Origin of the sequence: Leeuwenhoekiella marinoflava DSM 3653 (assembly GCF_900129005.1) — a bacterium.
Lineage (GTDB): Bacteria > Bacteroidota > Bacteroidia > Flavobacteriales > Flavobacteriaceae > Leeuwenhoekiella > Leeuwenhoekiella marinoflava.
Genome location: NZ_FQUN01000020.1, coordinates 1 through 57,671, shown reverse-complemented (window position 1 = coordinate 57,671; position 57,671 = coordinate 1). Strand labels below are relative to the sequence as shown.

The following is a 57,671-nucleotide window of genomic DNA, read 5'->3' as shown; positions in this document are numbered from 1 at the left end:
AGTTTATAGCATTTTTAGGTCTTTCTTATCAGATTCTAACTCCCGCAAAACAAATCAGTAAAGCCTCTTATAGTGTTAAGAAAGGTAATGCAGCTGCGGAACGTATACTTTCCGTTTTAAACACTGAAACAACAATCAAAGACCTTCCTAATGCTCAAAAAGCTCAGGAGTTTAAGGATTCGGTCCGTATAGAAAATGTTTCCTTCAAATATGAAGACGAGAATGTATTGACCAATTTTAGTGCTGTTGTGCCTAAAGGAAAAACCATCGCTCTTGTTGGTCAAAGCGGTAGTGGTAAAAGTACGATTGCAAATCTGGTAACGCGTTTTTACGATGTGAATGAAGGGTCTATAACATTAGATGGCATTGATATAAAACAACTCACAAAAGAGTCTGTACGTGCTCAGATGGGTCTTGTAACTCAAGATTCTATTTTATTTAATGATAGCGTACGCAACAATATTCTTTTAGGTAAACCGGAAGCTAGTGATGAAGAAATAATAGAAGCTCTTAAGATTGCTAATGCCTGGGAGTTTGTAAATGAGCTTCCGCTGAAGTTGGATACCAATATTGGTGATAGCGGTAATAAATTAAGTGGTGGTCAAAAACAACGATTATCTATTGCCAGAGCTGTACTCAAAAATCCACCGATTATGATTCTGGATGAAGCGACTTCTGCGCTGGATACCGAAAGCGAAAGATTGGTGCAAAAAGCTTTAGAAAACATGATGATGAATCGTACTTCTATTGTAATTGCACACCGTTTATCAACCATTCAGAATGCAGATCAAATCATCGTGATGCAACGCGGTAAGATTGTTGAACAAGGAAAACATCAAGAACTGCTTGCACTTAATGGCACTTATAAAAAACTGGTAGATATGCAGTCTTTTGAATAAGAACTAAAGCATTTCAACTCGATTATAGCTTATATAAAAAAACCACATCTTTCGATGTGGTTTTTTTTTGTTGTACAATTTCTTTAGTCGGGTAAAAACTTAAAGATCTTAAAGCAACTTTAATACTTGGGGCAAAAAAGGACTTTTCGTTTAATTACTTACAACAACTTAATTAACAATCAATTACTTACTTAAACACATTTCAAATATAATTGCAAAATTTATTAAAAACAACTAATTCGTGTATTTTATCACGTTAAATATGTTTTTAATCGTTTTTATTGGATTTGTAATCAAAAATATCTTAAACCTAGCTACTACTATTAAGTCTTGAATTCTATATTTAACTATATTTTATATATCATCAGATTAAACCTTTTACTAAAGACTAAGTCTTATCTATTAAGTAAGCATTCAGCATCTAAAAGAGAAAAGAAAACCTTTTTTGAATAGTATAGAAAATCATAACGTAAGTCTAAAGTTTGAGGACCTGGTTAGCGAGTACAAAGAACGCTTGTACTGGCACATAAGGCGTATGGTTATCTCACACGAAGATGCAGATGATGTACTTCAGAATACATTTATAAAGGTTTTTAAAAATTTGAATAATTTCCAAGGAGACAGTCAAGTATACACTTGGTTATATCGAATTGCAACTAATGAATGTCTAACTTTTATCAATAAAAGGAATCGCACAACTCATCTTAGTAATGAAGATTTGCAAGAAAGTCTGGTTACTAGTTTAACAAGTGATCCTTATTTTGATGGAGATGAAGCTCAGCTAAAATTACAACAAGCAATAGATACCTTACCTACAAAACAAAAGCAGGTTTTTGTAATGAAGTACTTTGATGAATTACAGTACAATGAGATTTCAGAAATACTAGGCACATCAGAAGGAGCGCTCAAAGCAAATTACCATTATGCTGTTAAAAAGATAACCGAATACGTTACAGACAATTAAACCTTTTAGAATTAATCAAGTCTAAAAAATAATGAAAAGCGATAAAGAAAATAAAAACAATCAGTTTAACGTTCCTCAAGGCTATTTTGAGTCTTTTGATGAGCGCCTGATGACTGAGCTTAAATTTCAGCAGCTTTTCCCGGAAAAAAGCGATGGATTTACAGTACCTGAAAATTATTTTGATCAGGTCGAAAAAACAATAATTGAACTAAGTAAACCTCAAGGAAAACTGGTTAACTATAATTTCAAAACAATTACAGGTACTGCTGCAGCTATTGCAGCTGTGCTCTTAGTACTCTTTTCTGTAGTAAACCCTATTGATAAGGAAATGGAATTTGATTCTTTAAGCATTACAAGCCTTGAGAGCTATTTTGAAGACGAAGACCGTCTTCAAGACTACTTCTCGAGCGAAGAGTTAAACACCATACAAAACAACACATCCATTTTTGATGATCAGGTCGTTACCGATGATATTATTTATGAATACGTAGATCAAGAAATCATACAAAGTTCATTAAATGACCACTAATCTTAGAAAATCTATTATGAAAAACATAATTATATTATTAATTCTAGGCCTAAGCCTTTCTTTAAATGCACAAAAAAAGGACCGTCACGAACATATAAAAGCTCTTAAAGTTCCCTTTTTAACTGAAGAGTTAGAGTTAACTCCAGCTGAAGCTGAAAAATTTTGGCCCATTTATAATGTCTATGATAATGCAATGAACGATTTGCGCACTCGCGAACGTGATTTATTTCAGGAGAAATTTTCAGAATCAGGTTCTAAAAACAACCTATCTGAAACAGAAGCTAAAAAGTTAATGACTGAATATAATGATATTATAAAAAGAAAATATCAGTTGGAAAGTGAGTTAATGAATAATCTAACTCAAAAATTACCCGCTTCAAAAATGGTTTTCCTTCCAGAGGCAGAACATAAGTTTGGTAAAAAGCTATGGGAAGAATACAAGAAGCGTAAAAACAATAAGTAGTTTCAGTAAGTTTTTTAATTAGCGTTAAAACTGAAAAACAGCCCAAATGGAGCTGTTTTTTTTGTTTGCCAAATAGACATAATCTTACTTATCTAGAAAATTTTAGCTTTGCAACTCTATTCGCTCCTGCTGCGTAAGCTAGCGTATCATTAACAAACTGCATTACATAAAAACCTTCGTCTGTTAGCTTTGTCCAGTTCTTACCTTGATCTTTACTATAACTTATACCATTAGCCCCTGTTGCAATAAGTTCACTCCCATCGTGACCAGGAACAAACTTTACACAGCTGCGATGATTAGGTTCTTTACCGTCTGCGACTAAAGTCCAGGTTTTACCACCATCTGTAGATAAAGCTTTATTTCTGGTATTCCCTTCTGGATTTAAATAATCTCCTCCTATAATAAAACCAATTTGCTCATCATAAAAATCTATAGAATAACCGCCAAAGGTTGGCTCTCCTTGTTTTAATGGTGTTTCAAAAACCTCCCAATTTTCTCCACGATCTCCGGTATGAAAAACACGAGATTTCATTCCACCGGTAATAATCCAAGCATCATCACCTTGCACTGCAATATTGGTGTTACTTGCTGCAAAAGCAGCTTCGCCCTCAGCAGTTTCTGGTAAATTTTCGCAAGAAACTTTCTCCCAACTCGATCCTCCATCACGAGTAATTAAAATTGAAAGACAACTTTCAGTTGGGTCTCCCATTGCAATTCCTTCTTTATCATCCCAGAATTTCATAGAATCATAAAAAACCTTAGGTCCTACTTCCTCATAGACCACTTGCATTTGACCATCATCACCAGTCTTATAAAGCAATGCCGGATTCGCAATACTCAGCATAAAAAAGTCTGAAGCTGTGTGCGCAATAGCTCTAAAACTAGGTGCAAGCGTATCTGCCTTTAAAATATTTGTACTCCATACTTGGGTTTTCGTATTGTACAACCCATATTTACCATCGTTTCCTGCAAATGCCACACTCCCATCATTAAGGATATCTAAGGTACGAATACTTACAGTGTCATTATAAATAGGTTCTACAGTTATACCGGTAACAGGTCCTGATTTTTCATTTTTTTCTGCTGACTTTTCACCACAGCTCATCAACGCTAACAAGCTGAATAAAACAACTGATCTATACATGATTTTAAAATTTTGGGGAATTTAAAACTATTCCTTTTTAATCCTGTACCTTTGCGCGCATTTTAAAACAAATTTTATGCGTTTACATCGCAATCTGGTTTTTGCTGTCATAGACGGTTTAATCGAAATTTTTAACGAAGGAGGCTATGCCGACAAGGTTATTTCAAAACAACTCAAACGTGACAAACGCTGGGGCTCTCGTGATCGCAGCTTTATTGCCGAAACCACTTATGATATTGTAAGATGGAAAAGACTTTACGCAGAAATTGCTGATGTAAAAGAACCTTTTGAACGTAAAGATCTCTGGCGTCTTTTTGCTGTATGGTGCACCCTACGCGGAATAAAACTACCAGAATGGCCTCAGTTTGAAGAAACGCCCACACGACGAATTAAAGGTCGTTTTGACGAATTGTCAAATACTCGTAAATACAGAGAATCTATTCCCGACTGGTTAGATGAATTAGGAGCTGAAGAATTAGGAGCCAAATGGGATGCAGAGATTGCTGCACTTAACAAACAAGCGCCGGTTGTTTTACGTGTAAATCGTTTAAAAGGAGACATCGGTTCATTGCAAACTGCACTCTCTGAAGAAGGCCACGAGACCGAAAATATAAAACCTTATAAAGATGCATTACAGCTTCAGGAACGCGGTAACGTGTTTACTACCGAAGCCTTTAAAAACGGAATGTTTGAAGTTCAAGATGCTTCTTCTCAACTTGTTGCTCCACTACTAGGTGTTGAGCCAGGGATGCGTGTTATAGATGCATGTGCGGGCGCCGGTGGTAAAACCTTGCACTTGGCTGCACAGATGGATAACAAAGGGCAACTTATCGCATTAGACATCTATGGTAATAAATTAAAAGAACTTAAACGTCGTGCGCGTCGTGCAGGGGCTTTTAACATAGAAACTCGCGTGATTGACTCTACTAAGGTTGTCAAAAAATTACATAACTCTGCAGATCGCGTTCTAATCGATGCACCATGTACCGGTCTTGGTGTTTTAAGTCGTAATCCTGATGCGAAGTGGAAATTGCAACCGGAATTTGTAGAAAAGATTAAAGCTACACAACAAAGTATTTTAGTAGATTATTCTAAAATGGTTAAGCCCGGCGGAAAAATGGTCTATGCAACCTGCTCTATTCTACCTTCTGAAAATCAAGAACAAGTAAAAAAGTTCTTAAAAACTGAAGAAGGAAAAGATTTCAGCATAGAAAAACAAAAAACCGTGCTTTCTAGTGAGAGCGGCTATGACGGTTTTTACATGTGTCTGATGGTTAAGAAAAATAAAGAAGCTTAATTATACAAAGTTTTTTGATTGATAAACCCCATAACGTTTGAACACTATGGGGTTTATCATTAGAAATCTATACGTTTTTGACTACTTACTTATCAACAAACAGATAATTATATCTGTGAATTTGTTTGATTACAATACTGTTTCTAACCGTTAAAAATCATTAAATTTGTGGCTTCTTAGCAAAAGCACTATGATTCATTTTTTCGGTTCACAAGACACCAAAATTTACGCAGTTCAAGCCAACGCTGAACTATCAGAGGAAACTACAAATAAGCTCATCTGGCTTTTTGGCAACCAACCTAAAATAGAAGCGTCTGCAATTGACGCTTTTTTTATTGGTCCCCGCGCTACAATGATTACACCGTGGAGTACCAATGCGGTTGAGATCACTCAGAATATGGGTATTGAAGGCATTAATAGAATTGAAGAATTCGTCGCTGGCAAAGCCGAATTTGATCCGATGCTTTCTCAGCAATATGCAAAATTAGACCAAGACATTTTTGCTATAAATATTCAGCCGGAAGCTATCAAAGCCATTGAAGATATTCAGGCATACAATAAGCAGGAAGGTTTGGCGCTTAATGAGGAAGAGGTTGCATACTTAGAAGGTGTTGCAGCACGCATTGGTCGCCCGTTAACGGATTCTGAAGTATTTGGTTTCAGTCAGGTGAATTCAGAACATTGCCGCCATAAAATTTTCAACGGAACATTTGTTATTGATGGGAAAACCATGCCTTCTTCCCTATTCAAAATGATTCGTAAAACTTCCGAAGAAAATCCTAACGAAATTGTTTCGGCTTATAAAGATAATGTTGCTTTTGTAAAAGGTCCTAAAGCGACTCAGTTTGCACCTGCAACCGCAGATAAACCTGATTTTTATACCGAAAAAGAATTTGAAAGTGTGCTTTCGCTTAAAGCAGAGACACACAACTTCCCTACGACTGTAGAACCTTTTAACGGTGCTGCTACTGGTGCCGGTGGTGAAATTAGAGACCGTTTGGCAGGTGGTCAAGGTTCACTTCCGTTAGCAGGTACTGCTGTTTATATGACGGCTTACTCAAGACTTAAAGAAGATCGCCCGTGGGAAGATGCTATGCCAGCTCGCAAGTGGTTGTATCAGACTCCAATTGATATTTTAATCAAAGCTTCTAACGGAGCCTCAGATTTTGGTAACAAATTTGGTCAACCTTTAATCGCAGGATCCGTACTAACTTTTGAGCATGATGAAGCGGGACGTAAGCTTGGTTTTGATAAAGTAATCATGCAAGCCGGTGGAATTGGATATGGCAAAAAAGGACAAGCTTTAAAAGAAAAACCGGAAACCGGAGATAAGATTGTAATTCTGGGTGGTGATAACTACCGTATAGGAATGGGTGGAGCTGCTGTTTCTTCGGCAGACACCGGTGCTTTTAGTTCAGGGATTGAACTGAATGCGATACAGCGTTCTAATCCAGAAATGCAAAAACGTGCTGCTAATGCCATTCGTGGAATGGTTGAGAGTGATGAGAACACCATTGTTTCTATTCACGATCACGGTGCCGGTGGTCACTTAAACTGTCTTTCTGAATTGGTTGAAGAAACCGGTGGATTGATTGACCTTGATAAATTGCCGGTGGGTGATCCTACGCTTTCGGCTAAAGAAATTATTGGTAACGAATCTCAAGAACGTATGGGACTTGTGATTGGTGCCAATCAACTAAAAACATTAAAAGCGATTTCTGATCGCGAGCGCTCACCGATGTATGAAGTGGGTGACGTTACCGGCGACCATAGATTCACATTTAAATCGGCTACCACAGGTGCTGCACCGATGGATTTGGCGATGGAAGATATGTTTGGCAGTTCGCCAAAAACGGTAATGGTTGATTCTAAAATACACCGTATTTACAGCGATGTTTCCTATTCATTAGAGAACTTCCACGAGTACTTAGAAAACGTTTTACAGCTTGAAGCTGTTGCCTCTAAAGACTGGTTAACCAACAAGGTTGATCGTTGTGTAGGGGGCCGTGTAGCTAAACAACAATGTGTGGGAAGCTTACAAATTCCATTAAATAATGTTGGGGTGATGGCTCTTGATTTTAAATCTAAAAATGGAGTAGCAACTTCTATAGGGCATTCTCCCGTAAGTGGATTGATTGATCCCGTTGCCGGAAGTAAAAACAGTATTGCAGAAGCCTTAACCAATTTGGTTTGGGCACCGTTAGAGAAAGGTTTAAAATCGGTTTCTCTTTCTGCAAACTGGATGTGGCCGTGTAATAACGTGGGTGAAGATGCGCGTTTGTATGAGGCTGTAGAAGCGGTTTCTGAATTTGCAATAGACCTAGGTATCAACGTACCTACCGGAAAAGATTCACTTTCGATGAAACAAAAATATCCTGAAGGAGAGGTGCTTGCACCGGGAACTGTGATTATTTCAGCTGCCGGAAGCTGTAGTGATATTAATGGCGTTGTAGAGCCTGTTTTGGATACTGAAGCAGGTTCTATTTATTATTTAAATCTATCTCAGGATGGGTTTAAATTGGGCGGTTCTTCTTTTGCTCAGATTCAAAATAAAGTGGGTATGGAAGCACCAAGCATTAAAGACAATGCTGCTTTCGCGAAAACTTTTAACGTACTACAAAACCTAATCAAAAGTGATCTGATCGCTGCCGGTCACGATGTGGCTTCAGGCGGATTGATTACAACTTTGCTCGAATTATGTTTTGCTGAAAATAAGCTGGGAGCATCTGTTGATTTTTCAGCTTTTGCTGAACAAGATATTATCAAAATATTATTTGCAGAAAACGCTGGAGTCGTAATTCAAGCTACTAATGATACAGCTGTTGAAAATGCCTTTGCAGAAAACGATATTACATTCTATAAATTAGGAACAGTTACTACTTCTGACGAACTTGTAATCAAACAAGGCTCAATTGAAATTGGTTTAAACATTCCTTCGTTACGCAGAAAATGGTTTGAAACTTCTTATTTATTAGATCAGAAACAAACTGCTAATAACCTTGCAGAAGATCGTTACCAAAACTTCGATAAACAAGATCTAAAATTTGAATTTCCGAAGCATTTCACAGGAATAAAACCTGCAATTGACGCTTCTAAACCAAGACCTAAAGCAGCTATCCTACGTGAAAAAGGTAGTAATTCGGAGCGTGAAATGGCAAATGCGATGTTCCTTGCCGGTTTTGATGTAAAAGACGTGCATATGACCGATTTGATTAGTGGTCGTGAAACACTTGAAGATATTCAGTTTATTGGTGCTGTGGGTGGTTTTTCAAACTCAGATGTTTTAGGTTCTGCAAAAGGTTGGGCCGGAGCATTCTTGTATAATGAGAAAGCTAATACAGCGCTAAAAAATTTCTTTGCACGACCCGATACCCTTTCAGTAGGGATCTGTAACGGTTGTCAGCTTTTTGTTGAGTTGGATCTGATTAACCCGGAACACGACAAAAAAACAAAAATGCTGCATAACGATTCGAATAAACACGAAAGCGGTTTTACCAGTGTAAAGATTGAGAAAAATGATTCTGTAATGCTTTCTACTTTAGAAGGCGCAACTTTAGGTGTTTGGATTTCTCACGGAGAAGGAAAATTTGAACTTCCGCTTAGCGAAAAGCACTACAATATTGTAGCTAAATATGGTTATGATGCGTATCCCGCAAATCCTAATGGAAGTAGCTTTAACACAGCAATGATGACTGACAAAACCGGTCGTCACTTAATAACAATGCCCCATATTGAGCGCTCTATCTTTCAGTGGAATTGGGCAAACTACCCTAAAGGTCGCAAAGACGAGGTAAGTCCTTGGATTGAAGCTTTTGAAAATGCAAGATTGTGGATTGAGAAGCAGTAATTTGAAATAGAAATGAGAGGTCTGAACCGTAAACATACTGGTATTCGCATATTTTGGGGACTTATCGCCCTCTATATGCTCAATATCTGTGTAGATAGTCCAGACCTGTTTCCTAATCGGCCAGAAAATCTTAATATTAACGATCAGGAAAGTGTTATTGAGTTGGTTGTTGAACAGGTTTTTGATCTTGGGGATGTGATTCCTGAATACGACGATAATGACACTGAAGAACACACCTCTTCTAAAACTCCAGTCAATCTAGACCACTTTATAGTTGACGACTCTGTAATTGCTTTTCAGCAAGATTTCAGCCTTTTAAAAAAACAGAATACGCTTTTTGCGCTAGCTAATTTGCGAAATCCTTTTTTGAAAGTTGACGCTCCCCCACCCAAATATTAATTTGTTTATTCCGCATTATTGAACACCTCAATTTTTGAGGTGCATTATCGCATTCAATACATTCATTAAACAAATTAAAATGAAACTATTACCATTAGTGCTGCTCTTTGCGGTACTCACCCACTATACCTATGCTCAAGAAACTGAGAACAACGCTGTAAAAGACAGCTTATATATTTCTGAAGTTGAAGAACGTAAAGAACCTTTAAAAATACTGCATGCAGAACCTTTATACATTGATCTCATAAGGGACCTTGGAGCCCGCAAAGGAGAACGCGAATGGAATATAGGATTAGGTCTCACAGATAACAGCAAGTATGATGAGTACTTGGCTCTTGTAGAATATGAATGGGCGCCTGCAGATCGTCTGGGCCTTGAAATAGAATTGCCGTTTTCATTGCATTATCCTATCAATGGTAATGATAGCGCACCCGGTAATAAACTAAATAGTATAAAACTTGCCGGTCAGTATACCTTTTACGTTTCTGACAAGCAAAAAATCAGTATGGCTTTTGGATACATTCAGGAGTTTGAACTTACAGCATTTAATTCTTTTGGTAAAGAACCGCTTTTTGAAGGCAATGTTTATAATCCGTTTTTTATTGCTGCAAAAAGGCTTGGCAGTAACTTTCACACGTTACTTTATACTGGTCCGGCAATTTCGCATCACTTTAGTAACGGAACCCTTAAAACCAGCTGGCAAGTCAACAGTAATATTCATTATATGATTTCAGGAACCCGTAATTTTCTGGGTATTGAATTTAATAAAGAATTTAATCAGGGAGATTTTGATATGACTATACGACCTCAGCTTCGGTTAGACGTAGCCGACAAGCTGCTTATAGGCATTGTCACCGGTATCCAATAAACCGAGAAACAGAGCGTTTTAGCTCGTTCTTACGGCTTATCTATGAACCTGGTCCCCAAAAAGCACACTAATTCTAAAAAAACAGACTCTCTTTAAACAATAGTAATAATATGGTGGTCTCTTTCTCAAAAGCCACCTTATTCATTTTTAATCAATACAACGTTGTAAATTTTTCTAAAATCGTATAAAAAGGTTTGTAAATTCGCTATTTTGCAGTAAATATTTATTCTGAGAATAACCCCAAACTAGTTTTTAGAAACTTTTATTTCATAAAACTTCAACGTTCTATCACTCACTATTGTAAGTTAACCTATATTATTATCATGGAAATTAAACGTCTTTTTGACTTCCCCTATCACCAGCTTGAACAGTATAATCTGAAAGAGGCACTGGTTACTAAATATGATGGGAAATGGGTCGCTACAACTACAAAATCTTATATAGACCAAGCTAATGCGGTAAGTCGAGGACTTTTAAAACTGGGTTTGAAACCTAATGACAAGGTTGCGGTTATCTCTTCAACAAATCGTACCGAGTGGAATATTATGGATATTGGTATTCTACAATTAGGTGCTCAAAACGTGCCTATATATCCAACGATTTCGGAAGAAGAATATGAGTATGTACTCAACCACAGTGAGTCTATCTACTGTTTTGTTTCAGATAAAGAAGTACTTGATAAGGTAAATGCCATTAAAGCAAATGTGCCTACTTTAAAAGATGTTTTCAGTTTTGATAAGATTGACGGTTGCAAAAGCTGGGATGCAGTTAAAGAAGATGACACTAATTTACAGCCCGAAGTAGAGAAACTTAAAGATGCGGTTAAAGAAGACGATCTAGCTACACTAATTTATACTTCAGGAACAACCGGAAGGCCTAAAGGTGTTATGCTAAGTCATAAAAACGTGGCTTCAAATGCCTTGAACAGTGCTTCCAGATTCCCTATCATACCGGGGCAAAGTAAAGCTCTGAGCTTTTTACCGGTTTGTCACATCTATGAACGCATGTTGATGTATCTCTATCAATACACAGGAGTTTCCATCTATTTTGCTGAAAGCTTAGAGACAATCAGTGAAAATCTTAAAGAGGTTCAACCTGAAGTAATGACTGCTGTTCCTCGGTTGCTAGAAAAGGTATATGATAAAATAATCGCAAAAGGAGCTGCGCTTACCGGAGTTAAAAAGAAGTTATTTTTCTGGGCGGTTGAGACCGGCTTAGAATATGAGCCTTATGGTGAAAATGGCTGGTGGTATGAACAAAAGCTAGGCATTGCCCGCAAACTCATTTTTAGTAAATGGCAAGAAGCTTTAGGAGGAAATCTAAAAGTTATCGCTTCAGGTAGTGCTGCCTTACAACCTAGATTAGCTCGAGTTTTTAATGCTGCAGATATTGCTGTTATGGAAGGTTACGGTCTTACCGAAACTTCTCCGGTTATTTCAGTAAATGATATGCGTGATAAAGGCTTCAAAATTGGTACTGTTGGCAAACCTATTCCACAGACCGAAGTTAAGATAGCCGAAGACGGTGAAATTCTCATAAAAGGTCCACAAGTTATGATTGGTTATTATAAAGATCAAGAGAAAACCGATGAAGTTTTAGAAGATGGATATTTCCATACAGGAGATATCGGTGAGATTGATAAGGAAGGTTTTCTTAAAATTACAGACCGTAAAAAGGAAATGTTTAAAACCAGTGGCGGTAAATACGTTGCTCCTCAACTTATAGAAAATGCCATGAAGCAATCCCGTTTTATTGAACACATCATGGTTGTAGGCGAAGGTGAGAAAATGCCTGCTGCATTAATTCAACCTAATTTTGAGTTCGTTGCAGAATGGGCCAAATTGAAAAATATCAATGTAGGTTCTACAAATAAAGAAATTGCAGAAAACAAAGAAGTTCAAAAACGTATTATGGAAGATGTGAATCTTCATAATGAAAAGTTTGGTAAATGGGAGCGGGTTAAAAAAATCGAACTTACTCCAGATGAATGGAGTATAGAAGCGGGTCACCTCACTCCTACTATGAAGTTGAAACGACGCATAGTAAAAGAGAAATACATCAAGTTGTATAATAACATATACGAGCATCATTAATTTATAAAACTCCTTAGAAATAAGGAGTTTTTTTATGAATATACCCATCTTTAGAGGAATCAGATAATAATCTTATAAAATTTCCTTAATTTATTATGCGTGCATAGTATTATTTTTTAACTTTACGCAAACGTATGAGTAGAAAAGATATTACAATAGATCACGCACTTAGGGCAACCTGGCAAGCCATTACAAAAATGTATAATGAGCAAGCTGCAAAATTAGACAGTACAATGGCTACAGGTTTTGCATTACTAAGTATAGACCCGGAAGAAGGGACACCTTCAACAGCTCTGGGTCCACGTATGGGAATGGAGGCCACAAGCCTTTCACGCACCTTAAAATCGATGGAAGAACGCGGACTTATAGAACGTAAGCCCAATCCTGCTGACGGAAGAGGTGTTCTTATTTTCCTGACGGAATTTGGTAAGGAAAATCGCGATTTCAGTAAAGACCGGGTTTTGAGGTTTAATGATGCCATTCGTGCAAACATTGATGATGAAAAAGTAGATCATTTCTTTGAGGTCATTCACGTCATCAATGATTTGATTCAAAACAAAAAAATATATAACAATTCTGAAACTACTATAAAACAATGAGTAAAAGACGAATAAATAAAGTTGCAGTTATTGGCTCCGGAATTATGGGAAGCGGGATCGCTTGTCATTTTGCTAATATAGGGGTTGAAGTACTGTTGCTAGACATAGTTCCTCGTGAACTAACCGACAAAGAGAAAGCAAAAGGTTTAACATTAGAAGATCAAGCGGTACGTGACCGTATGGTTAATGACCATCTTCAGAACGCGTTAAAATCTAAGCCCTCGCCTATTTACCATAAAGATTTTGCAAAGCGCATCTCTACTGGTAATATGGAAGATGATATCGCAAAAGTTAAAGATGTAGATTGGATTATTGAAGTCGTAATCGAGCGCTTAGATATAAAAAAACAGGTTTTTGAAAAGCTTGACAAGTACCGCACTCCAGGTACGCTCATCACTTCAAATACTTCAGGTATTCCTATTCAGTTTATGAATGAAGGAAGAAGCGAAGATTTCCAGAAGCATTTCTGTGGAACACACTTTTTCAATCCGGCTCGTTACTTAGATCTTTTTGAGATCATTCCGGGACCTAATACAGATCAAGAAGTTTTAGATTTCTTGAATGTCTATGGCGAAAAATTCCTTGGTAAAACTTCGGTTGTAGCAAAAGATACTCCTGCCTTCATTGGTAATCGCGTAGGTACTTATAGTATTATGAGTTTATTCCATACGGTTGAAGAACTTGGGATGACCGTTGAAGAAGTAGATAAATTGACCGGTCCGGTAATTGGGCGTCCTAAGTCGGCAACCTTCCGTACGGTTGATGTTGTAGGGCTTGATACTTTGGTTCACGTCGCAAACGGTATTCGTGAAAATGTAAAAAATGATGAACGCGCTGAATTGTTCGCATTACCCAATTACATCAATACAATGCACGACAACAAATGGCTGGGAAGTAAAACCGGTCAGGGTTTTTATAAGAAAATTAAAAAGGAAGATGGTTCTAGTGAGATTCTTACATTAGACCTCAATTCTATGGACTATAGAGCGAATAAACGAGCTTCGTTTAGTACGCTTGAAATGACCAAATCAATAGATAATGTAGCAGATCGTTTTCCGGTTTTAGTAAAAGGAAAAGACAAAGCAGGTGAATTCTTCCGTAAGAATTTTGCCGGTTTATTTGCTTACGTACAAAATAGAATTCCTGAAATCACAGACGAACTTTACAAAATTGATGATGCGATGCGTGCCGGTTACGGTTGGGAGCACGGTCCATTTCAAATTTGGGATGCTGTAGGAATTGAAAAAGGAATTGAATTGATGAAAACCGAAGGTTATGAAATAGCTGATTGGGTTTCAGAAATGGTTTCTTCCGGTAAAGAAACATTCTATACGGTAAAAGAAGGAAGTACGTTCTACTATGATATTCCGAAGAAAGAATATGTGAAGAAACCGGGACAGGATGGTTTCATTATTCTAGATAACATCCGTAAATCAAAAGAGGTTTTCAAAAATAGCGGTGTCGTTGTTGAAGATCTTGGCGACGGAATCCTAAACTTAGAATTCCGTTCTAAGATGAATGCTATTGGCGGTGATGTCCTAGCAGGCTTGAATCGTGCGATTGACATTGCAGAAAAAGATTTTGCCGGACTCGTAGTCGCAAATCAAGGTAAGAACTTTTCCGTTGGTGCCAATATCGGGATGATTTTTATGATGGCTGTTGAGCAGGAATATGATGAACTTAACGCGGCTATAAAATATTTCCAAGATAGTTGTATGCGCTTACGCTACTCTTCTATTCCTACTGTTGTTGCGCCACACGCGATGACACTGGGCGGTGGCTGCGAGATGACACTGCACGCTGACCGCGTAGTTGCAGCTGCAGAAAGTTATATCGGTCTTGTTGAATTTGGCGTTGGAGTAATTCCCGGCGGTGGTGGTTCTAAAGAAATGACGCTTAGAGCTTCAGAAACGTATCATAAAGATGATGTAGAATTGAACCGTCTGCGTGAGTATTTCTTAGCTATTGGTATGGCAAAAGTTTCTACTTCGGCGCATGAAGCATATGATTTAGGCATTCTTAAAAAAGGGAAAGATATCGTGGTGGTCAATAAAGACCGTCAGCTTGCTGCCGCTAAAGAAGTAGCTAAATTTATGGCGGAACAAGGTTATACCAAACCTATTGAACGTACCGATATTAAAGTTTTGGGTAAACAAGCTCTAGGTGCCTTTTTAGTAGGTACAGATCAGATGAACGCCGGTAAATACATCAGTGATCACGATAAGAAAATCGCTAACAAACTGGCTTATGTAATGGCTGGTGGAGATCTTTCTGAAGCTTCTTATGTAAGCGAGCAATACCTGCTTGATCTGGAGCGTGAAGCTTTCTTAAGTCTTTGTGGCGAACGCAAAACTTTAGAACGTCTAGAGCATATGATCAAGAAAGGGAAACCGTTGAGAAATTAAGGTAGATATTAGAAAAAAGATAATAGAACAGAGACGGTAAAGAGATTCCAAAATCTATTCTCTTTTATCTTTTCTCTTTACTCTAAAAAATATACAAAATGAGCAAAACAGCATATATCGTAAAAGCATACAGAACAGCCGTGGGGAAAGCCCCTCGCGGATTGTTTCGATTTAAAAGACCAGATGAGTTGGCCGCTGAAACCATAGAACATATGATGAATGAGCTGCCTAACTTTGATAAAACACGCATTGATGATGTGATGGTGGGAAACGCGATGCCAGAAGCTGAGCAAGGTCTTAACGTAGGACGTCTCATCTCACTTATGGGATTAAAAATTGAAGACGTACCGGGCGTTACGGTTAACCGCTATTGCGCTTCAGGGATTGAAACGATCGCGATGGCCTCAGCTAAAATACAAGCGGGAATGGCAGATTGTATCATCGCTGGTGGTGCAGAAAGTATGAGTTACATCCCAATGGGTGGTTATAAACCCGTACCAGACTATAAAGTAGCAAAAGCAGGTAACGAAGATTACTACTGGGGAATGGGTTTAACAGCAGAAGCTGTTGCCAACCAATTCAACGTGTCCCGAGAAGATCAGGATGAGTTTGCTTTCAATTCACATCAAAAAGCATTGAAAGCTCAGAAAGAAGATCGTTTTCAGGATCAGATTGTCCCCATCACTGTGGAGCATACGTTTGTAAATAATTCGGGGAAAAAAGAAACTAAAAACTACACGGTAAATAAAGATGAAGGTCCGCGTGCAGACACCAAGCTTGAAATTCTTGCAAAACTACGTCCTGTTTTCGCCGAAGGCGGAAGTGTAACCGCTGGTAACTCTTCGCAAATGAGTGACGGTGCGGCGTTTGTTCTAGTAATGAGCGAGGAAATGGTAAAAGAACTTAATCTGGAACCAATCGCACGCTTAGTAAATTTTGCAGCCGTAGGTGTTGAACCTCGCATTATGGGTATTGGGCCTGTTAAGGCTATTCCAAAAGCTTTAAAACAAGCCGGACTTCAGCAGAATGATATTGATTTGATAGAGTTGAACGAAGCCTTTGCTTCTCAATCTCTTGCGGTAATTAGAGAACTTGATCTAGATCCGGATATCGTAAATGTAAACGGTGGTGCTATCGCATTAGGTCATCCATTAGGGTGTACGGGAGCAAAACTTTCGGTACAGCTTTTTGATGAAATGCGTAAACGCGATATGAAGAGTAAATACGGGGTTGTGACGATGTGCGTAGGTACAGGTCAAGGCGCAGCCGGGGTATATGAGTTTTTGAACTAGAGTCCCAGAAGAAAGATAATAGAACAGAGATCAAAGATTTATAAATATGAATAGAAAAAGGCATAATTATAAAAATTTGAAAATTTGGTCTTTAGGTTTAGAGATAGCTTGCGACATCTCAGACATATTAGAATCTTTTCCCAAACATGAAAGATTCGATCTGTCATCGCAAATGAGCAGGGCAGCTACATCTATTCCAAGTAATATATCAGAGGGATCATCAAGAACAGATAAAGCATTTAGCACGTTCATTGATTATGCTCTGGGTTCCTCATTTGAATTGGGAACACAATTACATATAGCACGACACAAAAACTATATAGACGATAAAAAATTAATTGAATTAGAAACTAAAATTCAGGAATGGCAAAAAATGACAATGGGTTTTCAAAATGGTTTGTAACTATAAGTCTATTCTCTTTTTTCTCTATTCTTTATTCTTAAATACACTACAATGGCAGAAACAGCAGACAAAAAACATATTCTACGTGGCGGGCAATTTTTAGTAAAAGAAACTGCTTGCGAAGATGTATTTACTCCCGAAGATTTTTCTGAGGAGCAAAAGATGATGAAGGAAACGGTTAAGGAATTCGTTGACCGCGAGATTGTACCCCATAAAGAACGCTTTGAGCACAAAGACTATGCGTTAACAGAAGAAGTTATGCGCAAAGCCGGTGAACTTGGTTTACTGGGTATTGCTGTTCCTGAAGAATATGATGGTTTGGGAATGGGCTTTGTTTCTACCATGCTTGTTTGCGACTACATTTCGGGAGCTACAGGTTCTATCGCCACGGCTTTTGGCGCGCATACCGGAATCGGAACAATGCCAATCACACTTTACGGTACCGAAGAGCAAAAAAAACAGTATGTTCCTAAACTTGCAACTGGTGAGTGGTTTGGTGCTTATTGTTTGACAGAACCCGGAGCAGGTTCTGATGCGAATAGCGGTAAAACAAAAGCAGAACTTTCAGCAGATGGAAAATCATACAAAATCAACGGACAGAAAATGTGGATTTCAAACGCAGGTTTCTGTAATGTTTTTATTGTTTTTGCTCGTATTGAAGATGATAAAAACATCACCGGTTTTATTGTAGAAAATGATCCTTCCAATGGAATTTCGCTAGGTGAAGAAGAAAAAAAATTAGGTATTCACTCCTCTTCTACCCGTCAGGTATTCTTCAATGATACTGTTGTTCCTGTAGAAAATATGTTAGCAGGTCGCGGAGAAGGATTCAAAATTGCAATGAATGCGCTTAACGTAGGTCGCATCAAACTGGCCGCAGCTTGCTTAGATGCCCAACGCCGCATTATTGATATGGGTGTGAAATATGCAAATGAACGCGTTCAGTTCAATACCCCTATTGCAAAATTTGGTGCAATAAAATATAAGCTAGCGGAAATGGCTACTAATGCCTATGCCTGTGAAAGTGGTTCCTACAGAGCAGCAAAAAATATTGAAGATCGAATTTCCATCCGTCTGGAAGATGGTGCCAACCACTCAGAAGCTGAATTGAAAGGGGTTGAAGAATATGCAATTGAATGTTCCATTCTTAAAGTAGCAGCTTCAGAAGATATGCAAAATTGTGCTGATGAAGGAATCCAGATTTACGGCGGTATGGGCTTTAGCGCCGATGCGCCAATGGAAGCGGCTTGGAGAGATGCACGTATTTCTCGTATTTATGAGGGTACCAATGAGATAAACCGAATGCTAGCTGTAGGTATGCTGGTTAAAAAAGCGATGAAAGGTCACGTAGATCTTTTAAATCCTGCAATGGCTGTTGGTGAAGAACTAACCGGAATTCCTTCTTTTGATACTCCTGATTATTCTCAAGTTCTTTCAGAAGAAAAAGCGATGATCGCAAAACTTAAGAAAGTATTCTTAATGGTTGCCGGTAGCGCTATTCAAAAATATGGTCCGGAATTAGAATCACATCAGCAGTTATTGATGGCTGCTTCAGATATTTTGATTGAAATCTATATGGCTGAAAGTACCATTTTACGTACCGAAAAGAACGTGAAGCGTTTTGGCGAAGATGCTCAAAAAGAGCAAATCGCAATGACACAATTGTATTTATACCACGCTGTAGATATCATCAACCAAAAAGCTAAAGAAGGTATTGTTTCTTTCGCTGAAGGTGACGAGCAACGTATGATGCTTATGGGGCTTAAGCGATTCACCAAATATCAAAATCAACCTAATGTTGTAGCTCTACGCAACCTTATTGCTGAAAAAGTAACATCAGAAAACACCTATCCGTTTTAAGATTTTTTCTCCTATTATTTACTATTTGTATAAGAACCCCGGAGTTTTACTTCGGGGTTTGTTTTGTTTTATAAATTGATTCTTGGCTTAAAACTTGATTACATGAGTTGAGATGTTTTAAACATTGTATCTTTATTAATTCAATTTAAACTATGCATAAATTACAGTTTACAATAGTGACCTTATTGATTGGTTTTACACTACTCGCTCAGGAGAATACCGAAGTTTTTCTTTTTGATATCAAAACGACTCCTACCACTTTTGAAGTCACAAGTGGTAAGAATATTTCTCAAAATACAGGTTATGATAATCAGCCTTTCTTTTACGATAACAATACGCTCTTATACAGTCGCACAAAAGGCAGTCTGACGGCTATCGGTCAATATATAATAGATGCTGAATCAACCGAAATCATCACAAATGAACCCAACAGCGGCTTTTTCTCTCCACAACATATTCCTGAAACCGATTTAATAGTTGCGGTACGACAAGATCCTGAAGGCCGCCAACGTATGGCTACTTATGACTTTAAAACGCATGTTTTTCAGAAATTAGTAGATAGCGCTCAGGTGGGTTATTTTTCATTTTACGATAAGAATACATTTATCGCTTCTGTTTTGATGCCGAATCAAATGGATCTGTTTTTGAAAAATCTAAATTCTAGAACATCAGAATCTATCATCACAAATTCCGGAAGATCATTGCATAAAGTGCCTAACAGCAAGTCTATGAGTTATGTTGTAGAAAATGAAAATCAAAATATGGATTTGTATACGCTTGACTTTTCAGGTGATGAACCTACCAGTTATTTTGTTTGTGAATTGCCTATAGGCCGCTCTGATTATGCTTGGCTAGATGAAAATCGAATTTTAGTTGGTAGTGGTGACAGCTTATTTGTTTACGACCTTTTTGGAGAACCTGCATGGACGTTTGCAGCTAGTTTGAACAAATATAAGTTGAAAAATATTACTCGCATAAGTGTAAGTCCAGACGGTAAACACCTCGCTCTTGCAGCAGAACCTGTAGAATAATATCATACGTGCCAAAAACCAAAAAAATTATTGTTCTCATAGTTCTAGCTCAATTCCTAGGGACATCTCTCTGGTTTGTAGGCAATATCGTAATTCCGCAACTTCCAGTTTCTAAGCTGGGAAACCCTGATATTTTAGGTGATTTATTGGCTGCTGTTCAGTTTGGCTTTATCGCGGGCTCATTGATTTTTGCAGTGTTTTCAATAGCTGACCGGTTTTCGCCTTCAAAAGTTTTCTTGGTCTGTGCGCTTCTGGGAGCAACAACAAATTTGGCTCTGATTTTACCCAACATTCAAATTACAAGCTTACTGATTTCAAGATTTACAACCGGTTTTTTCCTTGCGGGAATTTACCCCGTTGGAATGAAAATCGCTTCTGATTATTATGAAAAAGGACTGGGAAAGGCTTTAGGCTATTTGGTGGGTGCTCTCGTTTTAGGCACTGCCCTACCACACATTTTCAATAGCTTCGGCATTGCTATAGATTACAAAAGCATTACTTTAATTATGAGTGCATTAGCAGGTTTAGGAGGAATCCTAATAGGTTTTTTAGTCGGTGATGGTCCGTTTAGAAAACTACAACAGCACGTAAAACTAAATGGTATTCCAGCACTTTTTAAAGTGAAAGCGTTTCGTTCAGCGGCTTTTGGATACTGGGGACATATGTGGGAATTATATGCCTTTTGGGGCTTTCTTCCGCTGTTTATTAAGTTCTATTCGATAGAAAATGAACAAGTGTTCAATATTCCTCTTTGGGCTTTTATAACGATTGGCATTGGTGCTCTATCCTGTGCAATAGGTGGTCATTTGAGCAAAACATTGAGTAGTAGAAAAGTGGCACTATTCTCTTTAGTCATTTCAGGTGCATGTTGTTTACTTTCGCCTTTCAGCCTTCAATTTCCTCCTTCACTATTTTTTATATTTCTACTCATTTGGGGAGCAGCTGTAGTTGCCGATAGTCCGCAATTTTCAACATTAGTCGCTACAAATGCAATACCGCAATATCGCGGTACAGCATTGACTTTTGTAAATAGTTTGGGTTTTGCAATTACAATTGTTAGCATTCAACTTCTGGCTTATTTTTCGACACATATAGATTTAAAATGGCTTTTTATAATTCTCGCAATAGGGCCTATATTTGGCATTCTGAGTTTGCGTAAACCTGCTTGATGAAAAACCTCTTAGCTTTGCTTTTTCTTTTTGTGTTGCTTCATTCGTGTAAAAATAATGAAGAACCTCCTCCTCTGTTTGTAAAAACCAATACGCATTCTATTGAAGTAAAAAAAGCTACGATTGCTCCTGTAATTGACGGAAAACCAACTGATCCTGCGTGGGAAAATCTAAACTGGATCGGAGTTTTAAATAAATGGCAGGGAGCTGATACTAACTTGATGATGAACTACAAACTCCTCTGGACACCGGATGCTTTGTTTGTGCTCGTTCAATTAGAAAACCTTACACTTCACCCTAATTTAGGTAATCCTCTGGAGCACTATTATAGCGAAGATAATCTAAGCATTTATCTGGACGAAGATAATAGCGGTGGGGATTATACAAACTCTTATAATGCCTTTGAGTACAAAATTTTACCATCCAATTTTACAGTAAGACTTGATCCAGATAAGAAACCGCTTACTGCAAACAACGCGATTCATTCCGCATTAAAGAAATATGGAAACACCTATTACTGGGAATTGAAAATTGCTGCTTTTGATGCGTCTTATCAACCGAATACCCCTAACGAACCTGTATCTTTAAAACTCGGAAAACTGATAGGTTTTGCGCTGGCTTTTGAAAAAGTCAATGCTAAAGAACCCCATACCATTTATGGGTCTGTAACTATACCTGAAGATTATGAAGGCCGCATAGCTATTGATGCCGGACTTTTTGGAACCCTAAAATTGATTCAATAAACTATGGAAAATAGAATACAACTCAATACGAATTTATCGCTCTCTCGTATCATTCATGGGTATTGGCGCCTGCGCGACTGGAACCTAAGCGACCAAGAACTTTTAAAACTTATAGAAGAAATTCTGGAGCTGGGAATTACCTCTTTTGATCACGCAGACATCTATGGAAATCATACGTGTGAAGCGTATTTTGGCCGGGCATTGGCTCTCAAGCCGGAATTGCGTAAAAAGATGGAACTCATCAGCAAATGCGGAATCAAATTAAATACAAATGTCAATCCTGGACTTGATGTAAAAATTTACGATTACAGTTCAGAGTATATCATCCAACAAGCGGAAGCTTCCCTAAAAAATCTGGGCACAGATCATCTGGATTTATTGCTCTTGCATCGCCCTGCTCCCTTTTTCAATCCCGAAGAAGCTGCTAAAGCTTTTGACCAGTTGAAACAAAGCGGTAAAGTGTTGAACTTTGGCGTTTCTAATTTCAGTCCGATGCAGTTTGACACCTTGCAATCCTATCTTGATCTGCCGCTGGCAACCAATCAAGTTGAAATATCAGTATCTTGTCTGGAGCATTTTGAGAATGAAAATATCGAGTTTTTCCTGAAGCATAAAATCAAACCCATGGTTTGGTCTCCACTTGCCGGCGGTTCATTATTTAAACCCGAAACAGAAAAAGAACATCGTTTGTATTCAGTACTTAAAGAGATCGCAACAGAACTTGATGTGGAGCGTATTGATAAGGTTATGTATACTTGGTTATTGAAGCATCCTGTGAGTGCTTTACCAATTGTCGGCTCACAACACATCTATCGTATTAAAAGCGCTGTAAATTCGCTTAAAATCGATATGACTTTAGAACAATGGTATAAGATTTATATTGCTTCTAAAGGTGAAGAATTGCCTTAATAGAAGATTATTCATTTACATTATAATCTAATTGTTTATAACCAAGTTTACCATCCTGAGATAAAGCTTCTATTATAATAGTTTTAGTTCCCGGGATATCCCCGTTATAAAAAGATAAGTTAATCGGTTCATTTCCTTTTAAAGTCACTGTTGGATTCCAATATAATGTTTTGCGGTTATCATTTTTTATAGCTGCTGAATCACTACTGCTATATTTAGGACTATAAAACGCTTTTGAAGCTGCAAAAACGGGAATCGTGGTCTTTAAAATACCTCTAGATCTATAAGTTGTAAATATACCATTACCGCTATGGGTATAAATAGCAAGAATACTTCCCCAAACTGGCACTTTCGACGAGTCTTGAAAAGAACTATTATAAGTATCCCTGTACAATTGTTGATAGTTTGAAGATACTACTTTGAGTATTTCAACGCTTTTAATATCTGCTGCAGACAAATTTGAAAGTAGATGATAGTGAAATATGGGTAAAGTCTCTCCATCTATCACTACAAGTGTTTCATCGCCTGCTTGCACGCGTGGTCTTAAATAAGTTCCCGACTCATCAGTAACCCTAAAAAATGTCAATGCATTTCCAAAAGAAGCCCGTAACACACTAAACAATCCATAAGACCAACTTTCCTCCTTAGCTCTTATTTTATCACCATCAATTACGACATCAGGCTTACCATAAAGGTCTGCAACTTTCTGCCGTTGTGCAGTCATTTTGTATGTGTTAATCAAAACTTCATCCAACTCATTTATAGATGAATCGTAATCAAAAGCATCTTTCTTTTTAATTATGTACTTGTTTGATAGAGTTGCTGCTTTTTTATTGAGACCAGGCGTTTTAAATTCGTTTCTAAAGTCAATCTGAGGAATTTTAGGTTCATCTAATGTTAATGTATAATCTCTTTGTCTTCCGTCTTGATTTTGTGTTTGCAACAAAATACGTTTTTTGTATCCAGAATAATTGGGAAGTAAAAAATTAAATCTACCTAGACTATCTGTCTCCTGTTTAAAAAAATCTTGCTCTTCGCCAAACGTCATAAGACTTACAATGACATCTTTTTTCATCCTATCCTTATCTAGCAAGGCCCCTATTTTTCCTTTTAATATTAATCCTTGTTCTGGTTTGAACTTGAAATCATTTTCAAGAGTAGAAGTGAAAATATACTTTCTCCATCCCTGAGTCAACATTAAATTATCTAAATCATAAAGTCTGGATTCATTTTCAGGATTAAAAAAGCGTTTGGGATTTTCAATCTTTCCTTTTAACTCTGAACTCAGTAGAAAATAAGATCTAATATTTTCATCTTGACATACAAAGTCTTTAGGCACGACTAATACTGAAGCCGTAGCTTCTAAAGTATCCTTCTTATTTTTCGCATTCGATAAAACAAGACTGACTTCTTCCTTAGACTTATAACTTTGCTTATTCGTCTTTAAGGATATAGGCATCTGCTTCTCATTATTGAGGTTAAAGAATAAACGTTCTGCTAAAGCATTTCCATTTTTATCTTTTAAAGTAAAAACTAATATCCCTTCAGGTAAAGATTCTTTGAGTAGTATAAAATTAGCTTCTGAGTCGCTCACAAATTGAGCTATTTCTCCAAGTTTAAGCCCTCTTCTACTTATTGAAATAAAAAGAGTATCATTTTCTATGATATTCGATTTTAAACCAATACCTAACTTATTGTCTAAATCTTTAATAGAAAGTATAATTCCCTTAGAATCAACGGCAGGAAAATCATAGGAGACCTTAGTATTTTTAACATCTTCAGTAAGGTTTACCTCATACTCTTCACCAGAATTAGGAAAAATATGAACCCTCCCTAAGCCGTATTCATCACTTTTAAAGGAAGTTTTAAAGTTTCTCAATTTAGAAACAAGCTCTCCGGCTACTTGAACTCCATTTCCGTTTTGATCAATTGCCTTAAAGGAAATTACATTATTAAAACCAGCTACAAAGTTCCCACTTTCCGCCATAAATTGAATATCAATTGCCGGCTCTGAAAGGTTAAACGTCTTTGTAAAACTTTTTCCACTTTCAGTGTATAGCTTCAGTTTTATAAACTTTGAAGAAGGTGATAATTTTTCTTCAAAAAGAAAATTCCCATTTTTATTTTTCTTGATTGAATACTTTTCTGAAGTATCTCCACTAAGTAGATTAAGTCCTACGGAAGTAGTTACACCGGTATCTAAAATTTGTGGATTTAAAAGCACTTTGATTTTTTGAGAAGCTTCAGAATAGTTTATAAGTGAAATTATATCTTCCTCCAGGTCTATACTATTGTCTAGGATATCAACATACATGGTATAAATAAAAGCCTCTTTAAAGTTTTTATTCCATTCTGTATAAGCTCTTATCTGATATCTTCCAGGAGTAAAAAACGTACCAATATCAATAAAGTTTGCTCCAATACCATGTGTGATTTCAACTTGCTTCTCTAAAATTACTTTTTCAGAAGGGTTTAAAAGCTCTACATGCAATACTCCTGTAATAGGACTTGGTGCATGATCTATCGCTTGTGTCACTAAAGCTTTAAACCAGATGGTTTCACCTGTTGAATACGTGTTTCTGTCAAGTTGTAAATAAACCTTTTCAGCTAGGGCTTCATTAGCTATAATGTCTTCTTGACTACTGGCTGAGTACATAAAAAGCAAGGCCAAAATAAAGTTTACAATAGTTCTCATATGCTTAACTTTTATATTAATTGGGTCAGCCGAGTCAATTAATATACTTTCTAAAAGCTAATCTATAGGCTGAATCCAAAAACTGTAACGATAGTTCTGAGGTTTTAACTGGTATTTCTCGTGAGGTTTTGCACCCCAGCTGTTATCACCTCCTACTCCGGTTTGCTTGTAATCTATATTTAAGCTTATAAAATCACGAGGTTTGATATCAATTGTATGTCGCTGTTGCTTTCGCATTCCGGGATCAAAATCTGAAATATAATTATGGTGCGCACTAAAAGAAACTAATGGAAGCCCCGTAAACTTTAATCCTTTTCCTGAGGCATTGGTTAATTCTACCCAGCGGTTTTCGGTGCGATACCCATTTTCTTGTGGACGTATATACGGAAAATACAAATCAGAAACAGAAGCCTCATAGATTCCTATAAAAGCAGATTCTTTACGATCCTGATAATTCTCATGCGGACCTCTACCGTACCATTTTACGTGATCGTATTCTTTAGGCAAAATAAAATTCATCCCAAAACGAGGAATTTCAGCCAAATTACTACCGCCCGAATACTTGAGTTGGTTAGTTACTTTTATACTTCCATCAGGATAAATTGCATAGCGAGATTCAGTTTGCGCATCTAAAGTGTCCAGTTGATAAATCACTTCAATCACTACAGAATCCCGATTTTTAGAAATCAGTTTAAAATCTTCAAGTTTTTGTTTTGTAGAAGCATCTTTCCAGATTTTACCACGTTTCTGATACTTATTTCCGAAATCATTATCTATAGGTGCACGCCAGAAATTCACATGAGGGGTCTCTAATAAATACTCCTGATTGCCATAAGTATATTTTTCTAATCTACCCGTGGTTTTATTGAAAATCACTTCTAAATTAGCTGCAGTAACTTGCAATTCACCCTTCTTTTGTTTCACTTTTAATTTACCAGAATCTACTTGAACTAAAGGAATATCAGAATCTGAAGATTGAATTAAAATTTGATCTTCAGCAATTACAAATCCGGCAGGAAGCAAGGGTTTCTTATTTGTTGTTTTGACTTTAAAATTGATGAAGTATTCGCTGCCATCTTCAGCTATACTTAAATCTGTCAATTGAAATGTTGTTGAATCTTGGGGTGACAATTTAAGAGAACCTATATTTTTTGACTCAACTATTTCCCCATCCTCAAGCACCTCATAACTGATTTCATAGGTATTCAAATCAGTAAAAAAGAATCTGTTTTTAATAGTAAAACTTAATTCTTCGGCATCTTGTAGTTCAATTTTTACATTTTGATAAACTTGTTTTACTTCAGCTAAAGCCGGGTGTGGGGTGCGGTCTGGATTTACTAATCCGTTTAAAACAAAATTCGCATCATTTCGATAGCTATCCGGCCCGTAATCTCCTCCATATGTCCAATAATTAGTACCGGTGCTATCTTCTTTCACAAAACCTTGATCTACCCAATCCCAGATAAAACCACCTTGCATTTGTTTGTGCGCATATACAAAATCCCATAAGTCAACTAAATCCCCTGTACTGTTCCCCATAGAATGGGCATACTCACACCAGATAAAAGGACGCTCAGGATACTTACCAATATAGTTATCGTCGATATAATTTAAACTCGCATACATCCACGGAATAACATCGGTATGCGGCTCTTGAAAACTCTTCCCGCGCTCAGCACGCTCATACTGAACCGGTCTTGATCCGTCTCTGTTTTTGAGATACTGATACCCATCAATAAATGCGGGGCCGTCACCGGCCTCATTTCCCATAGACCAGATAATAATCGAAGGGTGATTTTTGTTAGTCTCTACCATCGCCTCTAGCCTATCGTGATGCATTTTTGCAAACTCCGGTTTATTTGCTGGAGTTTTATCTTCATCGTAGCCAAAACCATGAGTTTCTATATTGGCTTCATCTACCATATAAATCCCATACTCATCACAAAGGCTATACCACAACCCATCGTTAGGATAGTGCGAATTACGTACCGCATTGATGTTATTTTCTTTAAAAAGTCTGATATCTTGCAACATAGATTCTTTAGAAATCACATGACCGGTATGCTGATCATGCTCGTGACGGTTTACCCCTTTTAGTAAAACAGGTTCTCCATTCACAAGTAGATTTCCATTTTTAATTTCGCTGGTTCTAAAGCCTATTTTAGCCGAAGTTGCCATTAAAACCTCCTGAGAATCTTTTAAGGTAAGTGTAACATCATATAGATTAGGATACTCTGCACTCCATTTCTTAACATTAGTAAAAGTTGAATTGAACGAAATAGAATCTTGTTGATCTACATTAAATTTGACAGGCTTCGTTTCAGAATAGATCACGTTTCCCTCATCGTAAATTTTCAACTCAAGCTGAAGGTTTTTACGTTTATCAGAACTATTTTCTACCACGATTGATCCATTGAATACTCCATCAGTATAAGTATTGTCAAGTGAAGCATTCAAAAAGAAATCTTGAATATGCGCTTTAGGTGTGGCGTATACGTAGACATCCCGCTCTATTCCGCTTAAGCGCCAGAAATCCTGATCTTCAAGATACGTACCGTCGTTCCAGCGATAAACCTCAACGGATACCTCATTATTACCCGGTTTTACATATGAAGTTATATCAAACTCTGATGGTGTTTTTGCATCCTCATCATAGCCAACTTTCTGACCATTAACCCACACATAAAAAGCGCTGTTTACCCCTCCAAAATACAAGTTAATCTGTTTATCATCCCAGTCACTTGGAATCGTAAAATCTCTTTTATAGGAACCCACAGGATTATAAATTGTATCTACAAATGGCGGATTGATCTTATGCGTGTACCCCTGGCTCACATAAAGCGGAAAATCATACCCCTGCATTTGCCAATCTCCCGGAACTGCAATTTTATCCCAAGCAGAAACATCATAATTTGTTTTGTAAAATTCTTCAGGTCGAGTATCTGGTGTTTTAGCAAAATGAAACTTCCAGGTGCCGTTGAGTAAAAGAAGGTTTTCTGAATTATAATAATCGTTTTCTAAAGCTTCATCTTCGGTATCATAAACGTAAAACGTAGCTCTGGGCTTTTCTGTATTTAGAGTTACAACATCAAGGTTTTGCCACTCGGGAAGTTCTTGAGCATTTATAGTGTTTAAAAACAATAAGGTGACCAGACAGTAAACGTAGTTTTTTAAAGTAATCATCAAGTATTCAATTAGAAAGAGCTTGTAAATTATTTATTAATATTGAAATTACCTGAATGAGAATTAGTCAAAATTGATAGTATGTAACTCATTTTCAAGCATCAAAACCGCAACAGTATTATCATTAACAGAAATGTCTTCAACCGGCATCAACTCCTCATCGTTCCAGTTCTCTCCTGATTTCTTCCAAAGCATCAGTGTCGCATATATGTTGGTTTTAGCCTGCGGCCAAAAGTTTGTAGCAACATTGATGGTTGTACTTTTGGCAGAAACGGGGTTGAGTCCGCTGGCCGATACAAACTCTGTTTTTTCCCAGCCCATTAACGGAACGAGCGCTAACTGATATTCGCCGTTATCGATTATGGTGACGGTTTTTCCATTGACTTTTTTTGTCGATTGTTTGATTTCCTTTCCGTCTAATTTCGGCAATGCATAATGTCCCAAACGCATTTTAACCGGCACCGTACTGGTTTGTTTATCCACTCGCAGAATTCCATTGGGCAAAGGCATTTCAGCAAGTTGCATACTCACCTGATCGTTTGTTTCTAAAACCGCATCGCGGTAATAAATGCCATCTTCATATTTTTTAAAAGTATACAAACGCCAAGGCTCCCATTCTTCCTTTTCATTTAGAAAAACATAGTTCATCGAGATTTCACCCTTTTTTCCATCGGCTTGCCAAGGAAAAGCAGAGTTATACGAAAGCTTATTATAGTTTTCGCTACTGCGAAAGCCCTGCCAGTCATCAGCTTTGCGCTCGTGGCACCAGGCTCTAATCTCCGAAGCTCCTAGGTTAGGATAATCGGTAATCAAAATATTAGAAGCGGACTGATACTTATTGTAAACCCGGCCTTTTTCGAATGTAGCATCCCAAGGACCTTCATTCTCAACAGCAGTCCAAAACGGATTATCATCAGGAACCAACAAGCCCAAAAAAGCCTTACCCATCCAGTATACACTTCCACGGGCACTGTATACTTGCACGGCAGGCTCAAAATGCCCGTAAAAACCTAAGGTAGGGATTCGATCCAGTAAAAAGTCAGGGTTTTGTAAAAACTGAAGTAATGTTCCTGACGAAATCCTGCGTAACCAACCAAAGTTGATTGTGTCATCCTGCAGCGTCCCGGTAAAGGGAAACGGACTAATCGACGCAATACGATAACTGATACTTCTACCAAACATAATCATCTTGCCATCTTCAGCAAACATATAAGGGTAATGGTATACTAAGTCCTGAAAATTGGTCTTGAATGCCTTGGCGATCTCCGGATAGTTTTCATCCCCGTAAACCGTAGCCCACATCGGTCCATAGACCTGAAAAGCCCACATACTGTAATAATCATATGCCGGGTTGTCATTATACCAGCCTTGACCTCTGTAATCTGCAAGCGATTTATTCAAATATTCTTCTAAAAGTGATTTGTTTACATCATAGCCTTGCGCGTCAAAAAAACTCAACACAAAAATGTTGAAGAATTTCCAGTTTGAAGGTACCGTAGGGCCATCACCATAGCTCAACATCGATTCCGCAAGACCATCTTTATTTTCCTGACTTAAAGGTTCCCAAAGCGTTTCAGGAGAAATGAATAAGGATATGGCTAATGCGCCATATTCAACAAGGTTCTGACTGGGACCACCGTTACCGCGTGGTTTAATATATGCCGGACTTTCAGGATCAATTAATTTTGGAATTTGATGCTGATAATATTCAGCCACTTTGATTCCATTTAATGTAAGATCTGGATTCTTCTTTAAGAGCGGAGCTGCTACAAACAGCGTGCGTACGAGACCTTCTAATTTTTCTGTAGGAACCCGACCTATATCGTGTGGATAACTCTTTCCCGGAAGCTTGGGAAATTTCATCGGGTCATCTAAATTATCTATATAACTAAAAGCACCTTCCAATAAATATTGAGCTGCATCCTCCCAATGTTTTTTAGTCATCCCTGTATGCGGGCTGGTCTCAAAATCTGGATTTTCAACCTCAAAAAGAGGCATTTCTCCATGAAGCTTTTTAGCCGGTTTTATTTCTTGTGCCTCAAAAGAAAACGCACTTAGCAGCGTCACTAAAAGAACAGCAACGTAGTCTATTTTTTTAAACTGAATCATCTCCGGTTTTTTTTATTTTGAATCTATAAAGCGATACATTTCTGAAGCGGCCAGCAAATAGGCACCAACTCCAAAATCTGCCGTAGAATTCTTATCGACCACCTGTCCCGGAATTGCTTTTTCGCCGATAGGCTGAACATAACCTACGCTTCCGTCCTCTTGTAAGGCTACTTCTGTTAGATACTCCCAGCTCTTTTCAATTACCGGAACATAAGTTTCCTCATCTAAAACATCATTATTTATTCCCCATAAAAAAGCATAGGTGAAAAATGCGGTACCACTAGTTTCAGGTCCTGGTGCATGTTCCGGATCAAGAATACTACGCGTCCAATACCCTTGAGGTTGTTGTGCATCTTTAAGAGTTACTGCCATTTTCTTAAAGCGGTCTATGTACTTTTGTTTGTGTATTGCTCCTTCAGGAAGATCTTGAATAACCTTTGCCAAACCCGCAAAAACCCAACCGTCGCCACGAGCCCAAAAGTCTTTTTTACCGTTTAAACTTTTATGTTTAGGGTAAACATATTTCGCATCGCGGAAATAAAGTCCGGTTTCTTCATCAAGCATAATACTATCTGAATACGTCAGGTACTCGTTGAGTTTTTCTAAATACAACTCATTACCGGTAACATTATACAGTTTGGTCATTACCGGCATTACCATATACAAACCATCAGCCCACCACCAGTAATCCTTTTTATCGGTGCTCATCTCATATTCCATCACCTCTCGCGCACGAGCAATCTTAGCAGGATCTTTAGACCCTTCTAAGATATATAAATCTATATAGGTTTGAAAAGCAATTTGCCAGTCTCCAAAAAGAACATGATCATCAGTCTCCCCATAGTTAGATTTCCAATCCGATTTATCGTTAGACTTAGCTCCCATCCATTTATTATGTTCTGCCCAAGCTGTAGCATAATCTAAAAACTCTTGGTTTCCGGTAACTTTATAAGCTTCTATATTTCCGGTGTGATATGCTGCAGGATGCCAAAATGCAAAATCTGGTTCAGGGTGTGTTTCTTGCCAATGCTCATTTACTGAATTAATAATTTTTAATACAGAATCTTTACTTTTAGGTAATTGTATTTCTGTAGCATCTTGAGATGCTAGCTGTGCTTTATCTTCAGTATTATTCTTACAACTTAAGAACAAGATTGCACTCAAACCTAAAGGCACAAAACTTTTTAGATGGCTTTTTAAATTCATTCCTTAATTATTTATTTTTATATTTTTAATGGGCATGGTCAATTGAAATGGTTTCTCCACTCCATATTTTTTTCTGAGTCCAGGCTGCATATGCATCAGACCATAATGCTGCTGTTTCCGGTAAACCTAAGATCAAAAAAACTTCAGAACACAGGTATAGACTTCCTGTAGAGATATAGCCTTCTCCAATATTATTTTGAGCTCCGTATAAACCTACTTTTAGCCAACCTTTTTCATCAAAAGTTCCCGGTGCTTCTATTTGTCTTTTAACCATAGTATATAATGCTTCACGTACTTGAGCAGGTTCTACACCTTCTGGAAGTTCTTGTCTAAGAGCGATATGAGACAACAATTGAAAAGCGCCAAAACGATACGCTAAGGATCTACCTAATGGAGGATAGGTTCCTTCCGGACCAATCAAACGCTCTTGAATCGCGGCATAACGTGTAGCTCTCTCTTTAACAAGTTTAAAGTCTCGGTCTTTACCATTGCCGGTTTCCTGAAGTGTCTCGTGAATGTCTAGAAGAAAAGGCTGTATCACAAAACTGTTGTAATAATCCCAGTGAAAATCAGGCCCATCTCCATACATCCCGTCGCCTAGATACCACTCTTTGTGTTTATTCAATCCATAATCTATACGCAACATATCACCACTATCATCAAACTTCTCTAAAGCAGCCTCTACCATTCCCGAAAATAAAAGCCAGTTGCTGTAATACGGTTTTATTACTCGAGTAGACTTCAAAGCTTTGATGATATTTTGCTGAGTTTCTTCATCTAACTTATCCCAAACCTGAGTAGGAGATCTCAATAAACCTTGCGCTAAAAATGCGGCATCTACTAAAGGCTGTGCATCCTTATTAAAATTCATAAAGTCATCTGCTTCTGGATCTGTAGCGTTTTCCAAACAAGCTACTACTAAATCAATATACTTTTTACGCAGTTTGCCTTCTTTAGTATCGTCTGTCCCTAACTCTAACCAAGGGGCCATTCCTGAATATAAACGTCCAAAAGCCTCTAGATAAGTAACGTGAGTGCGCGCATCCCAAGCCCCCGGAGATCGTTCTACAGGCATGTTTTTCTTGAGTTTATCTTTTGCTAAATTTTGCAGCACAGGATCAGCGATTTTCAGCATAGTCCTTATCATATACTCCCGCTCTCCTTTCTGAGCAATACTTTTAAAACTACTGAAAATGAACGCTATAAAACAAAAGGTGAATATTCCTTTAAATGTTCTCATTGATTATTTTTACTTATAAATTTTGATCTGATTTTTGAAAAACCCTAACATAATCTACCTGATAGTTTTTAGGGAAAGGGGTCTGTGATGGATCTCCACCGTTGGAACCAATCGCCAGATTGAGTAACATATAATGCCGTTGGTGAAAACCATTAAAGCCATCCGGGTTTTGCGTTTTGGCTAAATCAATCTCGTTAAGTAACGCGTCGTCGAGATATAATTTGATAAACTGAGGAGTCCACTCCATTTTCCAAATGTGGAATTTTTTAGGCCATTGCGGGTCTTTCTTTAAAAACTCAGTAAAGGGAATTTGGGTACTGTCCCACGACACATTTTGCCAGTTATCACCCCAGGCGGCATTGGCCAGAATGTGGGGTTTTCCGTCAATCTGATAATATTCCATCATATCGATCTCGCCGTTTGAAGGCCAGTCTCTATCTACTCCTAATGTCCATATTGCAGGCCACATTCCGCTAGATGTGTCTATTTTAGCACGTACTTCTAGAATGCCGTATTTAAAATCAAATTTACCCCTGGTATTGATGCTCGAAGAAGTGTATTCTGCCACTTTTCTATTTTTCTTCCAGCTATCACTAGCAGAATCATACTGTGGATTTTTAACTTCTTCTTGTCTTCCGGTAATGCTTAGCAAACCATTATTCACCAATGTGTTATCTTCCTGATACCATTGCAACTCGCTATTTCTAACAAAGCCGTATTCGTATGACCAGAACTCTGGATTAGGCTTTTCTCCTGAATCAAATTCATCTTGCCAAACTAATTTATAGCCTGACGGAATATTTATAGTTTCAGTAGCTGTTTGTGTTTTTTGATTTTTACAACCTCCAAAAAACATAACGATAAGAATACTTAAGCTGAATTTTAAAAGTTTTACCTCATTCATTTACCTCTTCTATTTTTCAGAATTAATTACTTATCAATACAGCTCCACCCTCTCCTAAAACATCGACTTTAACTTTTCCGTTCTTTTTTACTTTTACCGATTTTATTGCAGCAGAGCGATCTTTTGCATCATAGATAAGTGTAAGTTCTGTATTTTTCAACATAGGAAGATTCAGCTCTAAAGTTTTATCTTTTTGTTCACCGTTTGTAATTGCGATATACCATTTATCACCTTTTCGACGGGCGATTGCTGCATAATCTCCCGGCTCGCCACCTACGTAAACGATCTCATCCCAAACTGTAGGAACCTCTTTTAAAAAGTCTAAAACAAAATCAGGTTGTTCTTCTAGATTATTAGGTGTTAAACCAAAATGCTGAATAGGTGAAAAATAAAGAACTCCTGTTGCTAATTCAAAAGCTTCTGTTGTTTTACGAATAGAGCCTCCTTTCTGATCTCTCGAAAGCTTTTTGTTTAAGAATACGGGACCAAAATCCATCGAAGCAACTGAGTTTCTTATAAACGGATGCAGCGTGCTTTTAAACGCGTGCATATCTGAAGCTTCTTGTGTAAAAACCAAATTCTCTGAAGCCAATACCGCTTCTGAAGAAACAAAGTTAGGATACATACGTTGCCATCCTCTAGGCAATGTACAGCCGTGAAAGACAACTGCAAGACCATAGGTATTAGCATCAGTAAGAATATCTTCATAAAGCTGCATGGTTACCTGCTTGTCTCCACCAAAGAAGTCAACCTTTATTCCTTTAACTCCTATTTCTTGAAGCCACGCCATTTCTTTTTGGCGTTTATAGGCAGTATTCATCAAATCTTGTGGAGTCTGTGGCGCATTATTCCAAAAGCCGTTAGAGTTGTACCAAAGTAAAATTTCGACATCTTTAGATTTGGCATAGTTTACCAATTCAACAAAACGCTCCCGACCAATTACAGAGTCCCAGTTAGCATCTACAAGAATATACTCAAACTCCATCTCTGAAGCCAGATCTATAAATAGTACCTGATCGTCATAATTCATACTGGCATCTTGCCAAACGATCCAACTCCAGGTTGCTTTACCCATTTTATAATCTACAGATGCCTCGTAACGTTCCTCTACAACATCAAAAGCAATAGTAGACTCAACAATAGGTTTTAATGATTTTCCTATAGAAATGGTACGCCATGGTGTGCTAGCAGGCATTGCCATACTTGCAAAAGCTTCTCCTATACCGTTATTCTCACCTTCTTGAGGAAATGCAAGCGGGAATAATCCGTCTTGTGTAGATTCTCCCAATCGCGAACCGGGATACGTTCCATCTACTCCGGTTTCAGAAATTAGAACCCAACCCTGCTCTGCATTTTTAAATAATGCAGGAAACGTATAACCCACACCATATTGTGACGGAGTTCCTAATTTTTCATCAAAAGTATATTCTTCTTCATAAGAAGGTTTGGTTTCTTCCCAGCCTGTTAACGGTAAGGCTTGATGCGTAATAAAAGAAGTTGCATCGTCTGGTAAATTAAAACCTGTAGCCTCAGATAAGATCTTAACTTTAGTATTCAGATCTTTTCCTATTAATTTGTAAGAAAATGCGATATCGTTATCTTCAACTCTAAAAACTACTTTTAAGGTATCTTTTTTAGCATTAGTGAAAGTTGCTACAAGTTCGTTTGCTGTATAACTCACCTGATTCACTTTAGCATTTTTCAATTCATACGATTCAGAAATAGTTTGTATGTCTGAATTTTCAAAAGTCAATCCTTTTGTGAAATCTCCTATCGAAGTCATTAAGCCTAAAGGCGAATCTTCCAAAAAAGATTCGCCATCAAGTTCTACTGAATAAAAAATGTTGCTTGCTTTAAGCTTAAGCTGAACTACCAAGCCTTCATCTGGACTCGTAACACGGGTAAGCGTATCTTGACTCCAAACTAAAGGTGCTGTTATTAAAATTAAAATCTGAACTACTTTCTTAAAGCTTATATTTTTCATCTATCACGTATTAAAATAAAGAGATTGTATAACTGTATGAGTACGTTTTGTCCTCTAATCTATATTCTCTAAAAGGATATTGTCCCCAACTGTTAAGTCCACCTAAACCGCGTTGTTTAAGATCTACGTGAAGAAATACTTTATCTTCTACGGTTAAATCTGTTGGATGCTTTTGTGCTTTGGTCATGCCAGGATCAAGATCTTCTGTAGAAACATCAAGCGCACTAAAACCTAACGGTTGATCTCCTACTATTTTCAAACCATTTCCTGAAGCATCAGTTAAGGTTAACCAACGCGTATCTGTATGATATCCTGACTCCTGTGGACGGATATACGTCCATGTAAATTGATTTTCTACTTTGTCTGTATAAATCCCTAAAAAAGCAGATTCATTTCTATCTGAATAATTTTCCCAAGGTCCGCGACCGTAATACGCTAAATTGTCATAATCACCATCCAAAACTAATCGCATTCCAAAACGAGGCATCTCTGGTGTTTCATCACTTTGAAGTTCAATATGAGCAGTAATTTTTATAGCTCCTGAATTTTCAATCAAATAAGCAACGCTGTAAGTTGCCGCGATATCTGGTAAAGTATACGTTATTGTAACAGGAAGACCTTTTTCGGTTTTTAAACCAACAAGTGTTTTTGTAACAACAGGATTTTTTGTTGCTTCTTTCCAAGCTGCTAATTTCTTAGGCATCCCATTACCAAAATCATTATCTGTAGGAGCTCTCCAGAAATAAGGCTGCGGAAATTGTGTGATTACAGACGCATCATTTTTCAGTTTATATTCTTGAATTTTACCGGTTTTTAAGTTGAAGATTCCAGTTACGCTTTCTGTATTAAAAATCAAAGAATCTCCTTTTTGCTCGTAAACCAATTCTGCTTCTGCTGATACTTCTTTAGTTTCAGCAAAAAAGTCTGTCTCACCTACTTTAAATTGTTCGCTAGCTAAATTATATCCAGCTGGTACTAATGCAGAACCCGATTTTGTAGAAGCAAAAACACTAAGATAATACTCACCATCTGTAGTTTCCGGGAGGTTCAACTCAACATTTTCTTTAGTATTTGGCGCTGCCGAAACGTTAAATGCACCGTTTGAAACCTCTTTACCATCTTTAAGTAACTTCCATATAAAATTGAACTCTTCAAGATTGGTATAATTGTATTTATTACTAACCTGAAGTGTATTTCCGTCAAGATCAAATTCTATATTCTGATATACTTTTTTAACCTCAGCTAACGAAGGGTGCGGCTCACGATCTGCCGTAATTAATCCATTAGCGTTGAAGTTCTCATCATTTTGTAAATCTTCTCCACCAAGATCACCACCATACGCCCAGAATTCTCTACCGTCTTCAGTTTCTGCACGCAATCCCTGATCAACCCAGTCCCAAATAAAACCACCTTGCATATGCGGACTACTGTCTATAATATCCCAATACTCTCTGAAGTTTCCGCTACTATTACCCATTGCATGAGAATACTCACACATAATAAATGGTCGTGTAACATCGGTACGTTCTGCGTATTCTTTCATACTGCGTATACCAGGGTACATAGGTGCTACCACATCTGTATCGCGGTTTTGACCTGCTTGTTCAAATGTTACCAGTCGCGTAGGGTCTGTAGCTTTTAACCAATCGTAAGCTTCATAAAAAACAGGACCGTTACCACACTCATTACCCATAGACCATAAGATAATTGATGAATGATTTTTATCCATCTCATACATTCTCTTAATACGGTCTAAATGTGCCGGTGCCCACTCTTCTAAATATGCCGGATGCTTATCCTCATCTATTCTGCCTTGCCATTCTGCTCCCATTCCATGAGTTTCAATATTAGCCTCATCTACAATGTAAAAGCCAAATTCATCTGCAAGATCATAAACCTGCTGTCCGTGTGGATAATGACTCATACGCACCGCATTGATGTTATTAAGAGCCATCAATTCAAAATCTTTACGTGTCATTTCTAAATCTGGCACGTGACCTTTATCTGGATGATGCTCGTGAAGATTTACACCATGAACCGTAACAGCTTTACCATTTACTAAAAGCTGAGCGTTTTTAAGTTCTACTTTTCTAAAACCGGTGCGACCGCGGGTTGCGGCAAGTGTATTTCCTTTTTTATCTTCAAGTTTAAAACTATAGGTATATAGTGTAGGTGTTTCTCCACTCCATTTATCAACATTAGGAATTGTTTTTTCAAAAGAAACCTTTCCACCCTCACGAGGAACAGCTTTCTTTTCTGCATACATCAAGTTTCCGTTTTCATCAAAAAGTGCTACTTGCAAACGTGCATTTTTAACTTTACTGTTTTCAAAAGACCGAATGTCTACAGCTGCTTGAAACTTTCCGTTTTTATAATTAGCATCTAGATCGCTATCTACCTTATAATCCCAAATTGTAGTTTTTGGCATAGCCTGAAGAAAAACGTTACGCTCAATGCCGCTTAAACGCCAGAAATCCTGATCTTCAAGATAGCTCCCGTCGTGCCAGCGAGTAACTTGTACTGCCAGTAAATTCTCTCCTTTTTTAAGCAAATCTGTAATATCAAATTCTGCAGGAGTTTTTGAAGCCTTAGTCATACCAGCTTCTTCTCCATTTACAAAAATGCGCGCATAACCAGATATAGAGCCAAAACTTAAAATCACCTCTTTATCATCCCAATCTTCAGGAACGTTGAACCTTGTTCTATAGCTCCCTACCGGATTGTAAGCTCCATCAATAAATGGCGGGTTCTTTTTGAAAGGATAGGATACGTTTGTATAAATAGGAATATCAAAACCTGCGGTTTCCCAATTTGAAGGAACTGCTATTTCATCCCAATTGCTCGCGTCAAAATCTGTTTTATAAAAATCCTGAGGGCGAGATTCTGGATTTTTTACAATATTGAATTTCCATGTTCCATTGAGACTTTTATAAAGTGTAGAATTCTCCGGAGTACGGCTTTCTGCAGATTTCATACTATCATAAAGAAAAAAGAAACTACGTCCTTCTTCTTTATTGCGGTCTACAATTGTTGGGTTTTCCCATTCATTTTGCTGGTTTTGGGCCACTGAACTATATAGAGTGAACAGGGTGAAAATGCTAACTAGTGTTTTTCTCATCGATTATTAAATTGGCTTTAAAAGCTTTTTTAGTTTAAGGGTAAATTGTCTAATTCTAAAAGTTGAACCGGTGTGGCTTTTTTATCAATCAAGCCTTCGCCATCAACCTGTATGACTTCTTGCTGAAAGATGTGCACTTTTCCGGTTTGTTTGTATAATTGCTTATCAAAGTTGGGCTCCCAATCTCCTACACTTATATCTGTTAGATCTTGTAGTTTCCAATCTTTTTGAGAAGCTAAATTTTTATAAGCTATTGTTATTTTACTCTCACGCAGATCGTCTCTAAAAAGCAGATAAACAGTTTTTTCGGATTTTTGTTTTTGAACAAAGATCTCTGGTCTACTAATGGGTATTTTTTTAGTTCCGCCACCTCCTAAGTCAAATCCTGAATCTCGAAAGCTTGTATGTTGTTTCTTCCAAATTCCGTTTTCCAGATAAACTATTTGGTATTGTGTTTTTCCTTCTACATTCCAATAATTTGCGATATACGGATTCCCTGCATCATCAGTTGTCATCGAGGTCTGATTGATCAAACTGCTATTTTGAGGAATCTCCCAGGCATTTTCTGCGGTCTCTTGGGTAATGGGTAATTCATAAGCTTCGCCAGTAGAACGCGTCCAAGTCTTTCCGCCATCTGTAGATTTTGCATAAGCAATGTCGTGATTGGTACTAACGTCCCAAGTCTCACGCCAAACCCAAGAAACATGTATCGTTCCTTGTTTATCTACATAAGCTTGCCAATAGGCATTACGTTTACCTTCGCCGTCTATAAGATTTTGGTGTAATTGCGACCAGACACCTGTTTTAATATCATACGAATTAATTACTAAAATCCCCCTTCCCGATTGCCCGGACCGATACATGAAAATTAAGTCTCCAGAATTTTTTAGATTGTAAAATTGTGGATAAGAAACTTTTCCCTCTTCAATACCTGTCATTTGCTTTTTAGCTCCTAATACTAGACTAAGAGGTTCTACACTTACAGCATATCGCAATTCATTATCGTGATGATCCCAACTTATATGCAAATACCCATCTCCATCTACTGCTATGCTAATGACATTGTGCGCATCTGCTGTATTACCGGTATATTGAGTTTTATGCACTTCCCAATCCCCGGCTGGAAGTGTTCTCTTAGCAAGAGTAACATAGGATTGAGCGTCATAATATGCAACAAACTGAGTGTTACGATGAGTCGTTACCGCATTTTGCCTAAAAATAACTGTATTAATAGAATTGTTTGCCCAACCAGAACCAATAATACTTTTTTTAAAAGCAACATCTGACAAGCCTTTACAAGCAGAAAATATGCTTATACTGCTAATCAAAAGAACTAAAAACTTTAAGTAAAACAATCTCATAAGAATAAATTATAAATGTACAAATAACATTTATAACTAACAGCTTTCGAATTTATTAATTTGAAGGTAGCCCATCAGTTTTCATTCCCTGTAAGATTAAACAGTGGGTAATGTATAAGTCTTCTTCACCCGTATCTTCATGAGCTCCGTTAATACCATATGGCCAAAAATGAACACCTGATTTTCTAATATATTCCTCATCATCACCGCTCATCAATTGTATGATTTCTGCAGCTCTTTCTCCATTATAACGATTATCTGTAAATAAATCATCATACTTCCAATGTGTTCCTACACCAACTGAATGAGCCATTTCATGTAATGCTGTACCTGTTCTTTGGTAACTTTCAACTGGCCCCATATTAATCCACCCGTCAAAATTAGCATTAGCTGTTGGAGTGCCTGGTGAATAATTAACCGTGACATGCTTAGTTATTGAAGTGAAGTTATTAAAGTACCAGGTCGCCTCATCAAAAGCACTCTTTATACGGGCGTGAATAGGATTACTTAAATCTAAAGTCCCATTAAAAGACCAAGTAAAATTACCCTCTGGAATGGTAGAAATAATCATCTGTCTTCCGTAAACTGCTTCACCATCAGATATCTTATAAGGACGAATAAAATATACCGACTGCTCTTCAAGATCTGTTATACGTTGTTTAAAATGATCTTCTATAGTAGCGTGAATTATTTTATTGTTATCTATTGTTGGTACTTCTTCAGTTCCCCACACGACTCCCATTTCTGTAATGGGTAAATCTCCACGATCTATAAGTTCTACTTCTACAAAAATATCGTGAGCACCAGATATTGAGATCACTTCCGGATTAAATAAGGCTGACTCTGCAATTAATGTTTTAAAATTAACCTCATCGCCATAAACTACACCTGCTTCATTTACAGCATAAGGTTTAGCATAATATGTAGTTACCTGTTTTAAACCCGTTAGACTCACCGTAAACTCACCAGACCCTTTAACGCTCGAGGCTAAATATTTGTCTCCTTCATTTGAGTCAGGAGTGGTACTTAAATAAATACCTCGTTCAGAAATACTGCCATTACCATCATCAGTTACAGCAGCATGTACAATCGCATTGAATGTATCTATATTTGATACCTCTTGAATACTTAATACTGCTTGTACAATATTTTCTTCTGGAGTAGGTCTTGACTCTATAATCACATCATCTGTATTGTCAGAACTACTACAGGATAATAAAGTGAAAATAAACAGTATTGAACATGCTAATCTGCTTATATATATTATATTCATATTTAATCTCATAACTTAAGTGTTTTTTTAATTTTGAGCTTGAGGGGTTGCCACAACTTTAATATTACGCGCACTAAAAACCTGATCTTCTGAGCGTACTATACTCTCATCATTAGTTGCTCCGCTAGCTCCTTCCATTTGCATATTAATAATTAGCCAAAACGGTTTATTGGTGTAATCTTTAATCTCGCTAGATCTCAACTCTCCATCTATATACATATTAACAGCCGTATCTATCTCATCAATACGACGCAAAATCAATTTATAACTGTGCCAGCTTGTTGCCGCATCAGGAACATCTGTTAAAACAGTTGTCCATATTGTCTTATCCCAAGACGGACCAGTAACTGTATTTTGTAAATTAGATGTGGTACCTTTGAATTCTAAAATATCTACTTCTGGAGGCCAAGAATCTGAGCCACTTATCCAAAATGCTGGCCATGAACTGGGAACAGTTGGTGCCATAAATTCCCCACTTATCTCCCAATAGGGTAATTCTTCTGTAACACGTATCTTATCTTTAGCATGTATTGCTCCGGAATGAAAAGTGATACGTAAATGAGGATCTGCTGTGCTATACCCCTCCCATTCCCAATTAGTCCACTTTGCTATTATTTCTAAAACACCCCCTTCTTTTAAAGATACGTTATCAGAAAACATACGGGCAGACCCATTATGATCTGATCCCCACGGGTACAGCATATTCCAAGTCTCATCAAATTTATCTTGAGATGTAAAACTTTCAGAGTCAACAATTATAACCGGCTTTACTTCAGCCTTAGTTACTACACTTATAACATCTCCATAGGCTATCCCTGCTTTATTTTCAGCGTATGCTCTAATAAAATATGTTGTATTTTCTTTAAGACCAGAAATATCTGTAGTAAACTCTCCTGAAGCTTTGACAGTATTTGCAGCAAATTGTGTATCGCTTTCTGCAAGCTCTTCTTTAACTGATACCGAAATTCCACGGCTTAATACCGATGCTCCTCCATTATCTGTTATATATGCTGTAATCGTCATTGAAGACTCAAGAATATTTATAACCTGTTCAATCTGTACAGTGGGAACTTGACCCGTTACCTCAATATCTGGCTTTTCTATTGATGCCAAATCATTATTATTTTCGTCAGAACATGAAAATAAAACTAATATTATTCCTAGTAAATAAAGTTTTTCTATATAAGATGATTTCATGATTTAGAGCTATACTATTATAAACAGGAAGCAGATTCTAACTGCTTCCTGTTTTCAATTAAAAAAAATGACCTGTTTATTGTTTTACCAGTTTAAATGACTCCACTTGTAAAAAACGACCTACCCCCTCTGCATTAGTAGTTTCTCCTCCTATAGCTACTTTAGTTGGTTCTGAAATTGTAAAACTTAAAATTCTTGTATTGTCATTTGCTGAGTCAACCCTATCGTAGACTAGCGTTTCTTCCGCTGTTTCTACGTCAACTACATCCGGTAAGGTGTTACCTTTAGCAACAACAAAATAAGCCTGGTCAGAAGTGCCACGAGTACCACTATAGTTTGTTGCAAAAATTGTCACCGTATAAGTATATGTCCCTGGTTCTAAAAATAAAACTTGATAAACCTTACCATTCACGATATTAGGTTGTCCCCAACCACTTTCTAAATCCCATTTTGCTGAGTTCCCATCATATGCCCCTTGAGGTCCGTTATCTGTATGACTCATTGCTGCATCATTATGTATCCAATCGGCAGGCGTACCCCATCGACTTCCAGTTGAAGCTAATTTGTAAGGTGCTGAAGCATTTTTTAGGTATGGAGCTTTAGAAAATTGATTTAACTCAAATGAATTAATTTTAAGAAATCTACCTGCTCCTGCATCATTTGTTGTCTGAACACCAATAGATAATTGCGTTGTTTCTTCTAAAGTAAACGCAAGTAACCTGTTTAGTCCGTTTGCTTTATTAACACGTTCAAACGCCAAAGTCATAGGAGATGTTTCAACATCTGATACATCTGGTAACTGAGGCCCTTTTGCAACTGTGAAGTACGCTTTGTCTAAATTATTATCTGCCCCCTCATAATTAGTCTCAGCAATATTTATTGAATATGCATAAGTACCTGCGGGTAAAATCACTGTTTGATAAACTTTAGCGTTTATAAGGTCAGGTTCACCCCATCCACTTTCCAGATCAAATAATTCACCATCTAAAGCACCATAACCATCGTGACTGAGTGCAGCTTCATTATGTATCCAACCTAACGGAGTTCCCCATCTGCTGCCTCCTTCTAAAATTTCAAAAGGGTAAGAGCTATTCAAAAGATAAGGAGGATCTGTTAATTTTGGTTCTGGAGTATAGCTTTTGTAATCTGTATAGAACGTATCAATACTTGTAGGTTCTGGTTTAAAAATAGTTCGATATTGATATTCTGAACCACTCATAAAATCTTCAATAAAAGCCATCGCTGAATCAATAGGCACATATACTTCTTCTATTTCAGAGGTATTGCTCGATGTATATTGAATTTCTGTACCTAAAACTCCTGTAGTTAAATCCATCGATGAATAACTAACCGTTAAATCATTTCCGATTAAAACATTGCTAATGACAGTTCTGTTGTAAAGCGTTTCCTGATAACGCTCCCCATATACTTCTGCTGTTATATTTACTGGAATAGAACTATTCAATTCCTCATCATAAGTGCGTACCTCTAAGTTATATATATTTTCTTCTAAATCATTTATATATACACTTAATGTATCTATTGGTTTTGTACGGTTTACCGGTACTACTACAGAATCAGCTTTATTATTCCAATACACTCTAAAACTTGTAATTTTAGGATCTGCATTAAGTACTCCGCGCAAATACAGTCTTTCTCTTCCTGTAAATACTTTTACAGAGTCTAATTTTTCTGTATAACTAATTTCACCACCATCAGTGAACTTTCTATAATCTTCCATCTCGTCTGAACAAGCTGCAACAACTAATGCCACAAAACATAGCAAGAGAAAAAATTGTTTTTTATAAGTTTTCATAAGAATACTATTTTGTGTTATTATTGTGAGTTACCATATGCCTGCAGCTCAGCTATTGCAAACTGCTTACCTCCTGCCCAGTTCTCTAAATTTTCGATTCTTATATACCTTACCTTCGGCATATCTATAGGTATATCCCAACTAAAACCTGACCTTGCAGTTTCAAAATCCTCATTAGTTTGCTGCCCATAAGGAAGACCAGAAGGCTTAACTTCTTCATATTCGCCCAATAAAGTCCATTTTGACAGATCTCCCGATGTCTCTAAAACATCTGATCCGTAAATTCTAAAACGTTTAGGACAAGCCAAATAGTAATATGATCTATCATTGAAATATTCAGGATAATCCCATATAACTATTCTACTAAGCTTAGCCTGTACCCCCATATCAAAAGTGAATATGTGATTTGATGCTGTGTATGTTGATGCTGTCAAATATATTTGAGGCCAATCCCATGAATTTCCATTCCACAGACCTTCTAAAGAAGTTGATGGGTGAAATGGTGCATCATTAGGTAATCTAACTCCTCTATAACCAGTCTTAGGAATTGCCTCTTCAAATAGTGGTTTTACCTCTGCAAACAAAGTGTCTGTATAGTTTAACCACCTATCTCTTACTGCAATAGCAAACTTCTTGTTTATAGTGTCCATCCCTCTAAGGGTACTTTTTACTTCATTAGTAGATGTATAAACACTGTTTCCTAAAGTAACCCAGTCACCGTACTCATCTTCTTCCATTACAAGGATGGCGATGTCTTCTCGGTCTGGGTTGTCTGCAGAAATATAAATACCTCCAAATGCTGGTGACACTTCTAAACTCTCATATATATCAAATATAGGTGCCAGATTAGGAGCTATGGTTATCATAACGGGATCTGATTGAACTTCACTTCTGTTAACGGTTGTAACCGAAATATCAACTTCTGAATTACCAGAGAACCCTTCTAATATCAAAGAACTATTATAGTACGATGATTTTACATTCATTTCTCTACCATTCTCCAATACATAATCTGCTTGAATATATAAAAGATCTTGATCTTTAGGTAGTGTATAACTCAACTTAGCTTTTCCTGCTAAGTTTTCTACCATGATATCTGTTACCTGACCCGGTTTTTCTGAATTACTTTCTAAAGGATCGTTAACATCTTCTTCTGAACAGCCCACTATAAACATAATAGCGATCAGGTACAAACCCATTTTTTTTAAAAATTTCCAATTCATAATATCTCTATTTAATTTTATTATTTTATTACCAACCTAGGTTTTGAACCAAATTTGAATTTTGTAATAATGTGTTTTCTGCAAGAGGCCAGAAATAATCTCGTGGCGAAACAAATCGCTGTTGGAAAATAGTTCTAATTTGATAATAGGATGCATCATCTTCTCCAAAAACATTCCACCCACGTATAGGCTCATTAAATTCTCGAGAAGCTTCTTTCCATCTGCGGATATCCCAAAATCGACTTCCCTCAAAGGCCATTTCAATATTGCGCTCCTGATGAATAATAGCTCTCAACCCTTCTTTAGAATTAGGCTTATTAGGATTTGAAGAAAAATTAGCCCAAGATTCCTGTACACCATCTAAACCTGCTCGATCTCTAACTCTATCCAAATATTCGAAAACTTCTGGAGACGGGCCTTGCACTTCATTTAAAGCTTCGGCATACATAAGGTATAGGTCAGCAAGTCTTAATTCTGGCCACGCATAATCTCTATAAGATGCAGATGATTCTCCAAAACTCTGATTCCAATTCACTAATTTTTTAACATAATAGCCTGTCATATTAAAGAAGAAGGCTGTATTACTTCCTGCATAATCATTGTATTTACCTTTTATATGAAATTTAGTCTCATCATTTCCGCTATCATATTTATACCATATGGATCCATCAAAACCCAAATCTGCATAAAACCTGGGTTCTCTGTCATAGTTTAAAATAGAAGTGGTATAACCCTGTTTTATATTATACTTTTCGGGAGCACCTGCTTCTCTCAACTCAAGAATATCACTAAAGTCTAATGTAGTATCTTCATCAATAGGCACACCATTTTTAGTATAAAACTGTTGTGCTATTTTAAGTGTTGGAGACATAACCTTACGTGCATTATTTTGCGAGTGAGTAATATCTAATGGCGACATTGAGTTCAATTGTATTTCACCCGTTCTACTTACCGTATTACCCCAGATCACTTCTGAATTCCAACGTTCTGACACTGCATTCCTTATGGTTAGCTTTTGAGTCGTAGTATCTGTTAGGGTAAAACCTGAACCCGGAAACTCATACAATGAATGCCCCGCACCCTCAGCTGCTTCGATAGCCGTTAATGCTGCATCAGCTGCTAATTCCCATTTTGCTGCATCATAATCTGTATTAAATAATTGCGTACCATCTTTATTTACTAAACTGGCCAAATCTGAATTACCATTAAACAAAGGGCTCGCATCTGTTAATAAAATACGTGTTTTTAAACCCAATGCAATCGGTCTTGTGATTCTACCTAGTTCTGAATTTATATCAGTTATAGAAGGAGGTAAAATAGCGATAGCTTCATCACATAACTCTACAAGATATGCGATACTCTCATTCCAATTATCACGACTAACATCTAAGACCTCACTTGGCGCATCAACAGGAATATTCTCTCTCATAACTGGTATGGGACCATACATTCTCATTAAATAAAAATGATAATAAGCTTTGAGAAATTTAGCCTCTGCAATCCAACGCTCCCGCTCACTAGGCTGAATATCAGGAACCTTACTAGCGTCACTCAAATTTTCAATAAATATATTGCAATGTCGTATCCCATCAAAGAGGTTATATCCATCTCCAGGACCACCTCCATCATAATACCCGTCCCATGCATTAAAATACGGATTTGAAACACGTTGATTACCCATTGCTATATCTAATGAATAAATAGTCAGTGCCTGTCGCTGATCAGGTATCCACATTTCGTCTCCGGCTAACATGGCTGGATTGTGAATCAGACTCCCGTTTCTAGGCATATAAGCATAACAAGTAAACAAGTATTTTTCTGCCTCGTTGCGCAATTTAAAAGCCTGATCAATTGTTGCTACGTTATCTGGTACTACATCTAAAAATGAGTCTTCACAAGATTGTAAATTTAACATCATTGGAATAGCAATAGCAACACCCAGCTTTTTCCAAAGTGAGCATTTTTTCATAGTTAATGTTTTCATTTTAACTGTTTTAAATTCTTTCATCATCATCGCTAATTAAAAGTTTACTTGTAAGCCTAAGTTGTATACCGATTGAATAGGATATCCTAAACCGTTACCTCCCATTTCAGGATCCCATAAATCAAAGTTGCTCCACACAGCCAGGTTAAGACCGCTAGCATAAAGACGTAAACTTTTAATATGAAATTTTTCTAGAAATTTTTGTGGAGCATTAAAGCCAACCTCTAAAGTTTTTAATCTTAAGAAATCTCCGTTACGCATCCACCAAGTGGAAGTCTGGTTATTATTCTCTATAAAAGTCTGACTTAAACGGGGCCAAAATGCGTAAACGTCACGGTTCTCCTCTGACCAGTAATCCTCTGCTACAACTTTGAGCAGTCCATTTTGTGCTCCTCCATTTATAACAAAAGGAGAAATATTCTGTGGGTTGATGAAAAAGCTGGAACCCGCAGATCCTTGAAAGAACACACTCAAATCAAAGGCTTTATAACCTATTGTACCTCCAAAACCATAAATAATCTTCGGAGTAGTAGGGTTACCAATTGGCACCATATCACTCTGTGAGATAACCCCATCTCCATTAACATCACGATATTTTATGTCTCCTCCGGTATAATCGCCAAACTGCGTAGGGGAATTATCTACTTCTTCCTGATCTACAAAAAGACGTTCAGCGATATACCCATAAACCTGAGAAGCGTTTTGACCTATCTGCGACCTGTATGCTAAATTCTCCGGGTAATCGACCTCATCATATTCTAAAATCTCATTATCTGCATAGGTAAAATTAGCTCTCAATTGCGTCCATAAATATTTTCCCAACTGCTTGTTGTAATCTGCAGTAAGGTCAAGACCATAACTCTCTAACTTAGCAAAGTTTGCTTGTGGAGTAGCTGTTAAACCCAGAGCAGAACCTATATTAGATCTAGTCTGTAGAATATTTGTTCTATTCTGTCTAAAGATATCTGCTACGATATTAAGATCTCCAAACAGTCCTATATCTACTCCTAAATTTACTTGCTCTGATTCTTCCCAACCAATATCATAATTTGAATATCTTGAGATGTAAACCCCATTGCGATAATACCCAAAGTCCTGACCAAAACTTACACCATAGTTACCATCATCCAAATTAACATTAGAGAGATAGAAAAACCTATCTGAAGTATTACCTATCTGATCATTACCTACTAAACCGTAAGTAATTCTAAATTTTAAATTAGATACAACATCCTTTAAAGGTTCAAAGAATTTCTCATTAGAAATACGATATCCTAAACCTGCCGAAGGAAAGAAACCATACCTACTGCCTCTTGCAAAACGCTCAGAACCATTATATCCAAAATTACCCTCAAACATATAGCGGTTATCGTATGCATAAGTAAAGCGTCCTGATACACCATGGTTTCTACTCGCTAAAGAACTTTGCACACTACCAGAGTTTCCATTTTCATAACTGGATAGCAAATTAAGTAACATTGCAGAAACAGCATGCTTTTCGCCAAAAGTTCTATCATAATTGATAGCGGTCTCATTATATATTCTAGAATCTAATAACTTCTCACCTTCACTATAACCCAAGTATTCTTGTCCTACAGTACCTATAGAACTAGCACTACCGTCATTTAAAACTTGAAGTTCAATATCACCATTAACAGGGTTTAAATACGAGCTGTAAAAGAACGGATTATATTGTCTAGAAACATTATATGTAGAGTATCTACTCAGATATCCCATTGTACGCACTCTAAGACCTTCTGTTATAAAAGATAAATCTTGTTTCAATTCTAATTGTGGGCGAATAGTAGAAGTCTTTCTTGTTTGATACCCTCTTACCATCTGAGCATACGGGTTATTCAACAACGTTTCAGAAGCAACGCCTGTAGGTGCTCCTCCAAAAAGAGGATGCTCTATAAAAGGAAGTAATTCTGAAGGATAAATTGCAGGAAATGCAACCGGATTAGACCAAACAGCATTATTAAAAATTGCCTGACCACCTCCTACAGGACCATTATAATCATCAAATTGACCTGAAACTCTTATGATAGCTTCAGTAGTAGGAGTGAGCTGTAAATTAATGTTACTTCTTATAGAATAATTACGAAGTTTTATATTACTGTTGAAGTTGTTTATACCTTCAACATCAAGCACACCATTATCTATATTATAGGTTCCAGAAACATAATATCTTGCCTTCTCACTACCACCACTTACATTTAAATTCAAACTTTGATTTACTGTATAGTCTTTGATAAGTTGATCAATCCAATTATTGTTAGGATATAATAAGGGATTACCTCCTTGAGCAGTTCTGTCGATCTTAGTTTGAGAATAAGGCAGAATCGCATTACGGTCACGCGTAAGGGCTGCTTCATTTGCGAGCGTCATATATGTTATATTATCTGCAAAATTGAAGTTTTTAGTATTTGCCGAAACTCGTGTTTCAGATCTAAAATTAAACTGAGTTTCTCCTGCTTTACCACTTTTGGTACTAATTAAAACAACCCCGTTTGCACCCCGAGCACCATATACTGATGCTGCTGCTGCATCTTTCAATACTGAAAAACTCTCTATATCATCGGGTTGAATACGAGCCATATCTGTTGTGGTAGACTCTATGCCGTCAATTAAAATTAAAGGACTACGCTTTCCAGAACCAAAAGTACTCAACCCACGAATAAAGAAGTCAGAATTATCTGCTCCTGGCTCTCCTGTTCTCTGATAAGCAATCATACCAGATACACGACCCGCCATCATTGTTGTAAGGTTATTTGTTGGACCCTTTAATTCTTTAGGGTTGATTGTTGTTATAGAACTAACAACACTACCCTTTTTTTGTTTACCTCCAAAACCAATAACAACTGTTTCTTCTAAAGTATCCATATCAGGACTTAAAGTCAAGTCTATTTGAGACTCATCTCCCACAACCATTTCCTGACTAACAAAGCCCACATAAGTAAATACTAGAGTAGCTCCAGCTGGCACAGTTATAGAATATTTTCCATCAAAATCTGTACTTGTACCATTATTGGTGCCTTTCTCAACTATAGTTACTCCAGGGAGTGGTGTGCTGCTATCCCCTTCTAAAATGGTTCCCTTAATAACTCTTTGAGGAAGACTTGTTGATAAAGCAGCTCCATACAGATCTGTGGACATTGAATTGAGTAGCAAACAAAGTAAAAGAATTATTCCAGCTTTTTGGTACATTAAATATTTTTTAATCATAATCTGAATCTCTTAATTAGTAACTATTTTTCGATACTTTTAACTTTAATGGGTTCACAAGATATACTTGATATTTTTCGATTTTTTTATCCATAATTATCTATTTATTAATTGATTATTCTAAAATTTCTTATTTATTATTATATTCTAAATTAAAACTAAATCGATTGAGATATCTCTAAAATCCAATAGTCAAACTTGTAAATTGTTAAGGTGTTAGCGTTTTAAAAATCGACAGATCCCATTCATCGTGCCATTTAAATTCTAGTTCCTCGTTATTTACAGAGATTGGTAACCATATATATCTCCCATCGATATGATTTTTAGGATTCCATCGATCCCCCATATAGATATAAGCATCTTTCTTACCTGAAACAGGCAAAACAAATGTACTCTGAGAGCTAAAGGTCAATTCTGATTCCTCACCTACCGCCGGATTACCCAATTTTTTCCACGGACCTAACATGGATTTTGATTTAAATGATCTAGCAGGATTTGGATCCCAGCCTGTTAAACCCGATGTAATCATATAATATGTATCTCCTGATTTAAAAACTGCAGGAGCTTCATTTTGTCCCCCTTTCTGAACACGTACATAAGTATCTGTAAAATCTAGGTAGTCATCAGTAAGAAGTGATATGTGTAAGGTTTGGTTCTCTTCTGAAGAGTGTATATGGTAAGCTTTACCATCATCATCAACGTAAACCGTCATATCTCTTGACATCTGTCCTTTTTTAAAATCTCTACGTACGTATAAGCCATCGATTAAAGATTCCTTCCATTCTGGTGTCCACCATTCTAACTTTTCATCTTCTTCATTGTAAACTTTCTCTGAATCATCTATATTTTTAGGCCATATCTTAGTATTAGGTCTAAATGATTTAATGTATTTAAAGGGGCCTAAAGGATTGTCACTTATCGCTACACCGGTACGAGCGGCAGCATAGCCTTGACCCTTTAATTCTAGATGAAACCACATTACATACTTATCAGTTTTCTTATTATAAATAACTTTAGGTCTTTCTATTACAGACCCTGTTGTAATTTCAGAATTAGGGTCAGTACTTACAGACAATGCCACTCCTTCATTTTTCCAGTTATATAAATCATCAGAGCTATAAACACGTACACCAACCTGTGCTAAACTGTTTTGATTTTTATGTTCCCCATACCAGAAGTAAGTCCCATCTTCGTAATAAAAACCACCTCCGTGAGCATTTATATGATTGCCATCTGCATCTTTCCAAATATCTCCAGGAGTAAATGAAGAATTATTTAGATTTTGCCCTGTGCAACTTTGTGTAATTATTAAACTAAGAATAAGTAAAAATCTCATCAACTTGGTTTTATAGCCTTAATTATCAATTTTGATATTCTGTGTTATTTTTAATTTATAGCTGTTCACTACAAATACTTAAAACAACCTTCACAATTTTCTAACATTTAAGAGTTATTAAGAAGGGCTATATCAATAAAATTTAGGGGGGTATGCGGTCAAATTGCTCACAAATAGCTTAATTTATTAAATAATAGTCATCACGAAATTTAAATCCCTAATTATTTCTTAATTTTTCAAAAAATTAAATACTTGACATTAACATGAATTTAAAATACTTTTTTTTGTTAATCACAGGCTTAGTCAACACTTTTCTTTTTGCTCAAAAAAACGATGATCAAGAAGCTTTTCCACTTAGTAACAGACTTACATTTTATAGCCTCGATACACAGCAAGGACTTTCTAACAATATTGTAAAAACTATCGAGCAAGATTCTTTAGGTTTCATTTGGATAGGAACTTCTGACGGACTTAACAGATATGATGGAGCAGATTTTAAAATCTACAGAAGAGAGAACTCCATGCTGAGTAATAATTACATCCAAGATGTATCAGTTAACGAAGCTGGAGAAATCATTTTAGCAACAGATGGTGGTCTTAATATTTATAACCAAAGAACTGAAAAATTTGATTTACTCAACAATTACAATCCATACCTAAGACAAAGCATCAATTCTTATGAAGATCTTGGTGATGGTACTTACGCTGTAGGAGCATATAACCAGGGGTTACTTATATATGAAGGCTTCGAGGAAAAACTTTATTATGGTCAAGGAGATCAAAACACTAATGGATTAGCTTCTGTAAAAGTCTCTTGCATGACCAAACAAAAAGAGACTTTGTGGGTAGGATCTTTTGATAATGGGCTAGATAAATTTGATTTAAAATCCCATAAAATCACACATATACCACTAAAGATAAATAATGAAACTGTCGCTCAAATCAACACTCTTTTTGTTGATAGCCATAATAATTTATGGGTTGGTACAAGTCAAGGTTTAATAGGCCTCTTAAATTCTGGTGAGCAAATAAATATAACAGAAGGTAAAAATTCTCAAAGACTAAGCAATGATCAAATTTTAGCTATAGAAGAAGACAATTTGGGAAAATTATGGGTAGGCACCTATAAAGGAGGTCTTAATGTATTTGATATAGATGCTATAACAAAAGACAAAAAAGATTTTAATGTTATAAAATACACCCCAAAAGAAAACGGAACAAGTGTTTACAATGCCTCTATTAATGCTTTAAAGAAAGATAGAAATGGTTTTATGTGGATAGGTACTAACGCAGGAGTCAACTTTGTTGATCCTTCTGGAGAGCCTATAAAGTTGATAAAAAACAACCTGATGGGTGGTCAAAAGTTAGTACATAACCGTATTAACGGAATGTTTGAATCGCAAAACGGAAAGGTCTACTTAGCAACAGATGGCGGAGGTATTGATACATATTCCCCAGAAACCGGTCTTTTTAATCATGGTGTTATGAGTAAAAAAAATGGCTTAACAACAGACCATATCAATACAATTTTTGAAGATTCTAATGCAAATATCTGGATAGGCACCTACCAAGGCGGACTTAATAGATATAACACAAAAACAAAAAACTGGCAATATTACCTCAAAGGTGAGAATAAAGACGGTAGCGACGTGAGATGCTTATTTCAAGCCAAAAATGGAAATGTATGGGTAGGTACAAATAGAGGCGGTTTGTTTAAATACGACGATAACGCGAATACATTTAATTACAGCAGTGACCTAGATAAGATTTCAAGTCGTATGGATATTAGAGCCATTGATGAAGATAGTCACGGCGTATTATGGATGGCTACGTATGGAAATGGAATCATAAGGTTTAATCCTAAAACAGGAGACGTAAAATCATTTTATAATGGAAACCTAGAAGGCTTAACTAATAATGTAGTTTTTTGCATCAAAGTTCTTAACGACGATAGTATTGTTGCAGGTTTAAAATATGGAGGGGTTATTCATTTTAATGAGGATGATGAAACTGCTTTAAATTATACCGAAGCTAACGGATTAAGCAACAATACTGTAAATAGTATCGTAGTTCATGATTACGAAACTATATTCTTAGGCACATATAAAGGCATCACTAAATACAATTACAAAAAAGGAGAGGTAGAAAGTTTAAATTCTTTCAATAACATTCAAAAGAGTGAATACAACATAGGGGCTACATTTAAAAGTAAATCTGGTCATATATACTTTGGTGGTAACAAAGGCTTAAATGTTTTTAAACCCGAACAATTAAAAGTTAGTGCTCCTAAAAATAATATTATTATAAAGAACTTTAAACTTTTTGATAATGATGTTCCTATAAAACCAGAAGAATCAAAAAGTCTTTTGACTGAATCTATTTTATTCACAGAAAAAATTCAGTTAAACCATGACCAGACTAATTTCTCTTTAGATTTCACAAACTTAAATTATCCATTTGCATCTAATACAAATTACTCTTACTCCTTAGAAGGCTATGATAATCACTGGATTGATTTAAAAAATTCAACCCGAATTAATTTCAGCAATCTTACACCAGGTGATTATACCTTAAAAATCAAAGCTCAAAACCAAGGTAATCCTGCAATTTTTAAAGATTTAAAAATTACTATACTCCCTCCCATTTGGAAAACAATACCAGCATTCATTCTTTATATAGTTGTATTTATATTTCTCTTTTGGATAAGTCTCAATTATTATGCAGAGCGTATTAAGCTTCAAAATTCTTTAGTTTTTGAGCAAAAACAGAGACAACTTGAAAACGAATTAAATGAAGAGCGTATTCGATTTTACACCGGCTTTTCTCATGAATTAAAAACTCCATTAACTTTAATATTAGCTCCTTTAGAAACCCTGCTAGAAGAGACCGTACACAAACAACATCGTAAAAGCTTAAAACTCATAAAACGCAATGCAGACAACCTGTTACAGTTTATAAACAAACTGCTTGAGTTTAGAAAAAGTGAAAAGGGTTTAAGCAAATTGCACATTAATCAATACAACTTAACTAAGAATTTGGCCAACTGGCTTGCTAGTTATGATCCGCTGCTAAAGAAAAAAAGTATTGAGTTAGTTATCACAATGCCTCAGACACCTCTTCGTGTTTATTGTGATTTAGAAAAAATTCAAGTAATTATCAATAACCTTGTTTCAAATGCTATTAAATACAGCCCAAAAGGTGAAAAAATATACGTTGAACTTACGCAAGATGAACAACAGTTAATCTTAAAGGTTAGCGATAATGGCAGCGGCATTAAGGCCCAAGATCTAAATAATATATTTGAATGGTATTATCAGTCTAATACCTCTCTTAAAAAAGATGGAAGCGGCATTGGTCTTGCCCTTTCTAAGCGTTTTGCTGAGCTACATAAAGGAACGCTAGAAGTCACTAGCAAAGAAGGAAAAGGAAGCGTCTTTACTTTATATATTCCTAAAGATGAAAGCTTACTTGATGAGTATCTCACCGATAACAATTACCCACTAGATGATAAAAAATTAATTGAACACCAGATCAATACTAATAATTTAAACGTTGAAAAAAGAGAGGTTAAAAACATTCTTGCTTCTCCAGAAAATAAAAGAAAGCTTATCCTACTCATTGATGATAACCCAGATATTCTAGAATTTCTGGATAGTACGTTAGCTCAGGAATATGACCTCATTCATGCAGAAGACGGCGAAGAAGGTATTGAAAAAGCTATAAACTATATACCAGATCTGATTATAAGCGACATTATGATGCCCGTCAAAAGCGGAATTGACCTTTGTAATTTTATAAAAAATAAAAAGGAAACTTCACACATTCCCATAATTTTATTATCTGCTAAAAGTAACTTTGAGATGATTGAAACCGGCTATACTGAAGGCGCTGACGATTATATGCTTAAACCCTTTAATGTACAGGTGCTTAAAGCAAGAGTTACTAATCTTATTGAAAACCGGGTAAAGCTTCTACAACGATTTGCAGAATCTAATTTATCTGAAGAGGATAATGATCAAAAAAGGCTATTAGATCTAGAAAAAGAATTTTTATCTGAATTCCACAAAATAGTTTTTGATAATATGCAGCAAGGTATTAAGACCGTAGAAGTTGTTTCAGAAAAAATAGGTATGAGTAGATCTTCCCTTTACCGAAAAATCAAAGCAATAACAGGTCAAAACATCAATGAATACATAAGAAATATAAAAATTGAGCACGCAGCTTATTTAATAAAAAAGGAAAAATTCACCATCTCGCAAGCTGCTTATGAAGTTGGTTTTGGTGACGCAAAATACTTCCGGAAGATTTTTAAAGAAAAGTATGGTAAACCGCCCTCTGCTTTTAAACCGAGTTAAACCCTGTTCCCCGAGGGTAATTCACGGAATAGGGATACTGTTGTTAATTAATTTAAAATGATATATTTTTCAATTGAAATAAACAATGGCGTCTGTAAACAAATCAATATCCACAGATTCCCGGTGGCCTAACTGAAGGCTTATGAAGTACCCCGACCAATCTAAAACGAATCCAATTCCGGAATCTTCATCAAGCCTTTAAACCTGAGTTCGATTTAAGTATTAGTAGAAAAGTGCCACTTGATTGGTTTTTTGAGTTTCAAATTTAATAGCTGGTTTCTTATCCTGAAAGGAATATGCTATAAGGCTAGCTATAAGATTGGTAATAAAATTACCAAAACTTCTATGTCTGGAATGCTCTGCCTGGCAGATATTTTTGAGCTGATCGTTGATAGTCTCTATGACAGACCTCTTTCGCAATAGGATTTTATCTCGCATGGTCATCAGCACATTCTTCATATTATTTTTTATTCCTGTCACTAAATGTAACCCCTGATCGAATAGTAGTTCAGCTAGTTCCTTAGAGAGGTACCCTTTATCAGCATACA

The 57,671-nt window shown here is 36.8% G+C and carries 37 protein-coding genes (1 of these 37 running past the window's edge); 19 read left to right on the top strand and 18 right to left on the bottom strand.

Annotated elements, in window-relative coordinates:
• The 4 genes from BUB91_RS16875 to BUB91_RS16860 all read left to right on the top strand — a co-directional run.
• Positions 1-899: the final stretch of an ABC transporter ATP-binding protein gene (locus BUB91_RS16875; protein ID WP_073100456.1), read on the top strand. 925 nt of this gene lie to the left of the window's left edge; the window shows 899 of its 1,824 coding nt (coding positions 926-1,824); its start codon lies off the left edge, out of view; the stop codon is at positions 897-899.
• A gap of 445 nt (positions 900-1,344) precedes the next feature.
• Positions 1,345-1,863 (top strand): RNA polymerase sigma factor, encoded by a 519-nt coding sequence (locus tag BUB91_RS16870; RefSeq protein WP_073100455.1) that lies wholly within the window; start codon positions 1,345-1,347, stop codon positions 1,861-1,863.
• A 31-nt stretch (positions 1,864-1,894) separates the two neighbouring features.
• Positions 1,895-2,392 (top strand): hypothetical protein, encoded by a 498-nt coding sequence (locus BUB91_RS16865; RefSeq protein ID WP_073100454.1) that lies wholly within the window; start codon positions 1,895-1,897, stop codon positions 2,390-2,392.
• Between the two features lie 16 nt (positions 2,393-2,408).
• Positions 2,409-2,855: a hypothetical protein gene (locus tag BUB91_RS16860; RefSeq protein ID WP_073100453.1), complete on the top strand. Its 447-nt coding sequence runs from the start codon at positions 2,409-2,411 to the stop codon at positions 2,853-2,855.
• 88 nt (positions 2,856-2,943) lie between these two features.
• Here BUB91_RS16860 and BUB91_RS16855 read toward each other — a convergent pair whose 3' ends face one another.
• Positions 2,944-3,999, bottom strand: coding sequence for a WD40/YVTN/BNR-like repeat-containing protein (locus BUB91_RS16855; RefSeq protein ID WP_073100452.1), 1,056 nt, complete (start codon positions 3,997-3,999; stop codon positions 2,944-2,946).
• Positions 4,000-4,075: 76 nt separating this feature from the next.
• Between BUB91_RS16855 and BUB91_RS16850 the strand changes: the two genes are divergently transcribed.
• The 14 genes from BUB91_RS16850 to BUB91_RS16785 all read left to right on the top strand — a co-directional run bounded on the left by BUB91_RS16850 (position 4,076) and on the right by BUB91_RS16785 (position 22,914).
• Entirely contained in the window at positions 4,076-5,296 is a 1,221-nt protein-coding gene (locus tag BUB91_RS16850) for an RsmB/NOP family class I SAM-dependent RNA methyltransferase (RefSeq protein WP_073100451.1), read from the top strand.
• A gap of 190 nt (positions 5,297-5,486) precedes the next feature.
• Positions 5,487-9,143: a phosphoribosylformylglycinamidine synthase gene (purL, locus tag BUB91_RS16845; protein WP_073100450.1), complete on the top strand. Its 3,657-nt coding sequence runs from the start codon at positions 5,487-5,489 to the stop codon at positions 9,141-9,143.
• Between the two features lie 12 nt (positions 9,144-9,155).
• Entirely contained in the window at positions 9,156-9,542 is a 387-nt protein-coding gene (locus tag BUB91_RS16840; RefSeq protein ID WP_073100449.1) for a hypothetical protein, read from the top strand.
• Positions 9,543-9,621: 79 nt separating this feature from the next.
• Positions 9,622-10,410: an HAEPLYID family protein gene (locus BUB91_RS16835; protein WP_241652648.1), complete on the top strand. Its 789-nt coding sequence runs from the start codon at positions 9,622-9,624 to the stop codon at positions 10,408-10,410.
• A 323-nt stretch (positions 10,411-10,733) separates the two neighbouring features.
• The gene (locus tag BUB91_RS16830; protein ID WP_073100448.1) at positions 10,734-12,503 is read left to right on the top strand and encodes an AMP-dependent synthetase/ligase; all 1,770 of its coding nucleotides are present in this window, start codon (positions 10,734-10,736) and stop codon (positions 12,501-12,503) included.
• Positions 12,504-12,637: 134 nt separating this feature from the next.
• The gene (locus BUB91_RS16825) at positions 12,638-13,102 is read left to right on the top strand and encodes a MarR family winged helix-turn-helix transcriptional regulator (protein ID WP_073100447.1); all 465 of its coding nucleotides are present in this window, start codon (positions 12,638-12,640) and stop codon (positions 13,100-13,102) included.
• Positions 13,099-15,507 carry a 3-hydroxyacyl-CoA dehydrogenase/enoyl-CoA hydratase family protein gene (locus BUB91_RS16820; protein WP_073100446.1) on the top strand — a complete coding sequence of 803 codons (2,409 nt, stop codon included), beginning with the start codon at positions 13,099-13,101 and terminating at the stop codon, positions 15,505-15,507. The genes BUB91_RS16825 and BUB91_RS16820 overlap by 4 nt, the downstream gene beginning before the upstream one ends.
• Positions 15,508-15,605: 98 nt before the next feature.
• Complete coding sequence (locus tag BUB91_RS16815; protein WP_073100445.1) at positions 15,606-16,799, top strand: acetyl-CoA C-acyltransferase; 1,194 nt, start codon at positions 15,606-15,608, stop codon at positions 16,797-16,799.
• Positions 16,800-16,845: 46 nt separating this feature from the next.
• Positions 16,846-17,202 carry a four helix bundle protein gene (locus tag BUB91_RS16810; RefSeq protein ID WP_073100444.1) on the top strand — a complete coding sequence of 119 codons (357 nt, stop codon included), beginning with the start codon at positions 16,846-16,848 and terminating at the stop codon, positions 17,200-17,202.
• 51 nt (positions 17,203-17,253) lie between these two features.
• Positions 17,254-19,062 carry an acyl-CoA dehydrogenase family protein gene (locus BUB91_RS16805; RefSeq protein ID WP_073100443.1) on the top strand — a complete coding sequence of 603 codons (1,809 nt, stop codon included), beginning with the start codon at positions 17,254-17,256 and terminating at the stop codon, positions 19,060-19,062.
• Between the two features lie 152 nt (positions 19,063-19,214).
• Positions 19,215-20,093, top strand: a complete 879-nt coding sequence (locus BUB91_RS16800) for a hypothetical protein (RefSeq protein ID WP_073100442.1) — start codon at positions 19,215-19,217, stop codon at positions 20,091-20,093.
• 8 nt (positions 20,094-20,101) lie between these two features.
• Positions 20,102-21,262 (top strand): MFS transporter, encoded by a 1,161-nt coding sequence (locus tag BUB91_RS16795; RefSeq protein WP_073100441.1) that lies wholly within the window; start codon positions 20,102-20,104, stop codon positions 21,260-21,262.
• Positions 21,262-22,005: a sugar-binding protein gene (locus BUB91_RS16790; protein ID WP_073100440.1), complete on the top strand. Its 744-nt coding sequence runs from the start codon at positions 21,262-21,264 to the stop codon at positions 22,003-22,005. The genes BUB91_RS16795 and BUB91_RS16790 overlap by 1 nt, the downstream gene beginning before the upstream one ends.
• A gap of 3 nt (positions 22,006-22,008) precedes the next feature.
• Positions 22,009-22,914 carry an aldo/keto reductase gene (locus BUB91_RS16785; protein ID WP_073100439.1) on the top strand — a complete coding sequence of 302 codons (906 nt, stop codon included), beginning with the start codon at positions 22,009-22,011 and terminating at the stop codon, positions 22,912-22,914.
• Positions 22,915-22,921: 7 nt separating this feature from the next.
• On the opposite strand, the gene BUB91_RS16780 is transcribed toward BUB91_RS16785, so the two are convergent.
• From BUB91_RS16780 to BUB91_RS16705, 16 genes are all read right to left on the bottom strand, one after another.
• Entirely contained in the window at positions 22,922-25,609 is a 2,688-nt protein-coding gene (locus tag BUB91_RS16780) for a hypothetical protein (RefSeq protein ID WP_073100438.1), read from the bottom strand.
• A 57-nt stretch (positions 25,610-25,666) separates the two neighbouring features.
• Positions 25,667-28,792, bottom strand: coding sequence for a beta-galactosidase, LacZ type (locus BUB91_RS16775; protein ID WP_073100437.1), 3,126 nt, complete (start codon positions 28,790-28,792; stop codon positions 25,667-25,669).
• A gap of 63 nt (positions 28,793-28,855) precedes the next feature.
• Positions 28,856-30,901, bottom strand: a complete 2,046-nt coding sequence (locus BUB91_RS16770; protein ID WP_073100436.1) for a DUF2264 domain-containing protein — start codon at positions 30,899-30,901, stop codon at positions 28,856-28,858.
• 12 nt (positions 30,902-30,913) lie between these two features.
• Positions 30,914-32,107 carry a glycoside hydrolase family 88/105 protein gene (locus BUB91_RS16765; protein WP_073100435.1) on the bottom strand — a complete coding sequence of 398 codons (1,194 nt, stop codon included), beginning with the start codon at positions 32,105-32,107 and terminating at the stop codon, positions 30,914-30,916.
• Positions 32,108-32,132: 25 nt separating this feature from the next.
• Positions 32,133-33,347, bottom strand: a complete 1,215-nt coding sequence (locus tag BUB91_RS16760; protein ID WP_073100434.1) for a DUF2264 domain-containing protein — start codon at positions 33,345-33,347, stop codon at positions 32,133-32,135.
• Positions 33,348-33,360: 13 nt separating this feature from the next.
• A complete protein-coding gene (locus BUB91_RS16755; protein WP_073100433.1) occupies positions 33,361-34,251 on the bottom strand; it encodes a glycoside hydrolase family 16 protein in 891 nt (296 codons plus the stop codon).
• 22 nt (positions 34,252-34,273) lie between these two features.
• A complete protein-coding gene (locus BUB91_RS16750) occupies positions 34,274-36,235 on the bottom strand; it encodes a glycoside hydrolase family 97 protein (RefSeq protein ID WP_073100432.1) in 1,962 nt (653 codons plus the stop codon).
• Positions 36,236-36,245: 10 nt separating this feature from the next.
• The gene (locus tag BUB91_RS16745) at positions 36,246-39,353 is read right to left on the bottom strand and encodes a beta-galactosidase, LacZ type (protein WP_073100431.1); all 3,108 of its coding nucleotides are present in this window, start codon (positions 39,351-39,353) and stop codon (positions 36,246-36,248) included.
• Positions 39,354-39,382: 29 nt separating this feature from the next.
• Positions 39,383-40,714: a BNR repeat-containing protein gene (locus BUB91_RS16740; protein WP_073100430.1), complete on the bottom strand. Its 1,332-nt coding sequence runs from the start codon at positions 40,712-40,714 to the stop codon at positions 39,383-39,385.
• Between the two features lie 55 nt (positions 40,715-40,769).
• Positions 40,770-41,987 (bottom strand): hypothetical protein, encoded by a 1,218-nt coding sequence (locus BUB91_RS16735; protein ID WP_073100429.1) that lies wholly within the window; start codon positions 41,985-41,987, stop codon positions 40,770-40,772.
• A gap of 27 nt (positions 41,988-42,014) precedes the next feature.
• Positions 42,015-43,184 carry a glycoside hydrolase family 16 protein gene (locus BUB91_RS16730; protein WP_073100428.1) on the bottom strand — a complete coding sequence of 390 codons (1,170 nt, stop codon included), beginning with the start codon at positions 43,182-43,184 and terminating at the stop codon, positions 42,015-42,017.
• 76 nt (positions 43,185-43,260) lie between these two features.
• Positions 43,261-45,000 carry a DUF4998 domain-containing protein gene (locus BUB91_RS16725; RefSeq protein ID WP_073100427.1) on the bottom strand — a complete coding sequence of 580 codons (1,740 nt, stop codon included), beginning with the start codon at positions 44,998-45,000 and terminating at the stop codon, positions 43,261-43,263.
• A gap of 20 nt (positions 45,001-45,020) precedes the next feature.
• Entirely contained in the window at positions 45,021-46,223 is a 1,203-nt protein-coding gene (locus BUB91_RS16720; protein WP_073100426.1) for a DUF5000 domain-containing lipoprotein, read from the bottom strand.
• Positions 46,224-46,251: 28 nt separating this feature from the next.
• Positions 46,252-48,207 carry a RagB/SusD family nutrient uptake outer membrane protein gene (locus BUB91_RS16715; RefSeq protein ID WP_241652646.1) on the bottom strand — a complete coding sequence of 652 codons (1,956 nt, stop codon included), beginning with the start codon at positions 48,205-48,207 and terminating at the stop codon, positions 46,252-46,254.
• Between the two features lie 36 nt (positions 48,208-48,243).
• Positions 48,244-51,414 (bottom strand): SusC/RagA family TonB-linked outer membrane protein, encoded by a 3,171-nt coding sequence (locus BUB91_RS16710; protein ID WP_073100425.1) that lies wholly within the window; start codon positions 51,412-51,414, stop codon positions 48,244-48,246.
• A gap of 226 nt (positions 51,415-51,640) precedes the next feature.
• Entirely contained in the window at positions 51,641-52,768 is a 1,128-nt protein-coding gene (locus BUB91_RS16705; protein WP_073100424.1) for a glycoside hydrolase family 43 protein, read from the bottom strand.
• A 284-nt stretch (positions 52,769-53,052) separates the two neighbouring features.
• On the opposite strand from BUB91_RS16705, the gene BUB91_RS16700 reads away from it, so the two are divergent.
• On the top strand, positions 53,053-57,123 hold the full coding sequence (locus BUB91_RS16700) for a hybrid sensor histidine kinase/response regulator transcription factor (protein ID WP_241652643.1): 4,071 nt from the start codon (positions 53,053-53,055) through the stop codon (positions 57,121-57,123).
• Positions 57,124-57,345: 222 nt separating this feature from the next.
• Here BUB91_RS16700 and BUB91_RS16695 read toward each other — a convergent pair.
• Positions 57,346-57,671 (bottom strand): transposase (locus BUB91_RS16695; RefSeq protein ID WP_139250541.1); only part of this gene is annotated, 326 nt, incomplete at its 5' end.

Coding starts and splice junctions, on each gene's coding strand:
- BUB91_RS16865 (WP_073100454.1), top strand. CDS start 1,895: ATGAAAAGCGATAAAGAAAATAAAAACAATCAGTTTAACGTTCCTCAA.
- BUB91_RS16860 (WP_073100453.1), top strand. CDS start 2,409: ATGAAAAACATAATTATATTATTAATTCTAGGCCTAAGCCTTTCTTTA.
- BUB91_RS16855 (WP_073100452.1), bottom strand. CDS start 3,999: ATGTATAGATCAGTTGTTTTATTCAGCTTGTTAGCGTTGATGAGCTGT.
- BUB91_RS16850 (WP_073100451.1), top strand. CDS start 4,076: ATGCGTTTACATCGCAATCTGGTTTTTGCTGTCATAGACGGTTTAATC.
- purL (WP_073100450.1), top strand. CDS start 5,487: ATGATTCATTTTTTCGGTTCACAAGACACCAAAATTTACGCAGTTCAA.
- BUB91_RS16840 (WP_073100449.1), top strand. CDS start 9,156: ATGAGAGGTCTGAACCGTAAACATACTGGTATTCGCATATTTTGGGGA.
- BUB91_RS16835 (WP_241652648.1), top strand. CDS start 9,622: ATGAAACTATTACCATTAGTGCTGCTCTTTGCGGTACTCACCCACTAT.
- BUB91_RS16830 (WP_073100448.1), top strand. CDS start 10,734: ATGGAAATTAAACGTCTTTTTGACTTCCCCTATCACCAGCTTGAACAG.
- BUB91_RS16825 (WP_073100447.1), top strand. CDS start 12,638: ATGAGTAGAAAAGATATTACAATAGATCACGCACTTAGGGCAACCTGG.
- BUB91_RS16820 (WP_073100446.1), top strand. CDS start 13,099: ATGAGTAAAAGACGAATAAATAAAGTTGCAGTTATTGGCTCCGGAATT.
- BUB91_RS16815 (WP_073100445.1), top strand. CDS start 15,606: ATGAGCAAAACAGCATATATCGTAAAAGCATACAGAACAGCCGTGGGG.
- BUB91_RS16810 (WP_073100444.1), top strand. CDS start 16,846: ATGAATAGAAAAAGGCATAATTATAAAAATTTGAAAATTTGGTCTTTA.
- BUB91_RS16805 (WP_073100443.1), top strand. CDS start 17,254: ATGGCAGAAACAGCAGACAAAAAACATATTCTACGTGGCGGGCAATTT.
- BUB91_RS16800 (WP_073100442.1), top strand. CDS start 19,215: ATGCATAAATTACAGTTTACAATAGTGACCTTATTGATTGGTTTTACA.
- BUB91_RS16790 (WP_073100440.1), top strand. CDS start 21,262: ATGAAAAACCTCTTAGCTTTGCTTTTTCTTTTTGTGTTGCTTCATTCG.
- BUB91_RS16785 (WP_073100439.1), top strand. CDS start 22,009: ATGGAAAATAGAATACAACTCAATACGAATTTATCGCTCTCTCGTATC.
- BUB91_RS16780 (WP_073100438.1), bottom strand. CDS start 25,609: ATGAGAACTATTGTAAACTTTATTTTGGCCTTGCTTTTTATGTACTCA.
- BUB91_RS16775 (WP_073100437.1), bottom strand. CDS start 28,792: ATGATTACTTTAAAAAACTACGTTTACTGTCTGGTCACCTTATTGTTT.
- BUB91_RS16770 (WP_073100436.1), bottom strand. CDS start 30,901: ATGATTCAGTTTAAAAAAATAGACTACGTTGCTGTTCTTTTAGTGACG.
- BUB91_RS16765 (WP_073100435.1), bottom strand. CDS start 32,107: ATGAATTTAAAAAGCCATCTAAAAAGTTTTGTGCCTTTAGGTTTGAGT.
- BUB91_RS16760 (WP_073100434.1), bottom strand. CDS start 33,347: ATGAGAACATTTAAAGGAATATTCACCTTTTGTTTTATAGCGTTCATT.
- BUB91_RS16755 (WP_073100433.1), bottom strand. CDS start 34,251: ATGAATGAGGTAAAACTTTTAAAATTCAGCTTAAGTATTCTTATCGTT.
- BUB91_RS16750 (WP_073100432.1), bottom strand. CDS start 36,235: ATGAAAAATATAAGCTTTAAGAAAGTAGTTCAGATTTTAATTTTAATA.
- BUB91_RS16745 (WP_073100431.1), bottom strand. CDS start 39,353: ATGAGAAAAACACTAGTTAGCATTTTCACCCTGTTCACTCTATATAGT.
- BUB91_RS16740 (WP_073100430.1), bottom strand. CDS start 40,714: ATGAGATTGTTTTACTTAAAGTTTTTAGTTCTTTTGATTAGCAGTATA.
- BUB91_RS16735 (WP_073100429.1), bottom strand. CDS start 41,987: ATGAATATAATATATATAAGCAGATTAGCATGTTCAATACTGTTTATT.
- BUB91_RS16730 (WP_073100428.1), bottom strand. CDS start 43,184: ATGAAATCATCTTATATAGAAAAACTTTATTTACTAGGAATAATATTA.
- BUB91_RS16725 (WP_073100427.1), bottom strand. CDS start 45,000: ATGAAAACTTATAAAAAACAATTTTTTCTCTTGCTATGTTTTGTGGCA.
- BUB91_RS16720 (WP_073100426.1), bottom strand. CDS start 46,223: ATGAATTGGAAATTTTTAAAAAAAATGGGTTTGTACCTGATCGCTATT.
- BUB91_RS16715 (WP_241652646.1), bottom strand. CDS start 48,207: ATGAAAACATTAACTATGAAAAAATGCTCACTTTGGAAAAAGCTGGGT.
- BUB91_RS16710 (WP_073100425.1), bottom strand. CDS start 51,414: ATGTACCAAAAAGCTGGAATAATTCTTTTACTTTGTTTGCTACTCAAT.
- BUB91_RS16705 (WP_073100424.1), bottom strand. CDS start 52,768: ATGAGATTTTTACTTATTCTTAGTTTAATAATTACACAAAGTTGCACA.